This window comes from Arthrobacter rhizosphaerae (genome assembly GCF_023062595.1).
Taxonomy (GTDB): domain Bacteria; phylum Actinomycetota; class Actinomycetes; order Actinomycetales; family Micrococcaceae; genus Arthrobacter; species Arthrobacter rhizosphaerae.
Map to the genome: position 1 here is coordinate 201,328 of NZ_JALLAN010000007.1, position 57,671 is coordinate 258,998.

Annotated in this window: 44 protein-coding genes and 1 tRNA gene (1 of these 45 running past the window's edge); 14 read left to right on the top strand and 31 right to left on the bottom strand. The window is 61.7% G+C overall.

Going from position 1 to position 57,671, the window contains the following annotated elements; all coding sequences use genetic code 11:
- From MU551_RS11825 to MU551_RS11885, 13 genes are all read right to left on the bottom strand, one after another.
- Positions 1-2,521 (bottom strand): LamG-like jellyroll fold domain-containing protein (locus MU551_RS11825; RefSeq protein ID WP_247044363.1); only part of this gene is annotated, 2,521 nt, incomplete at its 3' end.
- Between the two features lie 2 nt (positions 2,522-2,523).
- Complete coding sequence (locus MU551_RS11830; RefSeq protein WP_247044364.1) at positions 2,524-3,222, bottom strand: hypothetical protein; 699 nt, start codon at positions 3,220-3,222, stop codon at positions 2,524-2,526.
- Positions 3,223-3,287: 65 nt separating this feature from the next.
- Complete coding sequence (locus tag MU551_RS11835) at positions 3,288-4,127, bottom strand: CDP-alcohol phosphatidyltransferase family protein (protein ID WP_247044367.1); 840 nt, start codon at positions 4,125-4,127, stop codon at positions 3,288-3,290.
- Positions 4,127-5,302 (bottom strand): DUF1972 domain-containing protein, encoded by a 1,176-nt coding sequence (locus MU551_RS11840; protein WP_247044368.1) that lies wholly within the window; start codon positions 5,300-5,302, stop codon positions 4,127-4,129. Before MU551_RS11840 ends, MU551_RS11835 begins: the two co-directional genes overlap by 1 nt.
- Before the next feature lie 5 nt (positions 5,303-5,307).
- Positions 5,308-5,772 (bottom strand): FAD synthase family protein, encoded by a 465-nt coding sequence (locus tag MU551_RS11845; protein ID WP_247044369.1) that lies wholly within the window; start codon positions 5,770-5,772, stop codon positions 5,308-5,310.
- Between the two features lie 35 nt (positions 5,773-5,807).
- A complete protein-coding gene (locus MU551_RS11850; RefSeq protein ID WP_247044370.1) occupies positions 5,808-7,373 on the bottom strand; it encodes a sugar transferase in 1,566 nt (521 codons plus the stop codon).
- Positions 7,374-7,938: 565 nt separating this feature from the next.
- Positions 7,939-10,611 carry a helix-turn-helix transcriptional regulator gene (locus MU551_RS23500; RefSeq protein WP_247044372.1) on the bottom strand — a complete coding sequence of 891 codons (2,673 nt, stop codon included), beginning with the start codon at positions 10,609-10,611 and terminating at the stop codon, positions 7,939-7,941.
- A gap of 25 nt (positions 10,612-10,636) precedes the next feature.
- Positions 10,637-13,375, bottom strand: a complete 2,739-nt coding sequence (locus MU551_RS11860) for a helix-turn-helix domain-containing protein (protein ID WP_247044373.1) — start codon at positions 13,373-13,375, stop codon at positions 10,637-10,639.
- 211 nt (positions 13,376-13,586) lie between these two features.
- Positions 13,587-14,171: an aminoacyl-tRNA hydrolase gene (gene pth / locus MU551_RS11865; protein ID WP_247044375.1), complete on the bottom strand. Its 585-nt coding sequence runs from the start codon at positions 14,169-14,171 to the stop codon at positions 13,587-13,589.
- Between the two features lie 144 nt (positions 14,172-14,315).
- Positions 14,316-14,909 (bottom strand): 50S ribosomal protein L25/general stress protein Ctc, encoded by a 594-nt coding sequence (locus MU551_RS11870; protein ID WP_247044376.1) that lies wholly within the window; start codon positions 14,907-14,909, stop codon positions 14,316-14,318.
- Positions 14,910-15,197: 288 nt separating this feature from the next.
- Positions 15,198-16,178 (bottom strand): ribose-phosphate diphosphokinase, encoded by a 981-nt coding sequence (locus MU551_RS11875; protein ID WP_247044377.1) that lies wholly within the window; start codon positions 16,176-16,178, stop codon positions 15,198-15,200.
- The gene (gene glmU / locus MU551_RS11880) at positions 16,175-17,665 is read right to left on the bottom strand and encodes a bifunctional UDP-N-acetylglucosamine diphosphorylase/glucosamine-1-phosphate N-acetyltransferase GlmU (RefSeq protein ID WP_247044378.1); all 1,491 of its coding nucleotides are present in this window, start codon (positions 17,663-17,665) and stop codon (positions 16,175-16,177) included. The genes MU551_RS11875 and glmU overlap by 4 nt, the downstream gene beginning before the upstream one ends.
- A 171-nt stretch (positions 17,666-17,836) precedes the next feature.
- A tRNA-Gln gene (locus tag MU551_RS11885) sits at positions 17,837-17,908 on the bottom strand.
- A gap of 209 nt (positions 17,909-18,117) precedes the next feature.
- Between MU551_RS11885 and MU551_RS11890 the strand changes: the two genes are divergently transcribed.
- Together MU551_RS11890 and MU551_RS11895 are read left to right on the top strand one after the other, a co-directional pair.
- Positions 18,118-18,717: a TetR/AcrR family transcriptional regulator gene (locus MU551_RS11890; protein WP_247044474.1), complete on the top strand. Its 600-nt coding sequence runs from the start codon at positions 18,118-18,120 to the stop codon at positions 18,715-18,717.
- A gap of 615 nt (positions 18,718-19,332) precedes the next feature.
- Positions 19,333-20,451, top strand: coding sequence for an IS110 family RNA-guided transposase (locus tag MU551_RS11895; RefSeq protein ID WP_247044380.1), 1,119 nt, complete (start codon positions 19,333-19,335; stop codon positions 20,449-20,451).
- On the opposite strand, the gene MU551_RS11900 is transcribed toward MU551_RS11895, so the two are convergent.
- The 6 genes from MU551_RS11900 to MU551_RS11925 all read right to left on the bottom strand — a co-directional run bounded on the left by MU551_RS11900 (position 20,406) and on the right by MU551_RS11925 (position 27,689).
- Positions 20,406-21,164: a DUF4241 domain-containing protein gene (locus MU551_RS11900; protein ID WP_247044382.1), complete on the bottom strand. Its 759-nt coding sequence runs from the start codon at positions 21,162-21,164 to the stop codon at positions 20,406-20,408. The genes MU551_RS11895 and MU551_RS11900 overlap by 46 nt on opposite strands.
- Positions 21,165-21,420: 256 nt before the next feature.
- The gene (locus tag MU551_RS11905; RefSeq protein WP_247044385.1) at positions 21,421-23,247 is read right to left on the bottom strand and encodes an ABC-F family ATP-binding cassette domain-containing protein; all 1,827 of its coding nucleotides are present in this window, start codon (positions 23,245-23,247) and stop codon (positions 21,421-21,423) included.
- Positions 23,248-23,291: 44 nt separating this feature from the next.
- Positions 23,292-24,254, bottom strand: a complete 963-nt coding sequence (locus MU551_RS11910) for a 4-(cytidine 5'-diphospho)-2-C-methyl-D-erythritol kinase (protein WP_247044387.1) — start codon at positions 24,252-24,254, stop codon at positions 23,292-23,294.
- A gap of 57 nt (positions 24,255-24,311) precedes the next feature.
- Positions 24,312-25,202, bottom strand: a complete 891-nt coding sequence (gene rsmA / locus MU551_RS11915; RefSeq protein WP_247044390.1) for a 16S rRNA (adenine(1518)-N(6)/adenine(1519)-N(6))-dimethyltransferase RsmA — start codon at positions 25,200-25,202, stop codon at positions 24,312-24,314.
- 148 nt (positions 25,203-25,350) lie between these two features.
- Complete coding sequence (locus tag MU551_RS11920; protein WP_247044392.1) at positions 25,351-26,532, bottom strand: resuscitation-promoting factor; 1,182 nt, start codon at positions 26,530-26,532, stop codon at positions 25,351-25,353.
- Between the two features lie 269 nt (positions 26,533-26,801).
- Entirely contained in the window at positions 26,802-27,689 is an 888-nt protein-coding gene (locus MU551_RS11925; protein WP_247044394.1) for a TatD family hydrolase, read from the bottom strand.
- Between the two features lie 162 nt (positions 27,690-27,851).
- On the opposite strand from MU551_RS11925, the gene MU551_RS11930 reads away from it, so the two are divergent.
- Genes MU551_RS11930 through MU551_RS11940 form a run of 3 tightly spaced genes read left to right on the top strand, consistent with a single transcriptional unit; the run spans position 27,852 to position 32,988 of the window.
- A complete protein-coding gene (locus MU551_RS11930; protein ID WP_247044396.1) occupies positions 27,852-28,976 on the top strand; it encodes an AAA family ATPase in 1,125 nt (374 codons plus the stop codon).
- 11 nt (positions 28,977-28,987) lie between these two features.
- Positions 28,988-30,484, top strand: coding sequence for a DUF58 domain-containing protein (locus MU551_RS11935; protein WP_247044398.1), 1,497 nt, complete (start codon positions 28,988-28,990; stop codon positions 30,482-30,484).
- The gene (locus tag MU551_RS11940) at positions 30,481-32,988 is read left to right on the top strand and encodes a transglutaminase TgpA family protein (protein WP_247044400.1); all 2,508 of its coding nucleotides are present in this window, start codon (positions 30,481-30,483) and stop codon (positions 32,986-32,988) included. Before MU551_RS11935 ends, MU551_RS11940 begins: the two co-directional genes overlap by 4 nt.
- A gap of 66 nt (positions 32,989-33,054) precedes the next feature.
- On the opposite strand, the gene MU551_RS11945 is transcribed toward MU551_RS11940, so the two are convergent.
- Complete coding sequence (locus tag MU551_RS11945) at positions 33,055-34,554, bottom strand: NAD-dependent succinate-semialdehyde dehydrogenase (protein WP_247044401.1); 1,500 nt, start codon at positions 34,552-34,554, stop codon at positions 33,055-33,057.
- A gap of 140 nt (positions 34,555-34,694) precedes the next feature.
- Entirely contained in the window at positions 34,695-35,516 is an 822-nt protein-coding gene (gene rsmI, locus MU551_RS11950; RefSeq protein ID WP_247044483.1) for a 16S rRNA (cytidine(1402)-2'-O)-methyltransferase, read from the bottom strand.
- A gap of 144 nt (positions 35,517-35,660) precedes the next feature.
- Between rsmI and MU551_RS11955 the strand changes: the two genes are divergently transcribed.
- On the top strand, positions 35,661-37,379 hold the full coding sequence (locus tag MU551_RS11955; RefSeq protein WP_247044492.1) for a dolichyl-phosphate-mannose--protein mannosyltransferase: 1,719 nt from the start codon (positions 35,661-35,663) through the stop codon (positions 37,377-37,379).
- Positions 37,380-37,403: 24 nt separating this feature from the next.
- On the opposite strand, the gene MU551_RS11960 is transcribed toward MU551_RS11955, so the two are convergent.
- The gene (locus MU551_RS11960) at positions 37,404-38,627 is read right to left on the bottom strand and encodes a TIGR01906 family membrane protein (protein WP_247044403.1); all 1,224 of its coding nucleotides are present in this window, start codon (positions 38,625-38,627) and stop codon (positions 37,404-37,406) included.
- A gap of 182 nt (positions 38,628-38,809) precedes the next feature.
- The gene (locus tag MU551_RS11965) at positions 38,810-39,805 is read right to left on the bottom strand and encodes a stage II sporulation protein M (protein WP_247044404.1); all 996 of its coding nucleotides are present in this window, start codon (positions 39,803-39,805) and stop codon (positions 38,810-38,812) included.
- A gap of 84 nt (positions 39,806-39,889) precedes the next feature.
- Here MU551_RS11965 and MU551_RS11970 point away from each other — a divergent pair, with 84 nt between their 5' ends.
- Complete coding sequence (locus MU551_RS11970) at positions 39,890-40,699, top strand: RDD family protein (RefSeq protein WP_247044407.1); 810 nt, start codon at positions 39,890-39,892, stop codon at positions 40,697-40,699.
- Between the two features lie 71 nt (positions 40,700-40,770).
- On the opposite strand, the gene MU551_RS11975 is transcribed toward MU551_RS11970, so the two are convergent.
- The 4 genes from MU551_RS11975 to MU551_RS11990 all read right to left on the bottom strand — a co-directional run bounded on the left by MU551_RS11975 (position 40,771) and on the right by MU551_RS11990 (position 44,476).
- Complete coding sequence (locus MU551_RS11975) at positions 40,771-42,003, bottom strand: L,D-transpeptidase (protein WP_247044409.1); 1,233 nt, start codon at positions 42,001-42,003, stop codon at positions 40,771-40,773.
- 186 nt (positions 42,004-42,189) lie between these two features.
- The gene (ahcY, locus tag MU551_RS11980) at positions 42,190-43,677 is read right to left on the bottom strand and encodes an adenosylhomocysteinase (RefSeq protein WP_247044412.1); all 1,488 of its coding nucleotides are present in this window, start codon (positions 43,675-43,677) and stop codon (positions 42,190-42,192) included.
- 80 nt (positions 43,678-43,757) lie between these two features.
- On the bottom strand, positions 43,758-44,006 hold the full coding sequence (locus MU551_RS11985; RefSeq protein ID WP_247044414.1) for a Trm112 family protein: 249 nt from the start codon (positions 44,004-44,006) through the stop codon (positions 43,758-43,760).
- Between the two features lie 80 nt (positions 44,007-44,086).
- Positions 44,087-44,476, bottom strand: a complete 390-nt coding sequence (locus MU551_RS11990) for a DUF3499 domain-containing protein (RefSeq protein WP_247044416.1) — start codon at positions 44,474-44,476, stop codon at positions 44,087-44,089.
- A 154-nt stretch (positions 44,477-44,630) separates the two neighbouring features.
- On the opposite strand from MU551_RS11990, the gene MU551_RS11995 reads away from it, so the two are divergent.
- Positions 44,631-45,179 (top strand): metallopeptidase family protein, encoded by a 549-nt coding sequence (locus MU551_RS11995; RefSeq protein ID WP_247044419.1) that lies wholly within the window; start codon positions 44,631-44,633, stop codon positions 45,177-45,179.
- Between the two features lie 51 nt (positions 45,180-45,230).
- Here the strand turns inward: MU551_RS11995 and MU551_RS12000 are convergent, their stop codons facing one another.
- Genes MU551_RS12000 through MU551_RS12010 form a run of 3 tightly spaced genes read right to left on the bottom strand, consistent with a single transcriptional unit; the run spans position 45,231 to position 50,876 of the window.
- The gene (locus MU551_RS12000) at positions 45,231-46,991 is read right to left on the bottom strand and encodes a DUF5719 family protein (RefSeq protein WP_247044422.1); all 1,761 of its coding nucleotides are present in this window, start codon (positions 46,989-46,991) and stop codon (positions 45,231-45,233) included.
- Positions 46,984-50,301 (bottom strand): glycosyltransferase, encoded by a 3,318-nt coding sequence (locus tag MU551_RS12005; RefSeq protein ID WP_247044427.1) that lies wholly within the window; start codon positions 50,299-50,301, stop codon positions 46,984-46,986. Before MU551_RS12005 ends, MU551_RS12000 begins: the two co-directional genes overlap by 8 nt.
- A 29-nt stretch (positions 50,302-50,330) precedes the next feature.
- Positions 50,331-50,876 carry a WhiB family transcriptional regulator gene (locus MU551_RS12010; RefSeq protein WP_247044429.1) on the bottom strand — a complete coding sequence of 182 codons (546 nt, stop codon included), beginning with the start codon at positions 50,874-50,876 and terminating at the stop codon, positions 50,331-50,333.
- 425 nt (positions 50,877-51,301) lie between these two features.
- Here MU551_RS12010 and MU551_RS12015 point away from each other — a divergent pair, with 425 nt between their 5' ends.
- Entirely contained in the window at positions 51,302-52,006 is a 705-nt protein-coding gene (locus MU551_RS12015; protein ID WP_247044431.1) for a TIGR03089 family protein, read from the top strand.
- Positions 52,007-52,038: 32 nt separating this feature from the next.
- On the opposite strand, the gene MU551_RS12020 is transcribed toward MU551_RS12015, so the two are convergent.
- Positions 52,039-52,635: a GtrA family protein gene (locus MU551_RS12020; RefSeq protein ID WP_247044432.1), complete on the bottom strand. Its 597-nt coding sequence runs from the start codon at positions 52,633-52,635 to the stop codon at positions 52,039-52,041.
- A gap of 182 nt (positions 52,636-52,817) precedes the next feature.
- Here MU551_RS12020 and MU551_RS12025 point away from each other — a divergent pair, with 182 nt between their 5' ends.
- The 5 genes from MU551_RS12025 to MU551_RS12045 all read left to right on the top strand — a co-directional run.
- On the top strand, positions 52,818-54,014 hold the full coding sequence (locus MU551_RS12025; protein ID WP_308198303.1) for a 5-(carboxyamino)imidazole ribonucleotide synthase: 1,197 nt from the start codon (positions 52,818-52,820) through the stop codon (positions 54,012-54,014).
- On the top strand, positions 54,011-54,598 hold the full coding sequence (gene purE / locus MU551_RS12030) for a 5-(carboxyamino)imidazole ribonucleotide mutase (RefSeq protein ID WP_247044434.1): 588 nt from the start codon (positions 54,011-54,013) through the stop codon (positions 54,596-54,598). The genes MU551_RS12025 and purE overlap by 4 nt, the downstream gene beginning before the upstream one ends.
- 11 nt (positions 54,599-54,609) lie before the next feature.
- A complete protein-coding gene (locus tag MU551_RS12035) occupies positions 54,610-56,253 on the top strand; it encodes an LCP family glycopolymer transferase (RefSeq protein ID WP_247044435.1) in 1,644 nt (547 codons plus the stop codon).
- Positions 56,254-56,329: 76 nt separating this feature from the next.
- Entirely contained in the window at positions 56,330-57,577 is a 1,248-nt protein-coding gene (gene manA / locus MU551_RS12040; protein WP_247044437.1) for a mannose-6-phosphate isomerase, class I, read from the top strand.
- A 2-nt stretch (positions 57,578-57,579) separates the two neighbouring features.
- Positions 57,580-57,671, top strand: the beginning of a protein-coding gene (locus tag MU551_RS12045; protein ID WP_247044440.1) for a lipid II:glycine glycyltransferase FemX. 880 nt of this gene lie beyond the right edge of the window; 92 of the gene's 972 nt are visible here — the first part of the coding sequence; it begins with the start codon at positions 57,580-57,582; its stop codon lies off the right edge, out of view.

The window sequence follows — 57,671 nt, forward strand, 5'->3', positions numbered from 1 at the left end:
TGTAGGAAGCGATCGTTCCATCAGGGTCAGAGGAAGCCGAACCATTGACACTAGCCACCAGATCCGCCGTCGAGGACGTAAACGACGCCACCGGAGAAACGTTGCCGGCGCCCTTGGCAAGGGCATAATGGTTTTGGATTTGCTGGTCATTCAAAGCATTGGAATAGATGGCGACGTCGTCAATCTCCCCCTGGAAGAATCGGCTCAATGGTGTTGAGGGCCACGAATTGAGGTTGTCGCCGCCAATCCGCCAGTAACCGAAGTAGGCCTGTCCGTAGGTTGCATCGGTGCGTTGTCCCACCCTTTGGCCGTCCAGATAGAGGACCATGCCTCCAGGACTCAATGTTGCAGTGACGTGGTGCCAGTTGCCATCGTTGTAAACGAGTGGGCTATTGACCGTCTTGATGCCACTGGAATTGACGCCGAAGAAGATACGGCCGAGGTTGTCCATGTAGATATGGCGGTCGTACCTCGTTGAATCACTGGCATTGCGATTGCCGAAGCCAAGGATCTTGCCTCCGAGCCTGGTGGTCGTCTTGAACCAGCCTTCCACGGTGAACGTGTTGGGACCCGAAACTGTCTTGGCAGTTGCACCTAAACCCGAGCTGGTGCCATTGAAGCTGGCGGCAGTGTTGGTGTCTCCTTGGATTGCCCCTGATCCACCCCAGGTCACTCCGGAGCCGGTGCTTTGGGGCAGCCACCCTGCGGAATCCGCCGCGGTGGAGCCGCCGGATTCGCCCAGCCTCCAGTAATTCAGTGCACCGTGACCCCAGACTTCCGACGCATAAGCGCTCATGGCGCCGGTGGAGGCTACGGTGACGCTAACGCTGTCCGAACGGGCAATATTTCCTAACGGATCCGTGGCAAAGATGCGATAACCATGGGTGCTCCCGGGCTGCAGCCCTGTATCTGTGAAGCCCATTGCAGGCCGGTCCCAAAATGTTGAGTTCCGCGATACGACAGCGATTGGGGACCCAGTGTTTCCATCACGGATAACTCTGTACGTGAGATTCGTGTTGTCCTTGTCCCAGTTCGCCTGCCAGTTGACGCGGACGGTACCTGCTGCCGGCGAAAAAACAGTGGGGTTGAAGAAGGAGCCGGTCACGGCGGGGCCAACTTTGTTAGGTGCTACCGACTTGATGCCAAAGCGGACCAAACCTTGCTGGGAGACGCCATTCACTCTTGGAAATTCACCGCCCAGGACGACATACTGGGCGTTTCCTGAGACAGCCCATGCCGCCTGGGACTGCCCCGTAAAGCTCCCCACACTGAGTTCAGGGAACCAGTTCAGAAGGGAGGGGGCAGGCCTGCCGGCAAAGTTGAAGTAATTGAGAGGATCCCTTGTGATGGTCCCTGTGGCAGCTTTGCTGAACCCGATCGCCGGATAGAAGGTCCATTGCGGTTCTGTTTGCGGGAAGCCACCTATGTTTCCGCAATAGTGGGCATGTCCCACGGTATATACGGCTTCGTCGGCGGCATAGACATCGTAGGTGTCACCGTGGCAGTCTTCCACCCACTTGATGGCGCCGTCATTCCAACCAGCAGAGAACGTTCCCTCGAGGTTACCGCCGGAGCCAAAGACATATCCGGTGCCATATACATGGGTGCTATCGGAGGTCAGGCTAAGGATCGCTGCGTTGGCTCCCCCGTTACGAATCAGGCTGTTCGCGGCCCATGGTAGGAGCGCTCCCTGCCCGGTATCGACCGCTGCCAGCCCGTAGCCCGGGTTGTTGGAGCCGTTCATCGACGTGAAGCTCCCGCCGATCACAACCTTCGAAGCGTCGGGAGCAAGGGTCAAGGCCATCACGTCGCCTCCGGCTGGCTGCGGATTCCACGGTAATAGGGCGGCGTTAGCGGCGTTTACGGCAGCGAGCTTCGTGCGAGCTACCGAGCCAACGCCGCTGAACCAGCCACCGAGATAGACAGTGGTGTTTGTGGCCACTATGGCCGTTACGCGGGAGTTTACCCATGGCGTGAACGATGTAATCGCTGCCCCTGTGTTCGGATCGAGAGCTGCGAGGTAGTGCCGGGTTGCACCATTTACTTGTGTGAAGGATCCCCCGACGTAGATGCGTGATCCGTCAGGAGAAGCGGCCACGCTTACAGCCTGGGCATTGAGACTGGCGTTGAAGGTAGTGATGAGGTTTCCAGTCCTGATGTCGTAGGCGAGGATGTTCCGTCGCGGCGTCAGATTCGTCCCTGGTGCGGCCCCCGCTGGGCGCGCGTTGGAGAAACTACCCACTGCATAGACCGTGTTTCCCACGACGGTTTGCTGCCACACCACCCCGTCCACCTGGACCGTGGGAAGTCCATCGGCGGAAACAGTAGCCGGCGTTGCCGGATTTGCCGGGTTATCGGGGGCTGTGTCGGCGAGCGCGGGCGTGCCTCCGATCAGGACGGAAGCAGCAAGCACTGATGCCGTGAGGAGCGACAGAGATCGCATGGCAAACGACTTCACACGTTGGCCACCCTGAGAGGGAACGTCCGCTGCTTTGACACTTGCTCGTGTAACGATTTTCATGATTATTCCCCTGTTTTCGGGACTGGTCCTTCAAAACTTGCGATTGGAACATCAACCCGGAAGTTGAAAAGAATTTGAACGTTCTGTCTCTGTTCATCGGGGATCGAATAGACATAAACAGCCGACGCTGTGGTAGCTGGATCGATCGTTGCGGGCAAAGTTGTGGCTCCGGGGCCACTAAGTGGGCTGGTAGGCGCCTTCTCCGGCCCGGCATTGACATTAACGAGGGCCTGGTCAGTGCTGATTGGCTTGTCAGTCCTGTTGGTGATGACCACCTTGAAGCGCACCGCCGGTCCGGCCACTTCGCCGACGCCCCTGGCTTCACCCTGGACAGCCTCTATCTCGACAATTTTTACCTCTACGCCCTCGACGACGACGACGTTCTCGGAGATGGCGACAGGCGGAGCAACCGGCTGCTCCACATTGGCCTGGCGAACCTCTTCGTTAGGATCACCACTAGCTGGGGGAACAGCCGCATCGCCCGAAGGGGTTGCCAACGGCGCCGTGGGAGTGGGTACAGGCACTTCCCCTGGACCTACGGAGGCGGATTCTGTCGGAGTGGGCGGACCAGATGTCTGGGTGGTGGTTGCTCCCTGTGAACCCGGTGAGGTCAGGGCGGATGTAGCCCCGGGATCAGTCGCCTGGGGTGTCAGGGACACGGCAAGTCCAGCTGAAACCAGCACAGCGGCTGCCAGCAGCATTCCGACCTTGGTGGCCCGGGTAAACCTCGTAGGGCTATCACTCGACTGTGTGTCCCCTGAACGCATCATAATCCTGCCCCAAACGCCGTTGGCGTGCCGGGAGAAGCAGCCGGTTCGCGGGAGTCTTTCCGCGCTGTTCCCGAAAGGGCCTGCAGTTCTGCGAACCATTTGATACAAGCAAGCAACAAGAAGCCTGCAGTTGCGGCGAAAATCGCGGTGTAGGCGACCAAGAAAAACGGAAAAGCGCCATACAGGAGGAACGACAGGCACAGCACTCCATAATCCATGGGCACAACGAGCACAGAGCGTAGCCAGGAGCCGCGGGTTCCAGCCGCGGCCAAAGGCACATTACTAAACTGCCGGCGTAACTGCTCCGTTAGGATCATGCAGAAGAAAAGTACGGCCGAAACGAGGGCAGAGCCCAAGGGAATGAGAATCCACCAGGCATCAACCAGTTCAAAGCGGTGGAAGGAGACAGCCAAGGCCAACGGCAGGACGGAAGTTTTGACGGAATCCACCACGTGATCAAGCCATTCCCCCGCAGGTGATCCCGTGCCTGTCAGCCTCGCAAGCTGGCCGTCCGCTGAATCCAGGGCATAGCCAAGAACAAGGGCCAGTGATACAAGAACGCCCAACCACAAGGACGGCGGGAAAGCCAGCAGCAACCCAACTCCCGTGAAAGTGAAACCTGCACTGATGGCGGTAACAATGTTGGGACTTAGTCCTGCCCCAAAAGCTGCTGCGGCCAGGAAGCGACCCAGCCGGCGGTTGACGAACCTGGAGTAGGCGGGTGCACCGCGTGCAGCCGTCTTCTGCGCCCCGGACAACCTGGCCAGGGCATCCCGATAACCGGCATACGGCCGTACCTCGGCAGCCTCAGCCACCTTCGCGTGCTGCCCTGACATCAGGCCCCTCCTAACGTATTCTGCCGCTCTAGGGCGGGCCGTCCGCTGCGGCGAGACAACCGTCGCACCGAAACGGGAAGCTTGGCTGTTGCAAGGTCAACGCAGAGTTGTTCGTAGCCATTGGCAACCACATCCCAGTCGAAGCGGCGCGCCAACTGTTGGGCGAGGGCACCCCTTTCGCGCAGAGTTGACGACTGGTCCTCCGCCTCCTCGGCAAGGTCTGCGACATCCTCTACGCCTGCGAAGTACCTGCCGGAAGATGAGAGAACTTCCCGGTTGAAGTCGACGTCGAACGCATTTGTTGCTGCCCCGGAACCGATCGCCCGAAGCAGCGAGGGATTGGTGCCTCCCACCGAATGGCCGTGCCAGTAGACGAGGGAGTTGGCGTACAACTGGTCCAGCAGTTCCTGGTCCCAGATGCCCCCGACGAATCTCACCCGATCGTCTCCAAGGCGATGGATGAGGTGGGTGTAGTGGCCGGAATATGGAGCTGAGCCGACCACCACCAAGGGCTTCGTCGCCTTACTCCGCACGTAGCCTTCCACGATCATGTGGACGTGGTTTTCCGGCTCGAAGCGCGCCACGACCAGGTGATACCCGCGGGCTGTGAGGCTGAGTTCAGCAAGCCGGTGGGATTGGCCGTCGTCGAGGATGGGCGCGCCGTACGCGAGGTAAACGGTGTCGGCGTCGAACCTTTCCCGGTAGTAGCTTTGGATGCCCACCGCGTCCGCGATCAGTGCATCGGACCACCGCACCGCCATGGCTTCCACACTGCGGTAGTAGCGCTTTCCCATCGTTCCCCATTTGGCCCGTTTCCACTCGAGCCCGTCCACGTGGGTTGCAACGGGGATGCCCGCAGCCCTGATCATGGGGAGATAGGGGGCATTGGCCGCGTTGAAGACGATTGCGGCGTCGGTTCGGTGACGCAAAAGGTGCATCACCGAAAGACCAGTGTGGCTGAGCGTCTCCAATGCGCGCTTGTGCAGTGCCGGCAGGTGTACCAGCTTCATGCCCAGGTACTCGGAAGCAGCCCCGCCCTCGGCTGACGTATGCCTGCAGTAAACGGTGACCTCGTGGCCATTTGCGGCAAGCCGCCTTCCCACTTCCTCAATGGCGGTTTCGAAACCGCCGTAGCGGGCCGGCACTCCACGCGTGCCCAGCATGGCAATCTTCATCCCTGTCACCACCACTGGCCGCCTTGTGACCGTGGAAGGGGCATGTTTGGCTCACCCATCAGCTCAAGGGCTGCACGAAGTCCTGTGCTCGAGGTGTGCACGGTGTACGGGAAATACATCACCTTGACGCCCACGGCGGCGAACTTCTCCTCAAGCCGCCTGCCTGCCTGCGTCCCTTTCCAGTCGTCGCCCTTGAAGAGCAGATTGAAACGCAACTCCTCCCAGACCTGGAGCTTGTCAGGAACCACTTCCTCGAACACCATGTCCACGAAGTTGATACTGCGGACGATCTCCACTCTTTCCCCCATAGGAACCACCGGAGGATGGCCTTTTACCTCTTTGAGGATTTCATCGGAGACCACCCCGGCAATCAGGAAGTCGCATTGGCTTTTCGCATGCTTGAGTATGTTCAGGTGCCCAACGTGAAACAGGTCAAACGCACCCGGTGCATAACCGATCCTGAGACCCACGTCTGCTCCTTCCGATTCCAGCCGACAACCGGCCATTAGTAGGCTCCGACCGGCTTCAGGATCACTTTGACAGTCCGCCAAAGAATCATGATGTCGCCGGTCAGCGACCAATTTTCGACATAGTAGAGATCCCAGCGGACGCTCTCGTCCCAACCGAGGTTCGATCTCCCGTTTATCTGCCAGAGTCCCGTTATTCCGGGCTTGATCAGGAGGCGACGGCGGACGTCGCCTTCATATCCCTCAACCTCAGAGGGAAGTTGCGGCCGCGGTCCCACCAGGCTCATGTCGCCTTTGACCACATTCCAGAACTGCGGCAGCTCATCCAGCGAGTACTTCCGCATCCATCGACCGCATCTGGTGATGCGGGGGTCGTTCTTGATCTTGAAGAGCAAGCCTGCAGCTTCGTTCTCGGCGCGAAGATCAACAAGGTCGGCTTCGGCCGTCTGAACCATCGAGCGGAACTTAACCATCCGGAAGTGTCTGCCGTTGAGCCCCACTCTTTCCTGGAGGAAAAGGATGGGACCACGGCTGTCTATGGCGATAATCCCTGCGAGGATGCAGAACACCGGAACTAAAAGCACTAAGGCACAAACGGCCACGAGGATGTCCACAAAGCGCTTGAGTGTGTGCTTCCCTCCGCTGAACTGCGGCAGTTCCACGTGCATCATCGGGAGACCTTCCACCGGGCGCCAGTGGATCCGTGGGCCGGCGATGTCTGTGAGGCTCGATGCCAAGACAAGGCCCGCACTGGTTCCTTCCAGCGCCCAGCCCAGCCGCTTAATCGCCTGCGTTCCGCCAGGCAGCTGGCCTGCCACCACAACAGCGTTTGCACCTGTGGCTTTCACCTGAGTGGCCACGGTGTCTATTGAGCACAGAACAGGAACCCTGGTGGCGGAAATCTGGAGAAAGGGGTGCTCAAAGTCCGACGGCAGCGCTGCCCCCACCACTTCGTAGGCAGCTCCGGAAACCTTGCCGAACTGGCGGACGACATATTCGACGTCGTTCGGTTCGCCCACAACTATGACCTTGGACAAATAGTGGCCGAATTGCCGCTGCCGGTTCAGCCAAGCACGCCATTGCCAGCGGCTCAGGAGGAGCAGGAGAGCTCCCGCCGGCAGGGCCAAGGCAAAATAGCTGCGGATTACTTCGATGTCCAGAACCAGGACGACGATTGCGATGCCTCCGAAAATTCCCAGAGTGGCGTCAAGGACTCGCTTATACTCTTCAGAGCCGACGCCCAGGACAGTCTCATCACGGGTCCTATGGATTTCCAGTGCCAGGATCCATGCGATCAGAATGCAAATGCTGACAGTCAGATACGGTGCTCCCGCGTCTGTACTCTCAAAGAGTGCACCTCCGGTTTCAAATCGGATTCCGTAAGCAACAATTACGGTTCCGGCGATGATGACCATGTCGGTAGCGCGGAGCCATCTGCGATACCTCTTCGCCCAGGACCGGCCCGAATCCACCCGACCCGGGGGCGTACCATCAACAGACCATGAAGGGGACCCGCCGGCCAGGGCAAGTGACCTGGCAAGGCCACGGCCAAAGCGGCGTGACCTCGACCTCGTCTCCGGGGAATATTCGTCGACTGCGCTCATAGCCGCTCCCCCCAAATGCCCCAGGTTGAACGCAGCACCGACTGAGACCGGCTAAAGGAGCCGACGACGACTGGGGGGAGAGCCTTGGTCTCAGGAGGCTCTGACGCCGTCGGCTCCGACCAAGGGGCGCTGGTGCCGGAAAGGACACCGCGCGGTTCCAGGGAGGAAGGCGAGGGGGGAAGGAACCCGCTTGAAGGGCGGGTCTGAAGGGCGGTGAGTGAAGGGGCCTTGTGGGTAAACTTCACGGCCGACATACGAAGCCTGATTTTGGGAACGGTGAATTCCCGGAGCTTATTCATCCTGAGACCATTCTGGGTAGGTTCATTGGATTGCATCCAGTCAACCGCCTCAGGCTCACCCGGGCATCGGTAGTGATTACCCGACTTCTTAGAACCATCAGACTGCGTACTACTTGCTTGTACTCAGTTAGGGTCGGAAGGTTTGCCGGCAGCACCCCCAAAGAAGCCGGATTTACGCTCGGATTGGGGATAAGAAGTCAGAGCCGCCCAAGGCGTACTCACCTGCAGGATCTGTTTCCTGTCCCGTCGAAAGGGCTGCGAGGCGCCTAAAGATGCACTGCGGAAGCGAGCTGGTCGCGGCCGCGAATGCCCAGTTTGGCGTAGCTGCGGTAGAGATGCCCTTCAACGGTCCGGACCGAAACCATCAGCTTGTCGGCAATCTGCCTGTCTGTCAGTCCTTCCACGGCGAGCACGACGATGTCCTTCTCGCGCCGCGTCAAATGCACCCCCGAGGACGATTCAGAAGCCGCCCCGATATCCACGGTTACCCGAAGTTCCCTGTCGCAATCATCCCTGCGGCTGGCTGCCTCCCGTGACCGCAGCCGATTGCCGGCAATGCCGAAACGGTCAGCCGCAGCCGCAAACAGGTTCCGCGCAACACGGACCAGTCCTGCCGCGTGAACTGCTTCTCCTGCTTCCAGGTAGTCGGCAGCGGTGCCTGAGAGATGTGCGGTGGCAAATTTGTGCCATGCTCCGGCCCAGGTGCCTTCCATGTTCTCTGTCAGGCTTGCGATTCTGGAGAAGTCACCCCGATGCCCCAGTCTGGCTGCCACGGCGTGGATCAAGAGCTCGGCTCCGGGCGATGACACCACCGAGGGGTCGTCAAGAAGTGCCAGCAGAGTGCCCGGGCTGCCATCCCCGGCCTGCAGCACATCAATGCTGGCAGCAGAGAAAATGCGAGCGTACTCGGCGTCGAAACCTCGCCCGGGGCTCTCAAGGTAATCAAAATCCTGGAGGAGACGCCGGGCTTTGGCGGTGTCCCCGGTTCTGGCAGTGGTGTACGACGCAGCCGCGAGAGTCATAGGCAACAAGCCGAGCGGATCATTCTCGCGCAGGGATTCAACGGCTGGAAGGAGGTATGACCCGGCGGCATCGAGCATATCCCGCAACAGGAAGGAAATGCCGCGCCAGCTTTGCACGGTACCTCCGAAGGTGACCAGCGCTTGGCTTCGCTGGCTTGTATACGCTGCGAGGTAGTCCTCCACTGCTATCCAGTGTCCGGAAGCCATCGCTGCACCCAGCTGGCGATGGAGGACAAACTCGGGGAAGAAAAAGAGCTCGCTGCCCTCCGCCGTGAGGAGTGCGTTGGCCTCAGCGGCGACGTTCTCCGCAGCCTCGGAGCGCCCCTCTGAACGAAGCACTTCTGACCGCATTGCCAGCATAAAAGCCCCTCTAGCCGGGGACCCTCGATTGGGGTCCTCTCCAGGCGGGATGGAGTCAAATTCATCCAGGTATTTGCCCAGCGACCGGTAATCGGCAGCAGCGCTCAGCGCGAAAAGTTCCAAGACGGTCCAGTGCCGCATCTCGCCGCCCGAAGCATCCGACAGCTCACCTGTCTTAGCTGCATGGCCGTTAATATCAAGGAGTCTCCGGGCATCTTCGAGGAACGCCTCCGGAATGTGACCCAAAGCCGCGTGCGTGCACGCCCAGAGGAGCACATCCCCAGGGTTCCGTGCAGGTTCCCCGTCTGCAGCAAAGTGGAGATCCAGCTGCTTTGCTGCCTCCTCGTAGCTGCCCTGATTGTAATGGGCCCGGGCCATGGCAACCTGCCCGCGTTGGCGGAGGTCTGGGTCACGGATGCGGGCGGCTGCATCCAGTGCCAGCGAATTCTGAAACAGTCTCGCGGCCATGACCGATGCCTCCAGCAATTCCGCATCGGGGACTTCGGCTCCGCATTCGAGCGACCAGCTGACCATGCGCAGCACGCCCTCGGCCGTGGTGGAGTGGTGACGTGCATGCTCGAGGAGCTGTCTGCGTAGGTGGAGGCTTCTTGATGCTGAAACCATTCGGCGGATGGCCCCACTGTAACTGGGGTACAACAAGCGCAGCTCGGCTGTCCCTCCCATTGATTCCCGCACCAGTTGGTGTTCCAGGAGGGAACGGACAGCACGGGCACCGCACACTTCTTCGATAAGCCCACGTGGAACGGGCTCCGACAGGGCGATCAGCTTCAGTGCCTCCTGCTCCTCTGCGCTCCTGCGCTGCAGTTGTTTCGCCACGACGTCGGTGAGCTTGCGTCCGCCCGATGGCCAGTTGCCGAGGAGCAACCAGATGCCATTCCGCTTTACCAACGATCCAGACTCGATGGCGTCGTTGAGGAGACAGTCCAACAACAAGGGGTTACCCCCTGATTCTGTCCAAAGAGCCTGCACAGTGCTTTCGGGGACGGTGCCTTCCAGGGCGTGGCCGACGGCTTCAGCTACCTGCTCCTGTGTCAGGGGCCGCAGATCGATCCGGTCCGCGAGTCCGTCGTACCACAGCTGGTTCATGGCTGCAGGAAGGCCCGGCCGGGAACGGCCAGTGGCCAGCACGCTTGCCCAACCGGCAGAAACCATGTCAACAACAATGCTTGCAGTCGCGTCGTCCAGGTGATGGGCGTCGTCCACCACGAGAAGGAGCGGGCCGTCCTTGGCTGAGCGTAGTTTTTGGAAATAGGTCCAGACCGATCTCAGCACGGCGACGGGAGACAGGGCGTCTTCCGCGGACAATCCGGACGTATATGGTGCTAAGACGCCGAAGGGAACCTTGGCCAGCGACGAACTTCCATGGATCCGCAGGACATTCATGTCCCGGGTAAGCCGTTCACTGATTGCTTCGACCAGGGCGCTCTTACCGATCCCGGGACCGGAGATCAGGAAAACTGCCTGGCTGGTTTTGGTGAGGATCGTGTGACAGACGCGTTCCATCGTCTCCCGGCGACCGGTCAACTGCCGGTTCACCGAGCCTGACTTCGGAACGCGGCCGCTAAACGAGTCCAGGCAAATCACCCCGGGAGGTCACACCAAGCTTGGTGAAGACCTGGTACAGATGGCCCTCGACGGTGCGGACCGAGACGCCCATCTCCTGGGCAATGTCGCGGTTGGACGTGCCCCGGCCGGCCAGGCGTGCAATCTGCCGTTCCCTTGCGGTAAGGAGCGGACTTCCACTGCTGGGAACAATGGGCAAGCTGCTGACCGTGGAAGAGAGGTGGTCCAGCCGCGACTGCGCAATCCGGGCGGAGCCCGAGTCGCCGGCCATGCGGGCAAAATCAACAGCAAGGGCCACACAACGTGCCTCGACGACGTCGAGCTCCATTGATGCGGCGAGCTCACCTCCGGCGAGAAGTACTTTTGCATCCTTTGTCCGGGTGCCCACTGCTATCAGCCTCGACATTTCAGCGAGCGGCCCCTGACGATGCCCTGCCACGTTTTCCAGAAGGCGATAGTCCTCCTCCGAACCGTTGACTGTCGCGCCGAGGAGACTGATTCCTGCCAGCGTAAACCTGCCCTCGACGATGTCCTCGCGGGCGGAGGCCAGAAGCCGGTTGGTCGCGTCCGCTTCCCCCAACCACCGGCCTGCCATGTCGGCACAGAAGTTGGTGACGGTCCTGACAGCGAAAGTGCATTCCCCTCGGGCTGTACGCAACTTTTCAAGATATTTCCGCGCCTGGCCGGCGTCGCCTATCTGAGCATAGGCAAAGGCCGTAGCCGCGTAAGCGGCCTGGAGCGTGTTCATGACGGGCCGAAGCTCCAGCTGTGCCACGGAGGAAAGAAGGGACTCCAGGGCAGTGGCTCCGCGTCCCGAATAGACATAGGCAAGGCCCGTGGACAACTCTGAGGCAGACGTCCGGAAAGCGAGGCCACGAGCCTCCTGGGACCTGGGAGGGTTGACCAGGTCCAGGCACTGCCTCCACCTGCCTGCCTGAAGTAACACGGTGAACGCACGGATCGAGAACTTTTCGCGGAGACCCACTATGTGTCCGGCGTCAGAGAGCTGCCCCCCGAGCAGCCGCATCAGCTGCAGCGCATCCATCTCGCGCCCCATCGTTGAGAGAGCTTCCATAAGGATGATGGCCGACTGCATCCGGAACCAGAGGTCATTGTTCAGCCGGGGGTCAGCCGCCTCTTCAAGATCCCGGATGATGTGGCCGAAATTTCCCGTGAACGCATGGTATTCGAACTCGCTCAGGCTTATCCGGTTGGCAGCCGCAGCCAGCGGATCCGGCCACGACAACTTAACGCCGCGCTTCACGCCCAGGCGCTCGCGTGCGTGATCCAGGAGTTCGGGCACCTTGCTTTTATGCTCGGGCAACCACACCATCACGTCGCATTTGGCGGCAACAACTTCCGCAAAGTCCATGTCAGCGAGTTCTTGCAGCTGCGCCGGGGTGATGTCCTCGAGGGCGGCCAGGGCCTGCAGCGGAAGATCCAGGAGCAGATAGGACGCGGCCTTCTGGCGTTGCCCTGCCACCCATTCGTCATCCGATTTCTTCAGGCTGCCGGCACAGGTCAGCGCAAACCTCGGATCGAAGAGCTGGTTGGCCGCCTCAGCAGCCGCCAGCGAGAAAGGCGGGCGCAGTTCCGCCTCACATTCATGGGTCCATGCCGCAAAACCTATGAGCTCTTCAAGTGTCATGTGTGAGACATCGGGTTCGCGGTCGCCCAAGAGCCTGGTACGCAATTCCCTGCGCCGCGCAACGCTCAACCAGGACCTCACCACATCACCGAGGTACTGTTCCCTGAGGGTCACCCATCGGTTGTCAGAGCGGGCTACGCTCAACAGCCCTGCATCTTCCATATCAGCAATAATGTCCGTACCGAAGACGCCGGTCAGCCGTGTAAGGGAAACAGTCCGCGCACAGGACAGCATTTCAATGACTGCCCGTGTCTCGGGCGACTCACGGGCCCAGCGGGACCGGACGATGTCATCGAGCCCGGTGCCGCCGTCGAGAACCACTTTGTCCCGCAGCGTCCACACCGAGTCGGAAAGGATAAGGTTCCCCGCCAGTTGCTGCTCAGCCACAAGCGCCTTCAGGAGCATGGGGTTGCCGCCCACAATGGCGTGGAAGGTGCTCACGAGCGACGAGGAAACACGATGACCCAGCAAGGAGAGCAGCACCTGCTTGGTCTGCAGTTCATTGAGGTTCTCCAAGCGAACCTCGGTGAGCCGGCGCTCCGTCAAAAGCCAGTGGAAATCCGCCGGCAGATCGCTGATGTTCGGGGCAATGGCGATGATCCTCGCCGTGCGTGTCAGGAGGATGTTCAGCAGCACCCCTGCACTCATGTCATCCAGGCTGGCTGTGCTGTCGAGCGTGATGACGCACTGCCTCCCACCGGCGTCGTTCCGGATGAGGGATGTGATGCCTTGGAGGATTGCGGTTGGCGATCCCATAGCGGCCTGTGGCAGCCGGGCGAGGAGAAATGCAAGGCAGCCGTACGGAGTTTTTGAGCCGGCCAACGTATTGCGCAACTGGAGTGTAAAGACCTCGGGACCTAATTCCATAACAGCGGTCCTGGCCAGTGAAGACTTGCCGACCCCGCGGGCCCCTGTGATGACAACCCCCAGGGAATCAGCGTCTGTTAATGTGGCGCGGATATGGCTCAGATCTGCGCTTCGTGCCGGCAGCGACCATCTCTGGTGCTCATCCGGACCGGCAAACGTCACTGGATCGGCAAGCGCGCTACCAGTAGACCCACGTCCCCAGTTGAGTGGCTCAATTGACATGAACTTTTTCCTTACGTCCCGCGTGGCGGGTATAAGGCGTTTCTGACCTTCCCCCGCTTAGGAGAAGACTACCCCGTGGCGCCGACTGTAAAACAGGGCAGGCACCACCTAGATTTCATCAAGAATTGCGCATAACAACGGCGCCTCGTCAAGCCCCGGAAAGGGACGTCTTCCTCACCATGTCAGAGGCCGGTCCGGGACCGGACGGGCGTCACGCTTTGGCCGGATGAAATTTCTGCTGGGCAACTGTCAGGCCATCGCGCACGAGGAGTTCGACGGCGTCAGCGGCCTCGTCCACGAGGAAGGGAAGGTCCTTCTTTTCGGTCGTCGAGAAATCCCTCAGGACGTAGTCCGCAGTGTCCATTCGGCCCTGCGGGCGTCCTACGCCAACGCGCACCCGCAGGTAGTCCTTGGTAGCCAGCGCCTTCGAAATGTCCCGCAGTCCGTTGTGCCCGCCTTCCCCGCCGCCGAGCTTCAGCTTGACTGTATTAAAAGGGATATCGATCTCATCATGGACAACAACGACGTGGGCCGGGTCCACCGAGTAAAACGTGGCCAGGCCCGAGACCGGACCGCCGGAGACGTTCATATAGCTGAGAGGCTTGGCCAGCACCACCCGCGGACCGCCGGGTCCCAGCCGGCCCTCCAAAATCTGCGCTCTCGCCTTATGAGTCTTGAAGCTCCCGCCCACTCGGGCTGCAAGCTCATCCAGGACCATTTGGCCCACGTTATGCCTGTTGCGGCTGTACCCGGGTCCCGGGTTTCCAAGGCCTGCTATCAGCCACGTCTCAGTCATGAAATCCATCCTAGGTTGGCGAACGCCCTGTTTTGGCCAATGCACGTTTTGCAATGCTCGGCAAAGCAGCGCAAGGGCAGGGCGATGCCGGGAAACGACAGTGGCCGGGTCCACCGGACCCGGCCACTGCTTGATTTGCTTGTGTTACTCGGCGGAAGCGGCCGCTGCCTCGCCGGCCTCAGCCTCTTCGCCTTCAGCGGACTCTGTGGCCTCGGAGATGTGAACCACGAGGGCATCGGCGTCGGCCAGCAGGACAGAGCCCTTCGGCAGAACGAGGTCCGATGCGTGGATGTGCTCGCCGGCCGTGCGGCCTTCGATGTCGACCTCGACGGCGGTGGGCAGGTGGGTTGCCTCGGCCTCAAGGGAGATGACCGTGAGTTCCTGGTTGTAGACGTTGCCCGGAGCAAGCTCGCCGGTCACGTGGACGGGGACGTCGACGGTGACCTTCTCGCCCTTGATAACGGTCAGCAGGTCGATGTGCTCGATGATCTGCTTGATCGGATCGCGCTGGATGTCCTTGACGAGGGCGAGGTGAACGTCGCCGTCGATGTCGAGGGAAAGCAGGGCGTTGGCCTTGCGGACCGCGAGCGTGGTGGCCTTGCTCGGGAGGGTGATGTGGATGGGCTCTGCACCGTGGCCGTAGATGACGGCAGGAATCTGGCCGGCCATGCGTGCGCGGCGGGCAAAGCCCTTGCCGAATTCGGTACGTACTTCTGCTGCGAGCTTCTGCTCAGACATGTCGATCTCCTTGAAGACTAAAGTGTGTTCAGCAAGGGCGGAGGTCTGTTACGACCTTCAACGCCGGCCAGCCTTTATGGCTGCCCTTCACGAAGGGAGATTCAGACCCAGTCGATAACGGAGACTGCGGTTGATCCGTTAGTTTATGTTCCGTAATCACCGGAACTAACGGCCGCTCTCCCTCGCCAAGGTATCGTCAAGAAGTTTACCAGTGCCGGGCCCGAATCCCGAAAACGGCCCGACCCACTGCCGCCAGCTGGCAGAGCTGGCAACTGTTGCCGCCGTCGCTCAGGCGTTGCCGTCGAACAGGCTCGTCACAGAACCGTCGTCGAACACTTCGCGGATGGCCCGGGCAATCAATGGTGCGATGGAGAGCACTGTGAGTTGGGGGAAGCTCTTGTCTGCGGTGATCGGCAAGGTATTGGTGACCACAACTTCGCGCGCCCCGGACTCGGAAAGCCTGCGGGCTGCCGGATCAGAGAACACAGCGTGGGTGGCTGCAATGATGACGTCCTTGGCCCCGGCATTCTTGAGGACCTGCACTGCGCCGGAGATGGTACCGCCGGTGTCGATCATGTCATCGATGAGGACGCACGTCCGGCCCTCAATCTGGCCCACGACAGTCTTGGAGACGGCCTGGTTGGGAACAGTCAGATCGCGGCTCTTGTGGACGAAAGCCAGCGGTGCGCCGCCCAGGCGTTCCGCCCATTGCTCGGCAACGCGCACGCGGCCGGTGTCCGGCGAGACCACCGTGATGTTTTCCGCGTCCACTCGGGTGCGGATGTAATCGGCCAGGAGCGGGATGGCCATGAGGTGGTCCACTGGGCCGTCAAAGAATCCTTGGATCTGGGAAGTATGCAAATCCACGCTCATGATGCGGTCAGCACCGGCCGTCTTGTACAGATCAGCGATCAGGCGGGCCGAAATGGGCTCGCGACCGCGGCCCTTTTTGTCCTGCCGCGCATAGGGATAGAAAGGGGAAACCACGGTGATGCGCTTCGCGGAGGCCCGCTTCAGCGAATCAATCATGATCAGCTGTTCCATCAGCCAGTTGTTCAGCGGAGCCGGATGCGCCTGGATCACGAAGGCATCGGTACCGCGAACGCTCTCGCCTGCACGAACGTAGATCTCACCGTTCGCGAAATCATAAGCGTCAACGGGCAGCAGTTCCGTGCCGAGCTCCTTGGCGATCTCGCGGGCAAGGTCGGGATGGGCCCGCCCAGCAGCGAGTACCAGCTTCTTCTCGCCGCGTGCCGTAATTTCGGTCATGGTTGCTTGCCTTCTTCTGTTGATGCAGGGGTCTCTGAGGAATCTTCGAAGTGGGCTGCGGCTTCTGCCAGCTTTGCCGAGACGCTGCCTGGCCTGTTCGCTGTCACCCAGCCTTCGGCGTTGCGCTGCTTAGCCAACGACAGGGCCAGTGCGCCAGCCGGCACGTTCTGCCGAACGACAGCACCTGCACCGGTGTAGGCGCCGTCGCCTACCTCAACCGGAGCAACGAAAACGGTATTTGAACCCGTGCGAACGCCGGAACCGATCACCGTGCGGTGCTTCTTTTCGCCGTCATAGTTTGCCGTGATGTTCCCGCAGCCGATGTTGGTGTCTTCGCCGATTTCAGCATCGCCGGCGTAACCAAGATGGGAAAGTTTAGAGCCGCGACCGATCGTGACGTTTTTGGTTTCGTAGAAAGCGCCAATCTTGCCCGTCTCACCCAGGACGGTGCCTGGCCTGAGGTAGGTGAACGGCCCGACTTTCGAACCGGCTCCAAGAACCGCCCCGGAGCCGTGGGTCCGGATCACGGTGGCACCCTCCCCCACCGTCACGTCTGTGAGCGTGGTGTCGGGGCCGACGACGGCGTCCCTCGCCACGTGCGTATCGCCGTGGAGTTGCGTATTCGGCAGCAGCCGCACATCCTCCTCAAGCATCACGGTCGAGTCGATCCACGTCGTGGCAGGATCAACAACGGTGACTCCTGCCCGCATCCACGCCTCGACAACGCGGCGGTTGTGCTCGGCGCCAAGTGCTGAGAGCTGGACCCGGTCATTGGCGCCTTCAACCTGCCAGCGGTCAGAGGTGACCACTGCCGCGACGCGTCCGCCTGCCGCCCGGGCCAGCCCGAGGACGTCAGTCAGGTACTTCTCGCCCTGGGCATTGTCCGTGGTGATGTGGCGCAATGAATCCCTCAGGACCGCCGCATCAAAGGCGTAGATTCCTGAATTGACCTCTTTGATGCCAAGCTCGGCGTCGGAGGCATCCTTATGTTCCCGGATACCTGCAACAGTTCCATCCACGTCCCGGAGAATCCTGCCGTAACCAGTCGCGTCGTCGAGGACAGCTGTCAGGACTGTGACAGCGTTTCCCTCCGATTCGTGAACCGAGATCAGCTCGGAGAGCAGGTCCCCGGTCAGGAGCGGGACATCACCGTACGTAACTACAACGGTTCCGGTGAGCGGTGCGGTGCTGTCGAGGGCTTCCAAGGCAACTTCGACGGCGCGGCCGGTCCCGGGAAGATCGTCCTGATCCACGATTAAGGCGGAAGGATCCAGCTCATTCAGGTGGGAGGCGACAAGATCACGTTCGTGGCGGACCACCAGGGCAAGCTGCTTCGGGTTGACCGAGCGGGCCGTGTGGAGGGCATGGCCCACAAGGGAACGTCCGCCAATTTCGTGAAGGATTTTTGGTGTGCGCGATTTCATCCGGGTACCGGCACCTGCAGCCAGGACGATGACGGCGGCGGGACCAGTATTTACGGGGCTCACGTAGAGAGTCTCCTTGCTAGATTGCTCGGTGGATCGCGCGTTCAGTGCTTCGTGCTGGCTTATGATGCGGCATGCGATCCGGAGCTGCAGTCCGGTCGCGGCATCAAGATCATCCTACTGGACACGCTTTCATACCGGCCCGGGTTTCCGGTGACCCGGCTACTGCGGCAGTTCCGCCCATAGGATTCGAACCTATACTCCACGGCTCCAAAGGCCGGGGTGCTGCCATTACACCAGAGCGGACCGCGCCTCGGAGCTAAGCCCCGCGGCACGAGAATCAATTCTGCCATGAACGTTGGCGCACATGCGACTCAGCCTCCAATCGCCACCCTCGAGTACCCCGACTGATAGGGCATGATGGAGCAGTGAGCAAGAGCGCAGGCATGCCCCATGGGGCAGAGAACCCAACCGGCACGCCGGCCGGGGAGCCGCGCCACATTCCACGCTCCCGGATGACGGGCCTGCAGCGACGCACCCAGCTGATTGAGGTGGGACGCGGACTTTTCGCAGTCCGTGGGCTGGATGGAACCACCATAGAGGAAATTGCTGCCGCAGCGGGGGTGTCCAAGCCGGTCATTTACGAGCACTTCGGGTCCAAGGAGGGCCTCTATACAGAGGTGGTGGAATGTGAGTTCCGTATCCTTCTCGCCTCCGTCAACGAAGCCCTGACGGAGGAGGCCAAACCGCGGGTCTTGGTGGAACGCGCCGCACTGGCCCTTTTGACCTACATCGAGGAGCGCACGGACGGCTTCAGGATCCTCATGCGCGACGCTCCCCCGTCTCAGCCCGAAGGCGCCTTCTCCACCTTGCTTTCCCATGTCACCGCAAGGGTGGAACACATTCTTGCCGATGAATTTGCCCGCCGCGGCTTCAGCTCCGCGGACGGCGCCATGTACGCCCAGATGCTCGTGGGCATGGTCGCAATGACCGGGCAGTGGTGGCAGGACAGCCGCCAGCCGGATAAGCGCGAAGTAGCCGCCCACCTCGTGAACCTGGCATGGAACGGTCTGACAGGCCTGCAAAAGGAACCGGAGCTCCACAGCGAAGGCTAGCGCGTTCCCGCACCCGTGCTCACCTCCGCGGCGCAATGGCCCTTCGTCGTCGCTTAGCGCGTAGGTCCCTTCCCAACACTCGCAAGCTCGCGTCGGGTCCCTCGGGACGACGCTTACTCGCAAAGGGGCTGTTCGCTCGCTGAGCGAGCTCTCAGCCCGTTGCGCCGCGATGCGCTCCTACACGAAGGTCCCCCGCACCGCACTGAGGAGAATGAGAGGGTGGCAGGGGAGCAGGTCTTGACTTACCCGCATCGTGACGATTGACACAGTTGCTGTGTGTTTCTGTCTAGGAGGAGATCTGTCGGTACGGCTCGCTTGCTACACACTTTTGGCCTCCTGTGAGCGCGTCGCACTTCACCAGGTGGTGCGAGCGGTCAACATTAGACCGTGGCAGGGAGTGGTTCCTGACTTACCCGCTGCGTGACGAACCGCAGCAATGCGCGAACTGTCTATGCGGAGATCTGTCGGTACCACTTCCCTGCCACTCACCTAGGGCGACCGGGCCGGACGGAGTCGTGACTTGATAGGAACGTGCAGCTTAGCTTTTCAGTGCTTTGTCCGCCCGGCCCGGTCAATCGTGCTCGCCACTCGCAACCTCGACAGGAATGAGCCGGCATGACACTGATAACGACCCACCCCATCAGGGCTGTGACCATCGGAGTGGACACTCACCAGCTAGTCCACCATGCCGCGGCGGTAGACCAGGACGGGCGAATGCTCGGCGACCGAAAATTTCCCGCGGATCGAGCCGGCTACCAACAACTGTTGGACTGGGCCGCAAGGTTCGGCATCATCAACGCCTTCGGCATAGAATGCACCGGCTCCTACGGCGCCGGACTCACCCGACACCTGATAGCCGCAGGAATCGATGTCGTAGAGGTCAATAAAGGTCACTCACAAGTCCGTCACCGCGTCGGCAAGAATGACGCCGTCGACGCTGAAGCTGCTGCCCGCAAAGTTCTCTCGGGTGAGTGCACAGATCCAGCGAAAGACACCACCGGAGCGGTGGAAGCAATCCGTAATCTTCACCTGGTCAGAGACTCTGCGATCAAGGCCCGCAGTGCGGCTTGTGTCCAGCTGCGCGATGTATTGCTCACCGCACCGGAACATCTCAGAACCAGACTGACGGCCAGAACTCTCGAGGGCAAAGCCACTCAAGCCCGCGCACTGCGCCCGGACCTTAACCGGATCCATGAACCTGAGCAGGCAGTTAAATACGCACTCCGCGAGCTCGGCCGCCGCATCTACGAGCTCACAACAGAAATCAACGAGGTGGACAAGCATCTTATCCAGCTGGTCTCAGCCGTGGCACCGAACACCCTGGCACTGCCCCAAGTCGGCCCCGTCAGCGTCGCTCAACTGCTTATTACCGCCGGCGAGAACTTCGAGCGTTTCCGGAGCGAAGCCGCTTTCGCCAGACTCTGCGGCGTCGCACCCATCCCTGTCTCGTCTGGGAAATCTCATCGCATGAGACTGCACCGAGGAGGTAATCGGCAAGCCAACAGAGTCATCTACCTCATTGCGATCTGTCGTCTCCGATATGACTCGAGATCCCAGGCGTATCGGGACCGGAAAAGGGCACAAGGGCATTCGTCAGCAGATGCCATCCGCTGCCTTAAACGCTTCATAGCCCGCGAGATCTACTACAGCCTCAAACGGGATCTGGCAGTTGGCTCTAGGCCGGAGCCTCATCGACCGAGCAGCTTGGAAAGCCAGCCCTTGCTAGATGACTGATCGGACTTCCCCGAAGGAACAGGTGTCCCAGCAGTTTCCACGCTAGGCTCCTCCTCAAATTTTCCCACGACTCCCAAATCGATATGGATGCCTGTGACTCGACCCTCGGCGTCCTTCGTTTGAAGCAACGGGTAAAAGCCATCTCCCCACCCGGAGTGGGCGAGCACAACGTTCTCTCCGGCGGTTGCCCGCGGCATCACCAGATTGGCCAGACCCGATGGGAGCGGTTTGTCCGCATCCATGACCGCAAACCAGGAACGCGGATCATCGTCCGGATCGAAGACATCGTCGTACCAAGAGCTACCGTCCTCCGGCATGCACCTACTGACCGAATCAGCATCAACAAAAGCAACCGTTCCAGCGTCAACAACGACACCGAAGAACTCCCCCGCCGGAGGCGGGCCATCCAGGCTCGGTGCTGCTTCGACCTGCGTTGCCGTGGCGTCGGAAATAACCAGCGAAAGGTAAGCCTCCCTCATATGGGAGCCATCTTGCTCTTCCGATACATCAGCCACAGTTACGTAAACGGGATAATCGCCGGGAGGAATCCGGACGATGACCGGATCCTCAAGATAAACGAACGGGTCGCACGCGCCTAGTTTCCCAGAAGGAATTCGAACCATGCCTAGATCGGTAACGGTCAATTTACCCAACCGGCCTGATGCCAAGGGTGCGGATCCTGACTGGAGGGCGAAGTGATCGGCAATGTCCATTCAGCCATCTTCTCCTGCAGGCCACTGATAACAATTTTTGACACTCTCTTGTCTATGGGAGCATCTCTTGCCGCTTACCCTTCCACAGCGGAAGCCGACTTCCATCGCCGGAAGCGGTTCTTCCGAAAGGAGCGCATCGCGGCACATCGGAGCGCGGAGGTCGCTCGCGACCGGAGCGCTCCCTATGTGCTGTGTCTAAGCGACGCGGAAGGGCCGGTTCCGGCACCCGATGCCGGCCGGAGTCTGATGTGGCAGTTTATTCGCCGAGGACTTCCAGGGCTTCGAGCCATTCGAGCTCGAGGGCTTCCCTGTCATCGGCCAGGATCTTCAGCTTTTTGTTGAGCTCAGCCATGGCGTCGAAATCGTTGTCGGACGTGCTCTTAACCATCTGGGCGTGGATCTTTTCCTCTTGCTGGCTGACTTTGCCCAGCTGGCGTTCGATCCTGTTCTTGGCCTTGCGGGCGTCCCGCTTCTCGGCTTCGGACGCTCCCGGGGCTGCGGGAGCGGTGCTGCCGCTCGAGCCGGTCACAGGGTTGCCTCCGCCGGTGATGGTGGAACCGGCCAGAGCGGATTCGCGCAGTTCCAGGTATTGGTCGACGCCGCGAGGCAGCGCTCGAATCTTAGCGTCGCCCAGCAGTGCCATCTGGTGGTCTGTGACGCGCTCCAGGAGGTAGCGGTCATGGCTCACGACCACGAGCGTGCCCGGCCAGCCGTCGAGGACATCCTCGACGGCGGCAAGAGTATCGGTATCAAGGTCGTTGGTGGGCTCATCCAGCATGAGCACATTGGGCTCGCCCACCAGCAGGCGCAGGAGCTGCAGGCGACGGCGTTCACCGCCGGAGAGGTCCTTCACCGGTGTCCACTGCTTCTCGTTCGTGAACCCAAGCTGCTCAACCAGCTGGCCCGCAGTGAACTCCTTGCCGCCTACGTTGAATGACCGCTTTTCACGCTCAATCACTTCGATTACGCGCAGGTCGGCGACGTCGTCGAGCTCCTTCACCTCCTGGGTGAGCACCGCTGTGACCACGGTCTTGCCACGCTTGACTTTGCCCGAGGTTGGCTGGATCTCGCCGTTCAGGAGCTTCAGCAGGGTAGTCTTGCCGGCCCCGTTGACGCCCACCAGACCCAGCCGCTCACCCGGCGCGAGACGCAGCGTGATGTTGTCGAAGAGCTTCTGCCCTTCGGTACCGCCGAGGAAGTCCAGCGAGACGTTTTCCAGATCCAGGACGTCCTTACCCAGGCGTGCCGTAGCCATCTTGCTCAGCGCTGTTGAATCGCGCGGCTCGGGGACATCCGCGATCAAGGCGTTGGCTGCCTCAATCCTGAACTTGGGCTTGGCCGTCCGGGCAGGGGCGCCACGGCGCAGCCAGGCGAGCTCCTTCTTCACCAACTGCTGGCGTTTGCTTTCCACCACGGACGCCGAGCGGTCACGCTCGGCGCGGGCCAGGACGTAGGCCGCGTAGCCGCCATCGAACGGATCCATGATGCCGTCGTGAATCTCCCACGTCTTGGTGCAGACTTCGTCGAGGAACCAGCGGTCGTGGGTAACCACCAGGAAGGCGCCCTGGTTGGCGCGCCAACGTGTTTTGAGGTGCCGGGAAAGCCAGGCGACGCCTTCGACGTCGAGGTGGTTGGTGGGCTCATCGAGCATGATGACGTCGTGATCCTCAATGAGGAGCTTGGCAAGGGCCACTCGCCGCTTTTGTCCGCCGGATAAAGCGTGGACGTTTGCATGCCAGTCGACGTCCGAGACCAGCCCTCCCATGACCTCCCGGATCTGGGGGTTCCGGGCCCATTCGTAGTCGGCCTGGTCCCCCACTATGGCAGCACCCACGGTCAGGTCCCCGTCGAGCACGTCACTTTGGTCCAGATAACCGATATTGACGTCGCCGCGCTTTGTCACCCGGCCTGAATCAGGGGTGGAGCGCATCGAGAGAAGCCGCATTAGGGTCGATTTGCCGTCACCGTTCCGGCCCACCATTCCGATCCGGTCACCCTCCTCCAAGCCGAGGGTAACGCCGTCGAGGACGGTGCGGGTTGCATACGAGACCGTGAGGTTCTCGCCGCCGAGCAGGTGTGCCACTGGGAACTGCTTTCTTAGGAAAAGGTCAAAACTGTCAAAAACTACTAAAGGAGCGTATCGGAGATGATCCGCGCACCAGGTACCGGGCCGTGGACGGCCTGGGCATTGAGGCCATGATGGCGAAGGTCTTCCGCCAGGCCTTCTGCCGCGGCAGGGTTACGGGCCAGCAACGCCACGGTTGGACCCGAACCGGATACAAGGCCCGCGATGGCGCCACGGGATTCACCGAGTCCAAGGGTATCCCGCAGCCCGGGCGCCAGTTCAAACGAGGCGCGCTGCAGGTCATTGATCATCACCCGGCTCAGGGCGTCGGCGTCTCCGCTCCGCAGTGCCTTGAGGATCTTGGGGTCGACGGCGGTGGGCTCCTCGATGGGAAGTCCTTCAGCATCGCGCAACTTGTCCAGGGTTCGGAAAACCTCCGGAGTGGGCAGGCCAAAGTCAGCCGTTACGAGCACCCAGTCCGTTTGCGCCTTGGCGAGGGCCGGCGACAGTTCATCGCCCACCCCGAGTCCCACTGCTGTTCCGCCAAGCAGCGAGAACGGGACGTCGGCGCCGAGTTCAGCTGCCAGGTGGGCAAGTTCATCACGGGAGAGTCCGCTGTTCCAGAGTGCGTCGCATGCCACCAAGGTGGCTGCCGCATCCGCGGAACCGCCTCCCATTCCACCCGCAACGGGTACCCGCTTGGTGATTTCGAGGTGCACCCCCGTGGGGTGCTCGGACACATCGGCCATGATCGACGCAGCCTTATAGGCAAGGTTCCGCTCGTCGAGGGGAATATCCACGTCGTCAAGGTCCAAGGTGCTGGCAGGGGCGATACTGACCGTAATCCCGGGGGTTGCCGTGCTGGTGGCGGCTACTTCTTCATAGAGGGAAACAGCGAGGTAAACGCTGGCCACTGAGTGATAGCCGTCGTCCCTCAGGGGTCCTACGCCAAGTGAGACGTTTACCTTGCCGGGAGCCTTGGCCCGAACAGTACGTGCTGCAAAGCGCCCTCTCACTGCGTTCATGAGTCCAAGCTATGGCATGGCAGGGCGGCGCTCCAAGAATGACCGGGGATCAGGGACTCAGACTTCCTGGATGGCATGGGCTTCTGCGATTCTGGCAAAACCCGAGATATCTATTACTTCGCCGCGCGCTGATGGGTCGATGCCGGCCGCCCGCAGGCACCGTTCGGCTTCGGCCGCGCTTCCCGCCCATCCGGCGAGGGCGGCACGCAAAGTCTTGCGGCGCTGGGCGAACGCGGCATCTATGACCGCGAAAACCTGTTCCCGGCTGGCCGTCGTCACGGGGGCGGCCCTGCGCGTGAAGGACACGAGGCCCGAGCTGATCTTTGGAGCGGGCCAGAAAACGTTCATGCCGATGACTCCGGCCTTCCGCATGCTGCTGTACCAGGCAGCCTTTACGGACGGCACGCCGTAGGTCTTCGAGCCGGGGCCGGCTGCCAAACGGTCTGCCACTTCATCCTGGACCATCACCAGGCCGTGCTGAAGGCTTGGGAAGTGCTGCAGGAGGTGAAGCACCACGGGAACGGCCACGTTGTAGGGCAGGTTGGCCACCAGCGCAGTGGGCTCTACCGGAAGGCTGGTCACCTTCATGGCGTCAGCGAGTACCAGGTGGAAATCATCGGAGGCGTCCGGACGCCAGGCCTTCACGGTTTCAGGCAGTTTGCCCGCCAGCACAGGATCAATTTCGACGGCGACAACGGCTTTGGCTGCGTCCAGCAGGCCCAGGGTCAGTGAGCCCAGTCCGGGGCCAACCTCAAGCACGGTTTCATCAGCATGAATACCGGCCACGGAAACGATGCGGCGGATAGTGTTTCCGTCAATGACGAAGTTTTGGCCCAGGGTCTTGGTGGGACGGACTCCGATCTCCTCAGCAAGCCTGCGGATGTCGGAGGCGCCCAAAAGGGGTGCGGGCGCCGCGGTGCCGGGCGTAGCGGGAGTCGGTTCAGTCACCTAGGTATCCTATCCCGTCAGGGCACGTCGGCCGTGGCCAGGAAGACGGCAAAGGCCGGGCCCGGGAGATCCCAGGCCCGGCCTTGTCCCTTCACCGCTGTGGTCAGCTGCGGCGGGGGACCTGCCTTCTTTACCGGCTACGAGCTTGTCAGCTGGTGGCGGCCCAGCCGCAACCCCACGGCTGGAGTCCACGCTGCGCATAGACGCGGTTGGCGATGTCGATCTGCTGGGCTTTTGTGGCCAGGCTGGCGTTCGGGGCGTATGCTCCGCCGCCTGCACCGATCCAGGTCTGGATATCGAACTGAAGTCCGCCGTAATAGCCGTTTCCGGAGTTGATGGACCAGTTGCCGCCGGACTCGCACTGGGCAATCTTGTCCCACATGGCTTCGTTCATCATTGCCGGAGCAGCAGCACCGGTGTTCGTACCGGCCGGGGCCGCTACAGGCGCAGCCACCTTGGTGCCTACGGTCACTTTTTCAGTGACGGGCTGGGAGGTGATGTTCTCGGAGACGAGCGTTCGCGAGGCTTCCCGTCCATCAACCAGAACGAGTTTGAAGGTCTTGTCCACCTTGCCGGCGGTACCGGCCTGGGTGACCTTCTTCTCCCCCTTGGGCAGGTCAGCACTTTCTGAAGACAGTGTCTCGAACGGGATCTCTTCGGAGGTGGTGGCAGTCTTGCTGGCGTCAACCCGGGAAACCTTGATGACCATGTCACTTACCACCGGGGCGTGAGCCGGCTGCGAGCTGCGGTCGCTTGCGCCCAGGACGATGCCGGCATCCTCCAGGACCTCGGCAACGGTGGGGGCTGTTGTGGTGGTCTTGCGCGCTTTGCCATCTGCCACAATGCTTACGTTCTTCGGGGTGGAGATAGTGACGAACGATCCTGAGACGGCCAGCTGGGAGTCCTTCGGAACAGACACGGAGGATGCGCTGGCAACCCCAAGCTCGGTAACGAGGCCTTCGACATTGGCGGAAGTCGTGCTGACAGTCTTTTCAGCGCCGTCCAGGTTGATCTTCACTGCCTTGACGCGATTGACGTTGATGACTGAGCCGTTTTCAACCATGGCGTCCGCCGAGGGCGATACACGGTCTGCTGCCTGCAGTTCCACCTTTGCGGCCTTGACCACTTGGCCGACGGTGCCTCCGAACGTCTGCACGGAGCTTACCTGGCCGTCAACATTCAGGGTGATTGTTTTGTTGTTGCCGACGAAGGCCACGAGCCCCAGCACGAGTGCCGCAAGCACCACAAGCTGTGTACCGACCTTGACGACGCTTAACTTGCCGTCGGAAGTGAATAGTTTGACCACGATTGCCCGTAACTTTTGAACCATCCGGGCACGGGGAATAACGCACACGCCTGTTGCAAACTCTGTGCCCGCAGGGCAAAGCCGGACATAGTCCGAAAGCTTGCAGCACGCCTGTGCGCCGCCACACTTGAGCTCCCTGCGCGCGCGAACGGTGCGGCGCGGAGAGTAGTGAATTATCCGAAGGCCTTCCCCGACCCCGGCTAATAGTTGTCCACTGTAACCGAAGCGTTATAAAGCCACCAAGAATTTTACATACCCGGTATAGCTGGCGTTGCGCCAGAAAGGTCGGCGGTTCAGTCCCAGGAGCCGTAAGCCCGCAGGGTATTTGCGGCAATTCCGGAACACAGGATTGACAGCTCAGAGCTTGTCAATTCCGCCATAGCCCGGACCGTATAAGGGATCATATAGCTGGCATTCGGGCGCCCACGGAACGGGTGCGGCGTCAAGTAAGGGGCATCGGTTTCAACCAGCACACGGTCCGGGTCGGCAATGGCAAGGGCGCTCCGGAGATCGCCCGCATTCTTGAACGTCAGCGTCCCCGCGAAGGACATGTACCAACCCTCGTTGTTGCAGATCCGGGCGAGGTCCTCGTCACCGGAAAAGCAGTGGAAAACCACTCGTGAAGGAGCGCCTTCTTCCTTCAGGACCTGCACGACGTCGTCGTGGGCATCGCGGTCGTGGATCTGTAGCGTGAGATCCAAACGCTTGGCGATATCGATGTGGCGACGGAAGGAGTATCGCTGGTGGGCAAGGCCTTCTCCCTCCGTGCGGAAGAAATCCAGTCCTGTCTCACCAATGGCTCGGATTCTGGGATGCGAAGCGAGTATTTCTATCTCCGAAAGAGCATCCTCCAGTTTCCCGTTCCGGGCGTACTTGGGTGCATCGTTGGGGTGAATCGCCACGGCCCCGAGGAGACGGGAATCCCGTTCTACTGCCTGAACGGTAAACCTTGAGGACTCCAGGTCGCATCCCACCTGGACGGCGCCTTGGACTCCAACGGCTTCAGCCGCGTCCAAGGCAGCCGAAGCATCAACCGTCAGCGATCCGGAACGGAAATCCAGATGGGTGTGATTGTCCATGACAGGTATAGGGAGCGGTTCGGGCGCGGGCGGGAAGCCGTGCCTCCCGGAACCGTCGCTGCCAGGCTCGCGGAAGGGCACGGGAGTCAGCGGAGTGAGCATCCCTCTACCTTAACCGGGCGAAGTCGCCAGATTTACCCGGAACTCTCTGTTAGGCCCGGCAGTTGTGTTAGTAGTCTGGTACCAAGACAGGCACACACCCGATGGCGGGCGCCGGCTGTCCCAGCCGTCCCGTTGAGTTCCCCCAGGGCTGAAAGGTTGCCGATGGACCCCCAGCGACACATCACCGTAGATGAAGCGCTTCCCGAAGGGCAGGGATTGGCTGTTGCTGCGGCAGCGGCCGGGCACGTTAACGGCCACAGGCCTGCCGCGATGCGCGCCGAGGCGTTCCATGCTGCCAGCGAGCGAATACTGACGTCTATCAACACTGTGATCGACGGGAAGGCCGACGCCGCCAAGCTGGCTCTGACTGTTTTGTTGGCCCAGGGCCATCTGCTGCTGGAGGATGTGCCAGGAGTCGGCAAGACGCTGCTTGCCAAGACGCTGGCCCGCACCATTGACTGTTCTGTCAGCCGGATTCAGTTCACCCCGGACCTCCTTCCATCGGACGTCACGGGCGTCTCCATCTACAACCAGGCTTCACGGCTCTTCGAATTCCGGCCAGGAGCAGTCTTCGCCAACATCGTGATCGGCGATGAGATCAACCGGGCGTCAGCCAAAACCCAGTCGGCCCTTTTGGAATGCATGGAAGAGCACCAAGTCACGGTGGACGGCGACTCCTACCATCTGGATGAGCCGTTTATGGTGGTGGCAACTCAAAATCCGATCGAGATGGAGGGAACGTATCCCCTTCCTGAAGCGCAGCGGGACAGGTTCATGGCCCGTATTTCCATGGGGTATCCGGACAAAGACTCCGAAATCGAGATGCTGGAGACACATCAGGCAACGTCTCCCCTGGCCAACGTCTCCGCAGTGGTTACGGCGGCGGACGTCGCTGCAATGATCACCACAGTGCAGCAGGTGTATGTTTCCCAGGCCGTGAAGGAATACACGGTTGCCATCGGACGGGCCACGCGCGAAAGCGCTCTTCTGCGCCTCGGGGCGAGTCCCCGCTCCCTGCTTCAATTGCTGCGGGCTGCCAAGGCCACAGCCGCTTTGGAAGGCCGGGACTTTGTTCTTCCGGATGATGTGATGGGCATTGCCGAATCGGTGCTCGCGCACAGGATTATCCTGGACCGGAAAGCTGCCGGCACAGGCGAGAACCCTCACAGCGTCATCCGGGGAATCCTTGCCAAAATTCCGGTCGAACAGAATGTTGCCCTCTCCTCGGCGAGGCTGGCCGGCCAGCGTGGGCTGGATCCGGGGCAAACCCTGCGGAACCCCAGTTAGCAGGAAACACTTTGGCTGTCCTCGATTACCTTCCCAAGCACATTTTCAGTACCCGCGGCTGGGGCCTCCTGGCAGCCGGTGTTCTGGCGCTCCTGCTGGCGCAGGTCATGGGGCGGCGCGATCTTCTCACCTTGGCCGTGCTGCTCATCCTGTTGCCGCTGGTGGCGCTGCTGGGTGTCAGGATCCTGAAGCCGGGGTTCCAGGTCTACCGGGAGTTCAATCCGTCCACGGTCGAAACCTCCGCCACCACAACCGTCAGGCTCGCCGTGGCCAGGACCGGTGCGGGGGCGGGTGTTGTGATCATGGAGGAGAAACTTCCGCCGCGGTTCGGAGAGTCGCCGGCGTTCCGTTTCCCTGCACGCTCGGCAGTCGGCGGAACCAGCCGCTACGAATACCATTTAAGGTCCGGGAAGCGCGGTCAATTCACCATCGGCCCGGTCACAGCGGAATTCAGTGACCCCTTCGGGCTTTCCCTCCAGCGCCATTCCATAGACGACGGCGACACACTCACCGTGACACCCGCCGCCGTCGAACTGCCCATGACCGGGCTCGCGGGTGCCCGCGGCAACGACGGAGTGACTGCCACCCGGATCCGGGCCAATCCCAGCGATGACGACGTCATGACCCGGGAATACCGCCACGGCGACCCAATGCGGCGGGTGCATTGGGCAGCAACAGCACGTCACGGTGAGCTGATGGTGCGGCAGGAGGAATCTGTCACGACGCCGGAAGCCACCATCATTCTCGATCAGAGGTACACCGCTTTCCACAATGGTCTTAATTCGGTTTTCAGCGGAGCACATGGGGACTCCGGACAGGAACTCGTCACCAGCGACACGTTTGAATGGGCCGTCACAGCGGCGATGTCCATCAGCGCCCACCTGGCTGAGCGCAATTACGTGCTTCGATTCCTTGATGCGCAAGGGGATCCTGCCTTCCTTCACTCCCCTTCGGCGCCCGAACCGGAGTCTGAGGACTTCAACGGAACCGCAGGACTGCAATCCGTGGCAGAAAGCCTGGCGGCAATCCAGCTTTCAGGTTCCCATCATGTCCGCCGGGATTCCGGTCGAAAGGAAAGCGACCGGAGGGATGGTGACCGAAGGGATAGTGACTCTGATGGCGACAAGCGGGAAAATCGCGACACTCGGGAAAACCCCCTCGCGCCTGAAAACGATCCCCGCGCATTTGACGACAGGCTGATCGACAAACTTTCCGCCCACCGTCTCAGGGGACCCCTCCTGGCGATCTTGGGAAAGGTCACGCTGCAGGAGGCCCGGTCGCTGTCACAGGCAGCCGCCTTCGGTGCCAACGCGTTCGCCATCGTGATCACGGATCATCCCGAAGCGGCCGACGACGCCCTGGAAGCCCTCCGGCTTGGCGGCTGGCGGGCCATCGCAGTCAAGGCCACCACGTCCCTGGCTGCAGCCTGGGTCTCATTCGATGAGGGCGATGCCGCGGTCTCCACCGCGGCCGCCGACGTACGACGCGGAGCAGGAGTAGACCGATGACAATGACGCCCCATCGGGCAGACACGTCAGCACCCGCTCTCGTCCTGTCACCGACTGACCCCGGCCAAGGTGCTTCACGGCGCGTCGGCCCCTACCCGTGGGCGATGGCGGCGGCCGTTGCAGTGGCAGTGAGTGGTGCTGCTATGTCACTTAATGGGGTCCTGGGCGGCTGGGCATGGTACATGCCTGCAGTGACCACGGTCATTGTTGTGGTCACTGCCATGGCGTTGCTGCGCAGGGTTCGGGCCCAGCCTTTGCTGGTTGCTGCAGGCGGCTTCATCTCCCTGATCCTTATCCTGACCTTCACCTTTTTCCGCAGAAACAGCATCGCGGGCTTCATTCCATCCGGCGAGACCACGGACATGCTGGGGCAGTACGTGCGCAGGGCCACGGAAACAGTCCTGGCCGAAAGCGCCCCAGTGGCCCCCAACGTCGGCATCGTGCTGGTGACGTGCGCTGTCCTGGGTCTCGTGGTTATCCTGGTCGATGCTCTTGCCGTCCCCCTCGGGATGCCGGCCACGAGCGGCCTCGGATTGATTGCGGTCCTGGTGGTACCGGCCATGATCAAGCCCCAGAGCGTTGGGCTCCTCGCGTTCATTATTACCGCCGTCGGATACCTGATGATCGTGGGCTGCAGTCAGTGGTTCTCCGCTAACCGCTTGCAGCTTGGAGCAGGCAGGAACCCGGGTCAGTTCAAGCGGGCGGCCATGACCGGCGGAGTGGCGCTTCTTGCCACCCTCCTGCTTCAACCGCTGATTCCCGGTTTCGACCGAGGCACCTTTCCCCAGGGCTCGCGCCTGAATCCGTGGGGTTCCTCAAGCGGCCTCAATCCACTGATCAGTCTGGGCAACAGCCTCCGCAGCCCCACCGGGGAGGGGCGGATTACGTATGCGTCCACGGCCACCTCGCCGCTATACCTCAGATTAGTAACGGTGGACCGGTTCGACGGTGAGACGTGGGCTCCTGATAACCGTGATGACACGCGCCGGGGAGGCGTAGCGAGGCTGGATCCGGGCCACGAGATCAATGCCACCGACACCACGCGCAGCATTACTTCCATCAACACAGGGCAATTCACCAGCCCGTATCTTCCGGTGCCGTATGCACCTGCTGGTGTGAACGGCCTGGACGGCTCGTGGAGCTGGGATCCTTCCACATTGAGCATCAAGGGCGTGGACGCCAATTCCCACAGCCAGCAATACGTGGTGGTTTCGGCCATGCCCACCCTGACAGCAGACCTGCTGGCCAGGTCCTCCGCTCGTGTGCGGGGCATTTCAGACGATTTTATCCGCCCGCCGGAAGGGGTGCCGGACATCGTCAGGACCACGGCGGACACAATTACCCGGGAAAGCAACACGTCTTATTCCAAGGCCCTGGCAATACAGAGATACCTTCGGTCGGCCGAATTCACGTACTCCCTGGAATCTCCAGTCCAGGGAGGCTATGACGGCGATGGACTGTCCGTCCTGGCCGATTTCCTCGCACAAAAGAGCGGCTTCTGCATCCACTATGCGTCTGCGATGGCTATCATGGCCCGGCTTGAGGGTATCCCCAGCCGCATCGCCGTTGGTTACGCGCCGGGCAGGCCCACAGGGAAGACAGTTTCGCTGGCGGGGCAGGGCGCGTTGCCGGAATATGAGGTTGACGCCCGGGATGCGCATGCCTGGCCCGAACTCTACTTCGAAGGCCTGGGCTGGGTTCCGTTCGAGCCGACTCCATCGCGGGGCTTCCTTCCCGCCTACGCCACTGAATCCAGTGCTTCCGGCGGGGCAAGTACGAACCAGAACAATGATGACCTCATCCCGTCAGGCGCTGCCAGCGGCGCACCGCTCCCCAGTACAGCACCCGTACCGCTGCCCGGGGGTGGGGCCGGTGGAGTTGCCGGGTCCCAATTACTGCCGGTTCTTTACGGCGCTCTGGGCATCCTGTTGCTCGGCTTACTGCTGGCGTCTCCGCGATTGATTCGCTCGGGGCTGCGTTCCCGCCGGCTGAGGCCGGGATCAGTGGCCAGTGATGACACGGCGCTGCAGTCCTGGGCAGAGCTCCGGGATTTGGCCATTGACTACGGAGTACCGCCGCGACCCAGCGAGACGCCCCGGCATTTCTCCGCCCGCCTCCGACGGTCAGGAGCGCTGGGAGAGGAAGACGGAAGGGACGGTGCGGCGCACCGCGCCGTTAATTCGCTGGTGCAGGATTTTGAGCGCCGCGAATATGGCCGGCCCCTGCGGGCCCAAGCTGCACTCGAAGGGTCGCGGCCGGGCGGCACTCCTGCCTCGATTGCCGCCGCGCGCATTGAGCTGATCATCGCAGCCCTGCGGGCTAATGCCCGGCGCCTCGTGAAGTTCCGGGCCTCGTGGCTCCCGCCCGCAGTGATGAACCGCTGGCAGTCCACCCTCGGTACGCCTTTCCGCGCAGTCTCCAGGCACGTTGCCGCCTGGCGGCGGGCCGCCGCACGAACACTGATAAGGACGCGCGACGGCCTGCGCCGTGTCAGGGAAGGCTAGCCAACGAAGACAGGCTGGAACGCCAGGTTATTGAAGCCCGCTCGACTCGAAGCCGGATCAGGAGAGCTATCCCGCGTATGGGTCGGCAATGCCAATGTACTGGGTGTAGAGGTATTCCTCGATGCCTTCGAGACCGCCTTCACGCCCGAGGCCGGACTGCTTCACGCCGCCAAAGGGAGCTGCGGCATTGGATACGACGCCGGCGTTCAGGCCCAGCATTCCGGTCTCAAGTCGTTCCCCCATCCGAATGCCGCGGTTGAGGTCCCTCGTGTACACGTAGGCCACCAGCCCGTATTCCGTGTTGTTGGCCAGACGGACGGCTTCATCTTCGCTGTCGAAAGTGATGATCGGCGCGACCGGTCCGAAGATCTCTTCTGACAGGATCCGGGTGCCCTCGGTTACGCCCTTGAGGATGGTGGGCTGGTAGAAATATCCGGGTCCATCCACCGGAGCGCCGCCTGTTACGGTAACGGCTCCGGACGCAACAGCGTCAGACACAAGTTCGTGTACCTTGTCCCTGCTCTTGGCGTCGATGAGCGGGCCCACCTTCGAGTTCTCTTCGGTTCCACGCGCTGTGGTCATGTCCGCCATTTTCGCCGCGAACTTTTCCGCGAATTCGTCAGCCACTGACTTGTGCACGATGAAACGGTTGGCCGCCGTGCAGGCCTCGCCCATGTTCCGAAGCTTGGCGAGCATGGCGCCCGCAACTGCTGCGTCGATGTCGGCATCCCCGAACACTACAAAAGGAGCATTTCCGCCGAGCTCCATGGACGTCCTGAGGACGGTCTCGGACGCGTCCGAGAGCAGACGGCGGCCGACCTCAGTGGAGCCGGTGAAAGAGAGCTTCCTCAGCCGTGTGTCCTTGATCAGTGGACCGGTGGTGGCTCCCGCCGTCGAAGTGGGGATCACGTTAAGGACGCCGGCCGGGAGCCCTGCCTCCATCATGACGGCTGCGAAGAGCTGCGAGGTAAGCGGAGTGAGATTGGCCGATTTGAGTACCATGGTGCAGCCGGCAGCGACCGCCGGGGCGACTTTTCGGGTAGCCATCGCCAGCGGAAAATTCCACGGCGTGATCAGCAGGCACGGCCCCACCGGCTTCTTCTGGACGAGGAGCCTGGATTTCCCGTCCGGTGAGACAGAGTAGCGTCCAAAGGCCCGGACTGCTTCCTCAGAGAACCAGCGCAGGAATTCTGCACCATAGGTGACCTCACCGCGGGCTTCGGCCAGGGGCTTTCCCATCTCCAGGGTCATCAGCAGGGCAAAGTCATCGGCACGTTGCGTTACAAGCTCGAAGGCGCGGCGCAGAATTTCCCCACGCTCACGGGCAGGAACCTTGGCCCAGGACTCCTGGGCCGCGGCGGCGGCATCAAGTGCGGCGGCGCCATCCTGGGGACCGGCGTCGGCGATGCTGAGGAGGGTATTCCCCGTGGACGGATCCTCGACGTCGAACGTCTTCCCGGAAGCAGCGGGGCGCCACTCGCCATTGATCAGAAGACCAGTCGGAACAGAGGACAGCAACTCGCGCTCACGCTCCGCGGTTACAGTGTGGTGTGCAGTGACAGTCACGATGACTCCCTCGTCAGCAGTTGGGTACGGGTGGGTTCAGCCAGAAGCTGGATTACTGCCACCGTACTGCCCGGTTCTCAGGAGTGTCTACGAAATTGCGCACTACGCGAAGCACAAGCTGCTGTGCAGCTGCACAGCAGCTAGCGAGCCGCTAACACCGCCGAATAAAGCTCACGTTTGCTGACCCTGACGTCCTCAGCCACGGCAGCTACGGCTTCCTTGAGGCGGATACCTTGAGAGATCAGTTCGTTGACTGCAGCCACGTGATCTTCAGGCTGCCCGGGCGCTTTTTCGGGTGCACCGCCCACTACCACGGCTATTTCGCCCCGGACTTCCTGGGTCTCCGCCCACTCCAACAACTCGCGCAGGCTGCCGCGAATTACCTCCTCATACGTCTTGGTGAGTTCACGGCAGACGGCTGCCTGCCGTTCAGCACCAAACCGCTCATGCATGGCACGGAGCATTGGCTCAAGCCGGTGCGGAGCTTCGAAGAAGACCATGGTCCGGCGTTCCTGGTCGAGCTCGGCGAGACGGGATGCGCGCTCCCCGGACTTACGGGGAAGAAAGCCTTCAAAGCAGAACCTGTCCGTAGGCAATCCTGACAGGGCCAGCGCCGTCAACACGGCGGACGGGCCAGGAACAGCCGTCACGGTGAGCCCTGCGGCCACAGCGCCCTCCACCAGGCGGAAGCCGGGATCCGACACTGACGGCATGCCTGCATCCGTCACCATCACCAGGGTTTTGCCCGCCTTCACGTGCTCGAGAAGCTCCGCGGTCTTAGTGGCTTCGTTGTGCTCGTGGTAGCTGATAATCCGGCCGGCGACGGTGATGTTCAGGTTCTGGACGAGACGGTGCAGGCGCCTGGTATCCTCAGCCGCGACGATGTCGGCCGTGCTCAGCAGCTCTATCAACCTTGAGGATGCGTCGCCGACGTTCCCGATGGGTGTGGCCGCCAGTACAATTCGGCCGACGCCCCCGGCTCCGCTCCCCGGTTCATTGGCTGCGTCAGGAGCATCCGTTGGCGCAGGGGTGAGGGGAGAAGTGCTGAGATGAGAATCCACATCAACCAGACTACTGCCGCAAAGGAGTACAGCGGCAAAGGTAGCATGGGGCAGGTGACTCAGACCTCCCTGCAGCAGCCCGTCGAAGCCGAACCCGCGGCTCCAACAGCCACAACACCCCCTGGCGGCGGCCGCAACCTCGAAGGTCACCGTTGGATCGCCCGGCCCTCGGAAGCCTTTACCCCTGACGCCTTGAGGCAACGGCTGATCGGGGAGATCCAAAGCTGGCGGGACTACCCGCCGTCGCTACGCCTCTGGTACTGGTTAATCCCCGCTCTGACAGCCGCTATTGCCGGGATCCTGAGGTTCGTCCGCCTGGATTCTCCCCGGAGCCTGGTCTTCGATGAGACGTATTACGTGAAAGATGGTTACTCGTACCTGATCAGTGGCTATGAACGGAGCTGGCCGGACAAAGCCAACGATTCCTTCAATGCCGGAAATCCAGGGGTGCTGCTGGACTCCCCCGAGTATGTGGTCCATCCGCCGGTCGGAAAATGGATGATTGCAGCAGGAATGTGGCTGTTTGGTCCGGACAACGCATTCGGCTGGCGGTTCGGGGCCGCCCTCACCGGAACAATTTCGGTCTTCCTGATCGCCCTCATTGCCCAAAAGCTGTTCCGTTCACTGACGTTGGGTGCCGTAGCGGGGATCCTGCTCGCAGTGGATGGCCATCACCTCGTGATGTCACGGACCTCGCTGCTGGATATCTTCCTGAGTTTCTGGATCCTTGCCGCTTTCGGCGCCCTGCTGATGGACCGCGACGACGGCAGACGGCGGCTCGCGCTACGGCTCGGACAGCGGGCGGCAGCCTCCAAAGACGGCAGGCCATCCACCTTGCAGCTGTTGTCCGGTCCCTGGCTGGGCGTCCGTTGGTGGCGGGTGGCCGCCGGTGTGTGCCTCGGCCTGGCAGTGGGCACCAAATGGTCAGCCCTCTTCTTCCTGGCGGCCTTCGGCCTGCTGACGGTTTTTTGGGACCTCAATGCCCGGCGCATCGCCGGAATCCGTGGCTGGATCAGCGGAGGCATTATCAAGGACGGCATCCCTGCTTTCCTTGGGATCATCCCGGTGGCAGCAGTGGTGTATCTGGGGACGTGGACGGGGTGGCTGCTCTCCAAGGATGCCTACTACCGCCATTGGGCAGACACCCATCCTTCAGGCGAGTGGGGCTGGCTGCCCGGTTGGGCCCGGTCATTGGCCCACTATCATCTGGAAGCCTATAAATTCCACCAGGGACTGAGCTCGGAGCATCCATACAAGGCCAGCCCCTGGACCTGGTTGGTCATGGGACGGCCCACGTCCTTCTTCTACGAGTCACCCAAAGCCGGAACGCCCGGCTGTGATGGGCCAAATTGCACCTCAGCCGTGCTCTCCGTGGGCAATCCGCTGATCTGGTGGAGTGCGGCGATCGCCGTCGTGATCCTGCTCTTCTGGTGGATGGGGAGGAGGGACTGGAGGGCAGGAGGAATCCTTGCCGGCATTACTGCAGGCTACCTTCCCTGGTTCCTCTATCCCGAACGCACCACTTTCTTTTTCTATGCCGTGTCATTTGAGCCTTTTCTGATTCTGGCCCTGGTGTATTGCCTGGGCCTGACGCTCGGCAAGCGCACTGACAGCCTGCTGCGGAGGCGGTCCGGTCTTTATTTTGTGGCGTTGTTCCTCATGTGTGTGGTGCTGTTGTCCGCCTTCTTCTATCCGGTATGGACCGCCGAGGTCATTTCCTATGAGCAATGGCGGTTCCGGATGTGGATGCCCTCCTGGATCTAGGAGACAACCGGGGGTTCTGCTCCTCTAGGCTTTGGACTCAGCGGTGCCTGCCAAGCCATCCACTCCGTTTGTGGCGGGCTTATCGTCAGGAAGCAGTCCGCGGCGCTTGCGGGTTGGCCAGGTCAGCACCATGGTGACGATTGCTGTAAGCAGCACGAGGGCCGCTATGACAATCCCGGCGTCTATCCAGAACTGACCGGGGAACAAACGAATGAGCGTGTCTTCCAGTGCGAATGTCCAGGATCCGCTCGCAAAGAAGATCCTGTGGAACTCGGTGAAGAACTGTTCCCAGCCCAGAAACGCCAGCACGCCGAGACCGATGATGATCACCAGGGTGACAATCGACCCTGCAAAGAATCCTCGTCGCACTCCCCCGGTGCTGCGGCGGCGAAGGTAGATGATGGCGATGACGCTAAGCAGCACCAGCAGAATCCCGGCGCCGAAGGCTGACAGGATCACGAGTTTGACGTCGGCCATGTGGCTGACCTCGCCGTCCTTGAACAGCTGATCACCGCTGCGGTTCACCAGTTCGCCGAGATACCGGGGACCGGCCCAGTTCCCGAGGTAGTCCACGGTATAGGAACCGTACGTCATCCGGTCATCAGTGCTGAAGCCGTATCCGTCGCCCGGGAAGCCGGGCCTGTTGTACTCCACCCACAGGAACAACGGGCTGGTGACGGCGCGTACCGCCAGGACCAGGAGAATAACGGGGTAGAAAACGGCAAGTGCCACCTGCATGACGCGAGGCAACACGGGCTTGGACTTTGCCGCCAGTTCCCGCTCCGCATTCCTGCGCTGCACTTCGTCCTCGGGAGGACGGACGTGCAGAGCTGAAGTGGGAAGGGGTTCGCGGAAATGCGGGCCGGCCTTGGTCGGAGGGGCCCCTTTGCCTGATGTCACACCACTGGCAGGTGCTGCACCGTTGGCAGGTGTCGCAACGCTGGAAGGTGCTCCTGGCTCAGCCGCCGATTCAGCTGCCTTACGATCGGCCCTGCTGCCCGCCTGGGGCAATCCGCCCGTTACGGCGTCGCCGGTGCTTGGTCCGGAAATGGCTCCGCTGCCGCCGGCAGCAGTTACCTGATCTTCGGTTGCCGGCGTTTTCTGGGCCGGCGTTTTCTGTGCCGGGGACGCCGCGGTTGACGTTGTCGGTGCCGGCTTCATCCAGTCGAACGCGGGCTCGTCGGAATCCGCGGAGGAATCAAAATGGTGATCCTGGCGGTTAGGAGGGGTGGGTGTCTTTTCAGTCACTGCTGCATCGCTTCCGTAGGGCTCCGCGTTGCCTGTCGGGGGAATCGGCAACGCTACTTCTCTCCAGACGAGCCTACCGTCAGGGGCTTCTGCCCGGCGAGGTGCCACCCCTTCGGGAACCATTACGCTCCGGCAACGATTACGTTCTTACGCCCGGCTCAAGGTCGCAGTCACTGGAAGGATCACGCGGTGATCTCGGAGTACCCGGCATCCTGATCGTTGAGATCCCCGCGTGCGCCGGACAGGTAAGCCCTCTTGCCTGGGACAAGGGCGTAAACCCAGTAGGCGGCCAGTACAGCAGCACCGATTGCCAGCTTTGCCCACACCGGCAGGAAACTGGGGGTCACAAAACCTTCGACGATCCCCGAAATAAACAGGACCAGGACAAGCCCGAGGGCCACCGTGATCAGTGAGCGGCCTTCCTGCGCCACCGCTTGGCTCCGCGTGCGGGGACCGGGGGCGATCCATGCCCAGAAGATCTTGAGACCGGCTGCGGCCGCTATGAAGACCGCCGTCAGTTCCATCATCCCGTGCGGAAGAATGTAGCTGAAAAACACGTCCGATTTGCCAACGGCGGCAAAGACGCCGGCAGCGGCCCCGACGCCCTGGGCATTCATGAAGAGAATCATCGGCACCCAGAAGCCCGTAATACCAAGTGCCACGGCCTGGGCACAGATCCAGGCATTGTTGGTCCATACGGCGCCGGCAAAAGACGCAGCCGGATTCTCAGAGTAGTAGTTGATGAAGTCCTCCTCCACGTACTGCCTCACCCTCTCGTCGCTGCCGAAAGCAGCCCGCAGGGCTTCAGGCGAGGAGCCGATCCACCAGGCGTACGCACCGGCGACCAAGCAGAACGCGATTCCGCACCACAGCGTCAGCCAGCGAAGACGATAGAAGGCTGCAGGAAGGGCAATCACGAAGAACTTCGCAACGTCGTCCATAAAATTCGAACGTGCACCGGTGAATCGGGTGCGTGACTGGGCGAGGGTTGCGGAGAGCGAGGCGGACAGCCCGCTCTCCGGGGCTACCGAGCGGAGCAGGGAGAGATGCGACGATGTCACCTGATAAAGGCGCAGAAGCTCGTCTGCTTCCTGGCCGGTTAGGCTGCGTTTGTAGGCAAGGTCATGAAGCCTTGACCATTTGTCACTGTTGACCGCAGAAAACGCATCAATGTCCACGGGATCACCCTAGCCTGCGCAATAGACTGTCAGCATCAGGATCCATGCTGAGTCAGGATTTGCTAATAGGGATGGGGCCCGGCTTTGAGTTCAATCATCACGGGTGAGGCAGTCGTCCTGGAGTTGCGTCCGGCGTCCTTCGCGGCCCGCGCATTGGGATTGCTGCTCGACGTCCTGGTCAACATTGTGCTGTTCATTCTCATCCTCATCATGATCTCCTCCCTCTGGAACGAAGTCGACGAAGCTGCAATGGGGGCCATCGTTCTGGTCAGTGTTGTGTTTTGCTTTGTGATGCTTCCGGTAGCTATCGAGACCGTGACACGCGGTCTGTCGCTGGGTAAGTTGGCGGCTGGACTCCGGATAGTGCGCGACGACGGCGGAGCCATCCGCTTCCGCCATGCCGTCATTCGGGGACTGACGGGATTCATTGAGATCTACCTGACGTTTGGCGGCCTGGCCATCGCCGTCGCGCTGTTCAACGACAAATCCAAACGACTCGGTGACGTCCTTGCCGGTACCTATTCTTTGCGTCGGAGAGTACCCGCCGAGCCGGCCCTGCCTTTGTTTGTTCCACCTCACCTGAGGTCCTGGGTGGCTTTTGCTGATATCGGCCGCATTCCCGATGGCTCAGCACGCCGGGCAGTCCAGTTCATGCGCCAGGCAGGAAGAATGGCGCCGGCGTCGCGCATAGGCATGGCTGCGTCCCTCGCAACGGAAATAGCAGTGCATGTGGCGCCGGCCCCTCCCCCCGGAACATATCCGGAGGACTATCTCGCGGCTGTCCTTGCCGAGCGCCGGGAGCGGGAAATGAACCGTCTGGTCACGGCCCGTGAACGCAGCAACAAGATCGGACAACGGCTGCACCGGCTCCCCTACGCTCGCGACAACAAATAGTCAGTACGACCTGGCGGCGGCCCCCAGCTCGCTCGGGGAGCGCTCGGAGAGCCGCAGTCAGTGACCGGCGGTCAGCGCTTGGCGTACTGCGCCCAGGGAATGTTCCAGTCGCCGTAGCCTTCAAGCGGCTCCACAGCCGGTGCTCCAGTGTTGAGTGTCTGGACAACATCCCCGCTCTTCATGTTGTTGAAGAACCAGGCCGCGTCCGCCGGAAGGAGACCCACGCAGCCGTGGGACACGTTGTACCTGCCGACAGCTCCCCAAGCAGACTCAAGAGCCTGGTGGACATAGACGCCCGATGATGTCAGCCGGTTGGCGTACTCCACCGTGAGCGGTGGATAGTAACCCTTGTCACCGGGCTTGAGCCCGATGCTTCCTGCGTTGAACTTCGAGTGGCGCTCCTGCTCCATGATGACGGCGTACCCGGTGGGCGAGAGCCACTCCGGGTCACCCAAAGTCACGGGAGCAGTTTTGACCAGCTGGCCGTCAAAGTAGACCTTCATGGTTTTGGTGATGTCGTCCACGACGGCGAGACGCTGCGGCCCTGTGCTGAAGGAAACCGTGGAGTCAAAGTTGCCGATCATTCCGTTCCCGAAATCGACACCGAACAGTTTCAAGTCCACTGAGACCTGGCTGTTCGAGGCCCAGAAGGTTTCGGGCCGGATGCGGACACGCTGGTCCGAGTACCAGTGCCAGGCCACGGCCTGTCCGGAGGAGGCCTTGACAGTGACGGCCTTTTCCACGGCTTCTTTGTTGATGACAGGTTCACTGAACACGATTTCAATGGGCTGGCCTGAGCCCACAGTGGCGCCGTTCTGCGGATACACGGCAGCGTCAGCTTCGTTCGCCTTGGCTACGGTGGTGAAAGTCTGGGTCTTTTTGGTCTCGCGGCCAGCCTCATCAACAATCGTGAAACTGTAGTTATAGGCGGTGTTGAAGGTGAGGGGGTCAACGGTGGTCCACGTGGTTCCGTCGGCGCTCACGGAACCCTTAAGAGGCGTGCCGCCCTCGGCCGGGACGAGGACCACATCCTTCACCTGCCCGTTGATGGCCTTCACGGAAGGCGCCGCAGCAGGGTTGACGCCTTGCGCGCCGTCAGTGGGAGTTACGCCCAGTTCAACAGCCTTCACCACAGGAGCAGCAAGGCCGGGAGTGTTGCGGACCGGACTGGCGGATTCGGACGCAATAGCCTGCCCGGCCCAGCTGGGAGCCGTCGCAACGCCTATTCCGCCGGCGGCAACAGCCGCACACATCGCCACGACAGCAATGATTTTCCCGGTCTTCCGGTTGCTGATCTCAGTCATGCCAAATTCTCCGTGTCCCCCGACAGCCGATAGTCAGCCCCCGTTAATCTGTTCAGCGTGCACTGCCGACTAACCAATTTTATCCCACGCCAAAACCGCTCAAGACCAAAAGGCGACGACGGCCCCCAGTGTCGCCTTAACCGGCAACGGCCCCGGGTCGGTCCGGGGCCATTGCCGAAACTGAACTCAGTAGCGGTAGTGCTCAGGTTTGTAAGGACCTGCGACGTCGATGTCCAGGTACTCGGCCTGGTCCTTCGAGAGCTCCGTCAGTTCCACTCCCAGGGCGTCAAGGTGGAGCCGGGCCACCTTTTCGTCAAGGATCTTGGGGAGTACGTAAACCTGGTTTTCGTATTCTCTGTGCCCCTCGGGCTGGTCTTTCTTCGTGAAGAGCTCGATCTGGGCGATCGTCTGGTTCGCGAAGGAGTTGCTCATGACAAAAGACGGGTGGCCGGTCGCGTTGCCCAGATTAAGGAGCCTGCCTTCGGACAAGACAATGATGGATCGGGCTTTCTGTTCCTCTGAAGCATCATCAGCGAAGACCCACTCGTGGACCTGGGGCTTGATTTCAACTTTGCGGATGCCGGGAATCCGGGCCAGTCCGGCCATATCGATTTCGTTGTCGAAGTGGCCGATATTGCCCACTATGGCCTTGTTCTTCATGCCCGCCATGTGCTCGGCCATGATGACGTCCTTGTTGCCCGTGGTGGTGATGAAGATGTCGCCCTGCGCCAACACAGATTCAAGCTTGGCCACCTGGTAGCCGTCCATTGCAGCCTGAAGGGCGCAGATGGGGTCGATCTCGGTGACAATGACACGGGCCCCCTGGCCGCGGAGCGCTTCCGCGGCACCCTTGCCGACGTCACCATAACCGCAGACGACGGCGACCTTGCCACCTATGAGGACATCGGTAGCCCGGTTGAGTCCGTCCGGGAGCGAGTGGCGGATGCCGTACTTGTTGTCGAACTTGCTCTTGGTAACCGAGTCGTTGACGTTGATGGCCGGGAACAACAGCTTCCCCTGCTCCGCCAGCTGATAGAGGCGGTGGACCCCGGTGGTGGTCTCTTCGCTGACGCCATGGATCCGGGCAGCCATCCTGGTCCACTTCTGCGGATCCTCGGCCAGGGTCCTCTTGAGCAGGTCCAGGACAATCACGTATTCCTCAGGATCGTCCGCGCCAGCCGACGGAACTGCTCCGGCTGCCTCAAACTCCACACCGCGGTGCAGCAGCAACGTTGCGTCGCCGCCGTCGTCGAGAATCATGTTCGGTCCCAGCTCCGGATCGGACTCCGCGCCTGGCCACGTGAGAATCTGTTCAGCGGTCCACCAGTACTCCTCGAGGGTTTCACCCTTCCAAGCGAATACAGGGACGCCTTGGGGATCATCCTCGGTCCCCTTGCCCACGACGACCGCCGCAGCGGCCTCGTCCTGTGTGGAGAAGATGTTGCAGGAGGCCCAGCGGACCTCTGCACCCAGCGCCGTCAGCGTTTCGATCAGTACCGCAGTCTGGACCGTCATGTGCAGCGAACCGGCGATCCTGGCGCCCTTGAGGGGCTGAGTGGGACCGAATTCTGCACGCAGGGACATGAGCCCGGGCATTTCGTGTTCCGCCAGGCGTATTTGGTGCCGCCCAGCCTCCGCGAGGGAGATATCAGCAACCTTGTAGTCGAGAGTCATGTGGATCCTTTGGTAAAGCCGGAGAGATGTACTGGAATAAGTGTGGCTTGCCGGCCGAGGCGAGGAAGCAAGGCGTTCTGTTAATGCTCGACTGGCTGATCGGTGGCCGGCGGAAGGACGGCGTCGTGCTGATCCGATGGTGCGGAAGTCGCGGCCGGCAGGAGTTCGGGCGGCAAGAGCAGCGGGATGCCATCCTCGATGGGATAGCGGAGCATCTCCCCAGTTTCCCCTGGCATCGTTGACACGAGTTCATCGCCGTCTTGTACAAGTGAAGATCCCGTGACGGGGCAACGCAGGACAGACAGCAGTTCAGCACTGATCTTTGGCATGGTGGATGCTCCTGGCGGGCGCCGCAGCGGGGCGCCGTTAGCTGACGGATTTGCAGCTTCAAGCCTACCGCCAGTTGCCCTCAGGAGGGTTCGCGCAGGATTCGCAAATGTCCCCGGCGGGTGCCCTCGGTGGGCGTGGGAGCTTCGAGGACGCCGGGGGATGCACGGTGGCCGGTTGACGGTTCCTTATCCGAAGGACGGGACGCCGCCTCCCTAACGGCGTGTGCCAGCGCCAAGAGGTCATCGGGGCCCGGCTGCGGCGGATGCGTGGGCATAGCCAGTCTCAGTACTTCCCAGCCGCGCGGAACGGTCAAAGATCCGGCGTGCTGCTCGCAAAGATCGTAACAATGCGGCTCAGCGTAAGTGGCCAGAGGACCCAGGACAGCGGTTGAGTCTGCATAGACGTACGTCAAAGTGGCCACCGCGGACTGGCGGCAGGCTGATCTTGAACATTGACGAATTGCACCCACGACATCACAGACTACTCCCCCTGCAGCCCGGCTTCGTGCATTGCGACGCCGCGACTGACGCCGTGCCGGACAAGCCATCACACAAGATGAAACCGGTGGCCGTGGCTGGGACGTTTTTGTCGCGAATTTCATTCCGCGGGTTTACAGTCAGTGTATGCAGTCATCGAACCACGATCCGGCTTTTACGGTCCGGTTGGCTGACCAGGCCGCCAGCCCTCAGGACGCCAGCCCTCAGGATTTCAGCGCAACTGGCCTAAAGGGCCAAGCCGCTGGCCGCAAGGGCTTCCGGCAGCGGCGCAGGAACCGGCACGGGCGGGGCCTCCGCGGGGAACTGATGCTTCCGACACTGCCCGGTTACCGTACCCGCTCCGAGCACTTTGATGAGCTGGTCCTCGATTCAGCCCAGCGTCTGCATGACATCTGGGGAAAGCTGCTCGACGGCGTCCGCTTTGCCGTGGATGAAATCCCGCCAGGGCTCGAACAGCTCGTGGCCGATTCCGCCCCCGCTCCCATGGGCTCCTATGAACCCGCCACTGCGGATGAAGGGCCCGTGATCACTCTCTACCGCCGCGTTGTGGAGCAGGCCTGCAGCAGCAGGGAAGAGCTGCAGGACCTTGTCCACGATGTTGTAGTGGAGCACACGGCAGAAATGCTTGGCGTGGCACCCGAGACACTGGACCCCGTTTACCGGCGGCGGTACTGAGTCTGCAGATTCCCGAAGCCAGCCAGCGCAGCATCAATAGCCAGCGCAATATCAGTAGCCCAGGGTCACCGGGACTTCTTCTTGCCCGGCCGGACCGGGCGCAAAAGCCACGACAGAGACGTCACTGCGGTCCTCCTTGCCCAGCAGGACAGCGCCGTAGGCGGGGTCACCCGAAGCGGAGATGACGTAACCCAGCACCGCGGCTCCGTCCACTTTCTCAGGAACGTCGATGCTCGCCGTCGTGCCCCCTGCAATATCAGCGGTGCCGGCTGCGCGGATCTTTCCGTCCTCGGTGATGGGCGTGTAAGTGATCTTGGCCCGGTCCTCCGGTGCTCCGAACACGAGAGTCCGCTTCCCGGTGCGAGGGATCGGCACCACGTGTTCGCTGCCAAGCCTGGCTGAAGCCGGTGACCAGGCGACGTCGGATGCCTCGCCCGATTTGGTTCCGCGGGTTACGCGTGCCGCAGCGGCAAAGGTGACATCGGAGGTGGCTGACACCATGTACTGCCCGGCCGGCACTCCGGCGAGGGAAATCTCAGTCACTGAACCGGCTTTCGCGGTCACCACACCACCGTTTGGCAGGGCTTTTTGGCCGTCTCGCCCAAACAGCTTGACCTCCACCACAGCGTCCACCGGCCCTGGAACGGCCAACTGAAGGGCTGGTCCGGCATCGGCATAGCCCGCCTTTGACGTTTGGGACTTGATGTCGGCTGCCTCCTGAATGGACACTCCCGACACCACCTGACGCACCGACGGTGGTGCTCCTGGCGCGATGAAGTCCACACCGCCGGGGGTCAATCCACGCAGTACGCTTTGCTGGATTACCGCAGTGACAGGTCCGCCCACACTGCGGACGTGGACGCCGAGCCTGTCCTGCTCGGCGGCAAGTCCTGCCAGGACGATGGCACGGGTGCTACCCGGGGGAACCAGCAGACCACGGCTTCCCGGGGCCTGGATTTGCCCTGCCTTGCCAAACAGATCCAGGCTGACGGTTGCCGGAGTGCTGGAAGCATTGCTCAGGTTCAGGACCGCTGTCCTGCCCACCGAGGTATTTGCCCCCACCAGCCACAAATCGTTGGCCGGCTCCTGGCAGGCCGCAGCGGCGGACCCGCGAAGGTCTCCGTCGGTAGCTGTGTAACTCATGACAGCGCTGGCGGTCGCCTGCTGGTTGTTGAGCGCATCGGCGCTCAGCACACTGACCGCATCGACATCGCGCTGGGACACAACGCCGGCCGTAAGAGCTGCCGGACCCGTTTGCGCCAGCGCACCCTCGGCATCTTTCGAGACCTCCGTCAGGGTTTTTCCATCGAGGGCTGCCAATCGGCTTATCGGAACCTTTCCGGCGCTGGTGCTCAACACGGCAGCGTCTACCTGGCTGTTGGCCGTGCCGGATTCGGGGCTGAATTGAGGATCGGTTCCCACCGGAGTGCCTTCAAGAAGGCGGGCGGGGCCGGGACAGATTTCCACCTTGCTTCCCGCCGGTACCGCCGAGAGCGGTGCGTCGATGTGCCTGCTCCCCGACGCGGAAGGAACTAAGGACGCTGCCGTGACCATGCCGGCAGCACAGGCCAGAATACCCGCCGCCGACAGGACACGTTTCACAGCACTGCCCGGGCCTTTTAGCCTGAACCCCTTGGCGCCCTTAGCTGCTTTCTCCATGGGCTTGCCGGGTTTCCGGGGTGCCTTTCCAGACGGGGCAGCCTTGCTGTGCGGCGCCGGTTTGATGCTTGGTTCACTGTCTGGCTTGGGCGGCAGTGGCGGAACCGCCGCCGATTCTGAGGGCGACACGCCGCCGTCGTCATCCTTATGCATTCTGGTGTTCCTTACGCAGCGAGCCTTCATCCCGTGAAAGGCCGGAATTGAGCCTGCGAGCGGGTACGGGAATGGCAAGAATTATCGTCAGTCCAATCACAATCGCCTGGGCCAGTCCTGAAGGGAACGCCCACGGATTCTCATAGCGGATGGTGAGTTGCCCACCCTGTTGAGGCAGAGTAAAGGCCTGTGCCCAGTCGGAGGTGGTTGACGTCAGGCGTCGTCCGTCCAGCCAAGCGCTCCATCCGGCATCGGCGCGCTCCGCGAGGACAACCAGTCGTCCTTCCTCGCCGCCAGGTACCGGAACGTCGACGGACTCAAGACCGGAGGGCACCATCGCCACGGTTGCGCCCTTTGCGTCAACTATGCGGACCCGGTGGGCGATGTCGGCGGCATCAACGACCGGCTGGTTCAGAGGGCTGATCCGCCACAACCACCCAACATCGGTCTGGCCTACAGTGACAAGACCAGGAACGGCATCCATTCTGCTGGCCGTGAGTTGCGCGGCGGTGTCGGCAGCGCGCAGAACCACAAAGCCCACGCCCAACTGCTCCAGCTCAGGCCGGGGATCCACGCCTTGAGCAGCAACTATGGTTGCTACCGCTTTGCGGAGGGACGCGGTAGCGGCGTCGTCTTCCCTGACCGTTTCCTCGCCAGGTTCACCCATGATGTTGCGGGAGGCTGCGATGGCGGAAAGGTCGTCAAGGGTGGTCCCCGCGCCGCGCATCAGGGTGGCATCGAAGGAGCCATCCTCCTGAGTACTGATCAGGAGGGTCCGGGTCTGCTCTGGTCCGACACCCCGGTCGATGGCAGTTGCGGGCAGTATCCGGGGTTGGGTGGCTGCTATCAGCATTGGAGTCCCCAGCGGTGGGCCATTCCCTGGATCGTCTTGTCCGGCTGCCCGGGGAACAAAGTTCTGCGCCGTCCATGCGGAGAGACCGGCGAGTGGACCGGCGAGGAGCATAACGGCGGTCAGAACGGCCAGCGAACGGGTGGCAACGCGCCGGCCCCGCGAACCTGTGACTTTTTCTGAGCCGACCAGCAGCCTCTCCGCTCCGATGACCGCTGCCCCCAGCAACGCAATGGAGGCGGCCGAAACAAACGGTCCCGTAAAAGGTGTGACAAGGATGTCTGTTGATTCCCCAGTGGCAACATGCCCAGCCAGCCATCCTCCCGCAAGGATGATCAGTGCAGCCACCCACAAGGTTCGGGCTGTGGCAGCGCCCCGAGCAGGCACAAAGAGGGCTGCCACGGCCAGCAACAAGGTGGGCAGGCCAACAAGAACAGCCACCAGCAGCGCCCATGGAACGGTGTACCCGGAGAAGACAGGAAGACCCGACAAACCGCCGAAGACGTCAAACTCCAGCGGCTGGCCCAGTACTTGTTGCCACAAAGGGGCAGCATCAAACGCGAGGGGAAGTCCCGGGTCAGCCAACAGAGCGCGGGGACGGTCCAGCACAGAGAGCCCGAAAGGAATAAAGAGGACGGCACTCGGCAGCAGGGCCCACCAAATGGTCCGGCCGCGGCGGCGCAACATGATGCCCAGCAGGACAATTACCGCGAATGAAGGCAACAACAGGGACGGTGCAGCGGCAGTAACGAAAGCCAGTGCGAGCCCCGCCGCGGCAGCCGCCGTCCATGAGGGAGTTCCATTGATTCCGGCCTTGGTGGGCGGAGTTTCATGGAATCGCCGCTCCCCCTCTGTAGGCACGCTGAACCGGCCATGGCCGATTGCGGTGCCGGTGGCACGAAGCAGCGCAAGCACCAGCAAAGGCAGCATTACGTGTGCCAGAAGGGCGCCCAGACGTCCTTGATTCAGGGCAACCTGCAGGGCCGGGGCTCCCGCCCAGAGCAGCGCCGCGATGAATCGAATCCTTCGGCGTACGGTGATTCCTCCAGAAGCGAACCAGGCTGCGAGGCCCGAAAGCGGCATTGCCAGGAAAACCAGCCAGGTGACAACGACGTTGCCGTTACCACCGCCCAAAACGCTGATAACCCACAAAAGGAAGGCGAAGGGGTCACCGTGACCGGATACGCCGGCGCCCAGTCCTATCCACCAGCTCGAAGCATGGTGCCAAACCTCGGCAAGGCCGGACGAAACGGGCAGAAGGGCTCCACCCGAAACAGCTGCGGCCTGGAACAGGGTCAGGAGCCCCATCACTGAAGCGACGGCGGCAAGGATGACCGCCGCCAAGGCGCCGTTTCCCACCCACCCCCGTTTTGTGGTGGTCAGTGCGGCAAAGTCATCACTTGAGTCTCCGCTTGGCTGCTCGTCCAGGGGATCGTTGGAGAGTGAGTCGTCGGAATCGTGGGAGCCAATTGCTTCTATTAGCGAACGCCGATGCGACCATACCTCGCGGCGCGGTGTCTGGAGGCCCTTGATGACAGAGCGCCGGATGCGCCTGGTACGTGCAGCATCCCGCCGGCCCCGAAACACAGCGTCCGGTCGGCTTAGTGAAACCAGTGTGGCGAGCAGTTGGGAGAACCCGTGTCCGGGGTCCTTCACTGCAATGCTCAGCAGCAACTTGAACAGGCTGCCCAGCAAGGCACCAATGGCGTGCCCCGGGACCTTCCACAATGGTGAATGCTTGAGCCGCAGGTAAACCTGGGCCTTTCTTGCCGCCGCGGCGTTACCCAGGGCATGCGGGCGGTGGGACACGTGGAAGACCTTCGCAGAAGGCACAACCACCACCCGGTGGCCGGCAAGCCTGTTACGCCAACAGAAGTCAACGTCGTCGCCTGTTCCAGGAAGGGCCGGGTCGAAGCCCTTAAGGTCCTCCCAGACGTCACGGCGCACCAGCATTCCGGCTGAGTTGACGGCGAAGGTGTCGGTCCTGCCGTCGTATTGGCCCTGATCGAGTTCATCAACCTCAATCAGGGTCAACCGCTCACCCCAGCGGCTGGTGGAAAGTCCGACGTCAATGAGCCGGCGCCCCGCGTCCCAGTCCAATTGCTTACACCCGGCCACCGTCACCGAGGGTGCACGTTCGACGGCGTGCAACAGTTCAGCAAGGGCGGCCGGATGGGGTGCGGCGTCGTCGTGAACCAGCCAAATCCATTCACTGGCCTGCTGGCTCTCCGGATTCCACGGCGATCTGGCCGCCAGGCCGGCGCGAACGGCACCTCCCATACCGGTTTTTGTACCGTTGAAGGAAACAACATTCGCCGGACCGAAAGATTCTTCCAGAAGCGCTGCCGAATTGTCGCGGGACCCGGTGTCTACGCCAATGAAGGCATCAACGGGCCGGGTCTGCTGCGCCAGGGCAGCCAGTGTCCGGGGGAGATAGCCACTGCCGTTGTGGGAGACCACAACGGCCGTGACCAGTACGTCCTGATGAATCAGACCGCTCGCTTTCTCAGCCGACGACGCTCACGCTCAGAGAGGCCTCCCCAGATGCCGAACCTTTCGTCGTTCGCCAACGCATATTCCAGGCACTGGGAGCGCACGTTGCATGCTCCGCAGACCTTTTTAGCGTCGCGGGTCGATCCGCCCTTTTCAGGAAAGAAAGCCTCCGGATCGGTTTGTGCACACAGCGCATCGGTCTGCCATCCGAGTTCGCCTTCGTCATCGAAGCCTTGCTCAATGGGGAGGCCGATCCAGACGGGCTGGGTGGTGGTTCCCGAATGGAGCGTCTGCAGCTCCATAGGCGGATCAAGGGGATCGTCGTCCTGCTCCTGGGTCCCCTCCAGAAGTGCCTCGTGTGCGGCCAAAAATGCTGTGGCCTGGTCTTGCAATGAATCCTTCGTGCTTTGGTCGTACCGTTCCGCAGCATCCGGGTCTGCCGGATCTACGTACCAGTCACTTGGTACCCCCCTTGAACGGTATTTTGCCGTTGCCTGACCGGCGACGACGGCATCTTCCTGGATACGCTCAGCTTGCCCCATGGCGTCCCTTCCTGATGTTGCCGCCCTTGCCTGCATACTGTGGCACTCGGTTGTGTGCCATGTAGTCGAACAAGGGCTTTCGATAACTAATTACACGTGTGTAAGTAGCAGTGCGTCAAGCGGCGTCCGGGATAATAATCAACGCAAGACATAATTCGGTGCCGCGCCACGCCCGGGAATTTTCCGCCTGGACCGCGCAGCAGCAAGGATTTTGACAGCATGCTGACTTGTTTTGAAGGCATTTGCCGAGATCCCGGGAAAGTTGCGGTCACGGTTAAATAACACCAGCAACGTTACTAAGTTGAATGTGTCGGAGATCACACAGCATGCGTCCAGTCTTCCGGTTCAGCGCCCCTAACCCTTCCCGTTCAACGCAATTAAGGGTCCGGTTCAACGGCGTGAGGGGTCGTGGCAAGATGGGAACCATGAGCATCCCGGCGACTGAACTGATGACAACCCTTCGTTCCGGACACTCCACCTCACCGCGGCTTACCTGGTACGGGCCTGACTCAGAACGCGTCGAGCTCTCCGGCCGGGTGCTGGATAACTGGGTGGCCAAAACCAGCAATTTGCTCCAGGACGAGCTTGATGCCGGCCCCGGCTCCCGGCTCAGGCTGGACCTTCCCCCGCACTGGAAATCGGTAATTCTGGCCTTGGCCGCGTGGCAGTTGGGGATGACCACAGTCTTAGGTGACGGTGAAGCGGACCTCCTGGCCACCGGTGAGCCCGAAGCCTCACGAGGTTCCGCCCGATACGACGCCGTCATAGCCGTTCCGCTGCCGGCATTAGCCATGCGGTGGCCCGGGGAACTGCCCCCCGGCGTCGTAGACTACGCTGCGGAGGTCCGCTCCCACAGGGACGTTTTTATGCCCCACGCAGACCCGGACCCTGCCCACCCCGCCGTCACGTCGTCGGATGGAACCACCTACCGGCACGCTGACCTGCTCGACGGCTTCGCCATTGGGCATCAAAACGGAGCCCGGCTCCTGGTGAAAGCCGGCGAGGGGCTGGAGCAGGTCCTGGTGCAGTCCTTGGGAGCCTGGCAGCAGGACGGGTCCGTCGTTCTGGTGCACCCCGATGTGGAAATTACGGACAAGCTCCTCGCCAACGAGCGCGTCCAAGGCAGCTGAGGCAGCTGACAAAGCTGCCCTAAGGACAGCGGCTAGAGGCCCTTTCCTGGCCCGTCGGGATCCTTGACTGCCTTTTGGACGCCCGCTTCCGAAGCATCGCCCCCCGGGACAGTGACCGCTTCCTTCTCATGGGCATGCGGGTGCAGTTCGATCAGCTCGTGGTCGTGGGAGAACTCCGGCTCTTCATCCAGTTCCTTGTTGAAGACAAGGAAGCGGTAGGCGAAGAACCTCACCACTGTCGCCACGAGAATGCCGAAGACTCCTGCGAGGAAGACGAGGTTCTTATCCGTGATGTTCAATCCGTACTGGGCCGCGGCCGTCAGCCCGGTGGAAATCCCGATGCCGATGCCGTTGATGAGAGCGAACATTATGAACTCGCGTGTCACGTTGTCCTGCCGACGGTGGCGGAACGTCCATAGCCGGTTCGCAATCCACGAGAAGATGGTGGCGACTGTGGCTCCAACCAGCCGCGCCTTTGCATTGCTGTCGATCATCGGCCCGTGCATGAGGTAGTACGTGAGTCCGTTGTCGATGACGAATGCCACACCGCCCACAGCACCGAATTTGGCAACCTCGCGCCAGAAGAGTGAGGCAAGCCCCCGGATACGCTCTGCAAGTGTGTAAAACATGACCCTCCATGGCTGAATGAGAATTAGGCCACTGGGCCGAGAGTCCATTTTAGCCCGGGAGGCTGGGAGACAACTCCGAATCTCCTCCTTTTACGCGCAAGGCGCGGACGAATGAGGCGCAAAACACGTTCCAGGCGGGGTGGAAGTCCGCAACCGCTCCCCTGTTCTGTAGGCTGGCACATGTGACTTTTCCAGTAATCGGCGTAGTTGGCGGCGGCCAATTAGCGCGCATGATGGCTCCTGCAGCTACAGCCCTCGGCTTCGAACTCCGCGTTCTGGCGGAAGGGGACGACGTTTCAGCTGTCTCCGCGGTACCCACCGCTCCCGTGGGCGACTATAAGGATCTGGACGCCCTCCTGGAGTTCTCCCGCGGCCTTGACGTGATGACTTTCGATCACGAGCACGTACCCACAGAGCATCTCCGGGCCCTCCTTGCGGCGGGGGTCAACGTTCAACCCGGCCCGGACGCCTTGGTCAATGCCCAGGACAAGCTGGTCATGCGTGCTGCTATCGACCGCCTGGAACTCCCGAACCCGGCGTGGGCCGCCGTGCATGACGTCGGGGAACTCACCGAATTCGGCAACCAAACCGGCTGGCCTGTAGTCCTGAAGATGCCCAGGGGCGGCTACGACGGCAAGGGTGTGCGGATTATCGCAACACCGGATGAAGCAGCTGCCGCCGGCGATTGGTTCGACGCTATGAACCCCCTCCTCGCCGAAGCCAAGGTTGATTTCAGCAGGGAACTCTCGGCTCTCGTCGCCCGGACTCCGGACGGTGAATCCCGGGCCTGGCCAGTGGTGCACACGGTACAGGTGGACGGAGTGTGTGACGAGGTCATTGCCCCTGCCCAAGGTATGTCGCTCGATGTCGCTGCGGCCGCCGAAGAGGCAGCGGTTCGCATCGCCAATGAGCTCGGGGTCACCGGCGTCATGGCTGTGGAAATGTTCGAGACGCCGGGGGTAGGCACAGGTTTCCTCATCAACGAATTGGCCATGCGCCCGCACAACACCGGCCACTGGACCCAGGACGGCTCGGTAACCAGCCAGTTCGAACAGCACCTCCGTGCTGTCCTCAATCTCCCCCTTGGCGCCACCGACGTCCTTGGCGCCGTGGCGGTCATGAAGAACTTTCTTGGCGGCGAAAACCAGGACCTGTATTCGGCCTATCATCTGGCCCTCGCTGTTGAGCCGGCAGCGAAGGTGCATTGTTACGGCAAGGCGGTGCGTCCCGGCAGGAAGATCGGCCATGTGAACCTGGTGAGCGCCTCGGCGGCTGATGTTGAGTCGCTTAGGAAACGCGCGACGACGGTCGCCGCCACCATTCGCGATGGCCGGCGGCCTGCCCAGTCGGCAACTGCAACTCCCGAGGAGAATTCATGACCAGCGAATCGGCTGCCCCTGCCGGAACAGCACAGCCCGTCCCTGTCGTGGGCCTGGTTATGGGCTCCGACTCTGACTGGCCGGTCATGGAAGCCGCGGCCGAAGCGTTGGCCGAGTTCGGAATACCCTTTGAGGCGGACGTAGTCTCGGCACACCGCATGCCTCTCGAAATGATCCGTTATGGCCAAACCGCCCATGAACGCGGCTTGCGGGTCATCATCGCAGGGGCAGGCGGCGCCGCGCACCTCCCGGGGATGTTGGCGTCGGTGACCCCCTTGCCGGTGATTGGCGTCCCGGTTCCGCTGAAAACCCTGGACGGCATGGATTCCCTGCTCTCCATAGTGCAGATGCCTGCGGGAGTACCCGTGGCGACGGTCTCCATCGCAGGGGCCCGAAATGCCGGACTGCTTGCCGTCCGGATGCTCGCTTCGGCAACCGATGAACTTGCCGGCCGCCTCCAAGGTGAACTACTGGAATTCGCGCAGGAACTCAATAACGTCGCCACCCGCAAGGGCGAGGCCCTCCGCCAAAAAGCCGGCGAAGTGTTCTCCGACGGAAACGTCATTCGCCGGGGCAGCCGTTAGGGAGCACAAAGATGTCCAACACCCAACTACACACGGATGAGCAGCAAGGCGGCGTCCTGACGGACCCGGTGCGTCATCCTGGCAGTGCGGCCTCCCCTGTCAGGACGAAGCGCGCCTTCGTCCTGATCCTGCTGACATTGTTCGTGCCCGGCAGTGCGCAGATCGTTGCCGGCGACCGCAGACTTGGCCGGCGGGCCCTGCGTGTCACTTTGGCTGCCTGGGCGCTTATTGTGCTCATGCTGGTTCTGGTGGCCACGAACCGATCGCTCTTGATTGGAATCGTCACCAACGAGTTCACGTCCCTGATTCTCATCCTGATCCTGGTTGCCTTCGCGGTGGGATGGGCCATCTTGTTCATCAACACCCTCAGGCTCATTCGTCCGGTCCTTCTGGAGCCCCGCATCCGGCCCGTTGTCGGCGCTGCGCTGGTGCTCGCCATGGTCCTGAGCAGTGGTTCCCTGGGGTATGCGGCGTACCTGCTGAACGTTGGCCGAAACGCCATCGGCAGCATTTTCGCGTCTGGGCCGGCCATCGAGCCCTCAGAGGGCAGATACAACTTTCTCATGATGGGTGGCGACGCCGGAGCTGACCGAACAGGGCGGCGACCCGACAGCCTGTCCGTGATCAGCGTAGATGCAGAAACCGGCAAGACAGCCATTATCTCGATACCCCGGAACCTGCAGAACGCACAGTTCAGCGAAGACTCACCGATGCGCAAGATTTATCCTGACGGTTATGACTGCGGCAATGAATGCCTCATCAACGCCATCAACACCGAGGTGACCAATGAACACCAGGACCTGTACCCCGGCGTGGCCGACCCCGGTGCGCAGGCAACGCTGGAAGCGGTCTCAGGCTCCCTTGGCATCAAGGTGCAGGCATATGTCCTCGTGGATATGGAGGGCTTCTCCAAACTGATTGACGCCATGGGCGGCATCAGGATCAAGGCCGGCGGGTGGGTTCCCATGAGCGGTCCGATGGTGGATGAAGCCAATGGGATCCACGGCATGCCCGAGGGGTGGATCCCTGCCGGCGAACAGCATCTGGACGGTTACCACGCGCTCTGGTACGGCCGCTCGCGGGAGTTTGTGGACGACTATTCGCGTATCCAGCGGCAACAGTGCGTGCAGCAGGCCATGCTCAAGCAATTGGACCCCGCTACCCTCCTCTCCAAGTTTCAGGACATCGCCGAGGCCGGAACCAAGGTGGTGGACTCCAACATCTCGGCTTCCCAGCTGGGGAGCTTTGTGGATCTTGCAGTGAAAGCCAAGGGACAAGATGTGGCGCGGCTGACCATCGGCCCGCCGGATTTTGACGCCTCCTTCTCGACTGTTCCCGATTTCGGCATCATCCATGACAAGGTGCGCCAACTGCTCGGTAGCCAGGCCTCCCCTTCGGCAGGTGCCTTGGACGACGCCATGGTCGAGCCTCTGGCCCGGCTTGCACCCTCCGGCGGTCAGCCCTTGGCAGCGGGACCGGCGGCTGGGGTGCCCTTGACGCAGCCCGCACCGTCGCCGTCGGACTTCACACCGGTGACCACCACGCCGGATGGGCAGCCGATCACAGCTGAGATGCTGAATGAGTTCAAACGCCTTGGCGATGAACAGTCGATCCGCGAACTCGTTGCCACCAATGGCCAGTGCGCACCGCTGTAAACCTCCCGGCCGCCGGTGTCAGTAGCGCCTGCACACGATGGCATCATTAAGCAGCAACAGATAGGGATTCCTGGTTTTGTACGAAATTGAGAATGTCCTCCGCCCTTATGCTTGGGGTTCGAAGACGGCAATAGCGGGTTTTCTGGGGCGACCGGCGTCCGGTGGACCGGAAGCCGAGCTATGGCTTGGTGCCCACCCCGGTGCCCCTTCCGTCGCTTTGACGGCCGACGGAACGCACAGGCTGGACGCCCTCATTGCCGCCGATCCCGTCCATCACCTCGGTGCTGCAAGCATTGCCGAGTTCGGGCCCCGGCTGCCGTTCCTCCTGAAGGTGCTGGCCGCGGAGAACCCCCTCTCCCTCCAGGTGCATCCCACGCTCGAGCAAGCCAGGGAGGGTTTCGCGCGGGAGGAAGCTGCCGGCGTGGACCGGAATGCCGTGGAACGCAATTACAAGGATGACAACCACAAACCCGAAATGATCTTCGCCTTGACGCAGTTCGAGGCGCTCTGCGGATTCCGTCCGGTTCCCTCCACCCTCGCTTTACTGGAGCACGTTATACGTTCCATGGAGCAACTGTCGTTGGAGGTTCCCGGTGTTGTACGCCTCGTTATGGAGGACTTGAAGGCGAACCCTGAACCCGAAGCACTCAGGGCTGCTTTTACACGCCTGATCAGCGGAGGCCGCGACATTTCCGATGCCGTCGGGCAGCTTGTCGGCGGAATCAAAGCCGGCTTGATGAAGAAGCCGTACGAGAAGGAACTCACTACGGCTCTCGAGCTTAACGCTCAGTACCCGGGTGATCCAGGTGTCCTGATTTCCCTGTTGTTGAACCGGATTTCGCTCGGGCCCGGGGAGGCCATGTACCTTCCTGCCGGAAACGTCCACGCCTACCTGCATGGGCTGGGCATCGAGGTCATGGCCTCGTCGGACAACGTCCTCCGCGGCGGCCTCACCCCAAAGTTCATTGATGTCCAGGAACTGCTCAACACCATCGATTTCTCGGCTGTTGCCGTGCCAATGCTCGCGCCCGGGTTGTCCGATCTGGGACAGGAGCTGTACTGCCCGCCGTTCAAAGAGTTCCAGCTTCAGCACGTGATGCTTGCTCCAGACGCCGAGCCTGTGCCGATCGCCCAGTCCGGGGCGGCCCTGATCATCGTCGTTTCAGGTTCCGTGCTGCTCGATTCCCCCAAGGGAGATCTTCATCTCGGCCGCGGAGGCAGTGCGTACATTCCCGCAGCGGAGGCACCGGTGAACATTCATCCGGTATCCGGGGCGACCGAAACTGGCCGCGCTTTTGCCGTGACTACAGCATTGAGAGCGTGATCATGGAGTCCTTTCTACAGTCGTCCGCGTGGGCAGAGTTCCAGCGTTCCCTCGGCAGAACAGTCCATGCGGAGTCCGGCCCGGGCTGGAGCTT

Excerpts from the sequence above, each read along its gene's own strand:
- MU551_RS11830 (WP_247044364.1), bottom strand. The coding sequence starts at position 3,222 with ATGCTGCTGGCAGCCGCTGTGCTGGTTTCAGCTGGACTTGCCGTGTCC.
- MU551_RS11835 (WP_247044367.1), bottom strand. The coding sequence starts at position 4,127 with ATGTCAGGGCAGCACGCGAAGGTGGCTGAGGCTGCCGAGGTACGGCCG.
- MU551_RS11840 (WP_247044368.1), bottom strand. The coding sequence starts at position 5,302 with ATGAAGATTGCCATGCTGGGCACGCGTGGAGTGCCGGCCCGCTACGGC.
- MU551_RS11850 (WP_247044370.1), bottom strand. The coding sequence starts at position 7,373 with ATGAGCGCAGTCGACGAATATTCCCCGGAGACGAGGTCGAGGTCACGC.
- MU551_RS11860 (WP_247044373.1), bottom strand. The coding sequence starts at position 13,375 with ATGTCAATTGAGCCACTCAACTGGGGACGTGGGTCTACTGGTAGCGCG.
- pth (WP_247044375.1), bottom strand. The coding sequence starts at position 14,171 with ATGACTGAGACGTGGCTGATAGCAGGCCTTGGAAACCCGGGACCCGGG.
- MU551_RS11870 (WP_247044376.1), bottom strand. The coding sequence starts at position 14,909 with ATGTCTGAGCAGAAGCTCGCAGCAGAAGTACGTACCGAATTCGGCAAG.
- MU551_RS11875 (WP_247044377.1), bottom strand. The coding sequence starts at position 16,178 with ATGACCGAAATTACGGCACGCGGCGAGAAGAAGCTGGTACTCGCTGCT.
- MU551_RS11890 (WP_247044474.1), top strand. The coding sequence starts at position 18,118 with ATGACGGGCCTGCAGCGACGCACCCAGCTGATTGAGGTGGGACGCGGA.
- MU551_RS11895 (WP_247044380.1), top strand. The coding sequence starts at position 19,333 with ATGACACTGATAACGACCCACCCCATCAGGGCTGTGACCATCGGAGTG.
- MU551_RS11900 (WP_247044382.1), bottom strand. The coding sequence starts at position 21,164 with ATGGACATTGCCGATCACTTCGCCCTCCAGTCAGGATCCGCACCCTTG.
- MU551_RS11910 (WP_247044387.1), bottom strand. The coding sequence starts at position 24,254 with ATGAACGCAGTGAGAGGGCGCTTTGCAGCACGTACTGTTCGGGCCAAG.
- MU551_RS11920 (WP_247044392.1), bottom strand. The coding sequence starts at position 26,532 with ATGGTTCAAAAGTTACGGGCAATCGTGGTCAAACTATTCACTTCCGAC.
- MU551_RS11925 (WP_247044394.1), bottom strand. The coding sequence starts at position 27,689 with ATGCTCACTCCGCTGACTCCCGTGCCCTTCCGCGAGCCTGGCAGCGAC.
- MU551_RS11930 (WP_247044396.1), top strand. The coding sequence starts at position 27,852 with ATGGACCCCCAGCGACACATCACCGTAGATGAAGCGCTTCCCGAAGGG.
- MU551_RS11940 (WP_247044400.1), top strand. The coding sequence starts at position 30,481 with ATGACAATGACGCCCCATCGGGCAGACACGTCAGCACCCGCTCTCGTC.
- MU551_RS11955 (WP_247044492.1), top strand. The coding sequence starts at position 35,661 with ATGGGGCAGGTGACTCAGACCTCCCTGCAGCAGCCCGTCGAAGCCGAA.
- MU551_RS11975 (WP_247044409.1), bottom strand. The coding sequence starts at position 42,003 with ATGACTGAGATCAGCAACCGGAAGACCGGGAAAATCATTGCTGTCGTG.
- ahcY (WP_247044412.1), bottom strand. The coding sequence starts at position 43,677 with ATGACTCTCGACTACAAGGTTGCTGATATCTCCCTCGCGGAGGCTGGG.
- MU551_RS11985 (WP_247044414.1), bottom strand. The coding sequence starts at position 44,006 with ATGCCAAAGATCAGTGCTGAACTGCTGTCTGTCCTGCGTTGCCCCGTC.
- MU551_RS11995 (WP_247044419.1), top strand. The coding sequence starts at position 44,631 with ATGCAGTCATCGAACCACGATCCGGCTTTTACGGTCCGGTTGGCTGAC.
- MU551_RS12000 (WP_247044422.1), bottom strand. The coding sequence starts at position 46,991 with ATGCATAAGGATGACGACGGCGGCGTGTCGCCCTCAGAATCGGCGGCG.
- MU551_RS12010 (WP_247044429.1), bottom strand. The coding sequence starts at position 50,876 with ATGGGGCAAGCTGAGCGTATCCAGGAAGATGCCGTCGTCGCCGGTCAG.
- MU551_RS12015 (WP_247044431.1), top strand. The coding sequence starts at position 51,302 with ATGAGCATCCCGGCGACTGAACTGATGACAACCCTTCGTTCCGGACAC.
- MU551_RS12020 (WP_247044432.1), bottom strand. The coding sequence starts at position 52,635 with ATGTTTTACACACTTGCAGAGCGTATCCGGGGGCTTGCCTCACTCTTC.
- purE (WP_247044434.1), top strand. The coding sequence starts at position 54,011 with ATGACCAGCGAATCGGCTGCCCCTGCCGGAACAGCACAGCCCGTCCCT.
- MU551_RS12035 (WP_247044435.1), top strand. The coding sequence starts at position 54,610 with ATGTCCAACACCCAACTACACACGGATGAGCAGCAAGGCGGCGTCCTG.